The sequence below is a fragment of the Rhodococcus sp. Z13_19A genome, from assembly GCF_058133575.1.
This window is the reverse complement of record NZ_JBYUNN010000001.1, coordinates 393,188-447,815: the sequence shown is the minus strand read 5'-3', so window position 1 is coordinate 447,815 and position 54,628 is coordinate 393,188. Positions and strand designations below refer to the sequence as shown.

At 72.6% G+C, this 54,628-nt stretch carries 59 protein-coding genes (1 of these 59 only partly in view); 43 read left to right on the top strand and 16 right to left on the bottom strand.

Annotated features, from left to right (window positions below):
* Window positions 1-45 precede the first annotated feature (45 nt).
* Window positions 46-1,026, top strand: coding sequence for a serine hydrolase (locus AC3YNX_RS02075; protein ID WP_489994449.1), 981 nt, complete (start codon window positions 46-48; stop codon window positions 1,024-1,026).
* A gap of 28 nt (window positions 1,027-1,054) precedes the next feature.
* Here the strand turns inward: AC3YNX_RS02075 and AC3YNX_RS02070 are convergent, their stop codons facing one another.
* Window positions 1,055-1,648, bottom strand: a complete 594-nt coding sequence (locus tag AC3YNX_RS02070; RefSeq protein WP_127784103.1) for a TetR/AcrR family transcriptional regulator — start codon at window positions 1,646-1,648, stop codon at window positions 1,055-1,057.
* A gap of 68 nt (window positions 1,649-1,716) precedes the next feature.
* On the opposite strand from AC3YNX_RS02070, the gene AC3YNX_RS02065 reads away from it, so the two are divergent.
* The 4 genes from AC3YNX_RS02065 (at window position 1,717) to AC3YNX_RS02050 (ending at window position 6,089) form a co-directional block, all read left to right on the top strand.
* Window positions 1,717-3,312 (top strand): flavin-containing monooxygenase, encoded by a 1,596-nt coding sequence (locus tag AC3YNX_RS02065; protein ID WP_489994448.1) that lies wholly within the window; start codon window positions 1,717-1,719, stop codon window positions 3,310-3,312.
* A complete protein-coding gene (locus tag AC3YNX_RS02060) occupies window positions 3,309-4,136 on the top strand; it encodes an SDR family NAD(P)-dependent oxidoreductase (RefSeq protein WP_489994447.1) in 828 nt (275 codons plus the stop codon). Before AC3YNX_RS02065 ends, AC3YNX_RS02060 begins: the two co-directional genes overlap by 4 nt.
* A 48-nt stretch (window positions 4,137-4,184) precedes the next feature.
* On the top strand, window positions 4,185-4,928 hold the full coding sequence (locus AC3YNX_RS02055; protein WP_489994446.1) for an enoyl-CoA hydratase: 744 nt from the start codon (window positions 4,185-4,187) through the stop codon (window positions 4,926-4,928).
* A 90-nt stretch (window positions 4,929-5,018) separates the two neighbouring features.
* On the top strand, window positions 5,019-6,089 hold the full coding sequence (locus AC3YNX_RS02050; RefSeq protein ID WP_489994445.1) for a methyltransferase domain-containing protein: 1,071 nt from the start codon (window positions 5,019-5,021) through the stop codon (window positions 6,087-6,089).
* On the opposite strand, the gene AC3YNX_RS02045 is transcribed toward AC3YNX_RS02050, so the two are convergent.
* Entirely contained in the window at window positions 6,086-6,394 is a 309-nt protein-coding gene (locus AC3YNX_RS02045) for a DUF4873 domain-containing protein (RefSeq protein WP_489994444.1), read from the bottom strand. The genes AC3YNX_RS02050 and AC3YNX_RS02045 overlap by 4 nt on opposite strands.
* Window positions 6,391-7,191, bottom strand: coding sequence for a TetR/AcrR family transcriptional regulator (locus AC3YNX_RS02040; RefSeq protein WP_127784097.1), 801 nt, complete (start codon window positions 7,189-7,191; stop codon window positions 6,391-6,393). The genes AC3YNX_RS02045 and AC3YNX_RS02040 overlap by 4 nt, the downstream gene beginning before the upstream one ends.
* 223 nt (window positions 7,192-7,414) lie before the next feature.
* On the opposite strand from AC3YNX_RS02040, the gene AC3YNX_RS02035 reads away from it, so the two are divergent.
* Window positions 7,415-8,335, top strand: coding sequence for an AurF N-oxygenase family protein (locus AC3YNX_RS02035; RefSeq protein ID WP_489994443.1), 921 nt, complete (start codon window positions 7,415-7,417; stop codon window positions 8,333-8,335).
* Here the strand turns inward: AC3YNX_RS02035 and AC3YNX_RS02030 are convergent.
* Window positions 8,322-9,518, bottom strand: a complete 1,197-nt coding sequence (locus AC3YNX_RS02030) for a pyridoxal phosphate-dependent aminotransferase (RefSeq protein ID WP_489994442.1) — start codon at window positions 9,516-9,518, stop codon at window positions 8,322-8,324. The genes AC3YNX_RS02035 and AC3YNX_RS02030 overlap by 14 nt on opposite strands.
* Window positions 9,519-9,568: 50 nt before the next feature.
* Between AC3YNX_RS02030 and AC3YNX_RS02025 the strand changes: the two genes are divergently transcribed.
* On the top strand, window positions 9,569-10,837 hold the full coding sequence (locus AC3YNX_RS02025) for a DUF445 domain-containing protein (RefSeq protein ID WP_206518031.1): 1,269 nt from the start codon (window positions 9,569-9,571) through the stop codon (window positions 10,835-10,837).
* A gap of 19 nt (window positions 10,838-10,856) precedes the next feature.
* Here the strand turns inward: AC3YNX_RS02025 and AC3YNX_RS02020 are convergent, their stop codons facing one another.
* Entirely contained in the window at window positions 10,857-11,399 is a 543-nt protein-coding gene (locus AC3YNX_RS02020; protein WP_489994441.1) for a glutathione peroxidase, read from the bottom strand.
* 222 nt (window positions 11,400-11,621) lie between these two features.
* Between AC3YNX_RS02020 and AC3YNX_RS02015 the strand changes: the two genes are divergently transcribed.
* The 5 genes from AC3YNX_RS02015 (at window position 11,622) to AC3YNX_RS01995 (ending at window position 15,342) form a co-directional block, all read left to right on the top strand.
* A complete protein-coding gene (locus AC3YNX_RS02015; protein ID WP_489994440.1) occupies window positions 11,622-12,626 on the top strand; it encodes an ATP-binding cassette domain-containing protein in 1,005 nt (334 codons plus the stop codon).
* Complete coding sequence (locus AC3YNX_RS02010; protein ID WP_127784092.1) at window positions 12,623-13,423, top strand: ABC transporter permease; 801 nt, start codon at window positions 12,623-12,625, stop codon at window positions 13,421-13,423. Before AC3YNX_RS02015 ends, AC3YNX_RS02010 begins: the two co-directional genes overlap by 4 nt.
* Before the next feature lie 193 nt (window positions 13,424-13,616).
* Complete coding sequence (locus AC3YNX_RS02005; protein ID WP_489981950.1) at window positions 13,617-14,093, top strand: helix-turn-helix domain-containing protein; 477 nt, start codon at window positions 13,617-13,619, stop codon at window positions 14,091-14,093.
* A 17-nt stretch (window positions 14,094-14,110) separates the two neighbouring features.
* Entirely contained in the window at window positions 14,111-14,932 is an 822-nt protein-coding gene (locus tag AC3YNX_RS02000) for a heparin-binding hemagglutinin (RefSeq protein ID WP_489981949.1), read from the top strand.
* A 134-nt stretch (window positions 14,933-15,066) separates the two neighbouring features.
* Window positions 15,067-15,342, top strand: a complete 276-nt coding sequence (locus tag AC3YNX_RS01995) for a DUF2516 family protein (RefSeq protein ID WP_127784090.1) — start codon at window positions 15,067-15,069, stop codon at window positions 15,340-15,342.
* Window positions 15,343-15,346: 4 nt separating this feature from the next.
* Here AC3YNX_RS01995 and AC3YNX_RS01990 read toward each other — a convergent pair whose 3' ends face one another.
* From AC3YNX_RS01990 to AC3YNX_RS01975, 4 genes are all read right to left on the bottom strand, one after another.
* Complete coding sequence (locus AC3YNX_RS01990; protein ID WP_489994439.1) at window positions 15,347-17,581, bottom strand: FUSC family protein; 2,235 nt, start codon at window positions 17,579-17,581, stop codon at window positions 15,347-15,349.
* A gap of 110 nt (window positions 17,582-17,691) precedes the next feature.
* Window positions 17,692-18,561, bottom strand: coding sequence for a formyltetrahydrofolate deformylase (purU, locus tag AC3YNX_RS01985; protein WP_127784088.1), 870 nt, complete (start codon window positions 18,559-18,561; stop codon window positions 17,692-17,694).
* Window positions 18,558-19,448 (bottom strand): class I SAM-dependent methyltransferase, encoded by an 891-nt coding sequence (locus tag AC3YNX_RS01980; RefSeq protein ID WP_489994438.1) that lies wholly within the window; start codon window positions 19,446-19,448, stop codon window positions 18,558-18,560. Before AC3YNX_RS01980 ends, purU begins: the two co-directional genes overlap by 4 nt.
* Window positions 19,430-19,930 carry a DUF2505 domain-containing protein gene (locus tag AC3YNX_RS01975; protein WP_489994437.1) on the bottom strand — a complete coding sequence of 167 codons (501 nt, stop codon included), beginning with the start codon at window positions 19,928-19,930 and terminating at the stop codon, window positions 19,430-19,432. Before AC3YNX_RS01975 ends, AC3YNX_RS01980 begins: the two co-directional genes overlap by 19 nt.
* Before the next feature lie 25 nt (window positions 19,931-19,955).
* On the opposite strand from AC3YNX_RS01975, the gene AC3YNX_RS01970 reads away from it, so the two are divergent.
* Window positions 19,956-21,071, top strand: a complete 1,116-nt coding sequence (locus AC3YNX_RS01970; protein ID WP_489994436.1) for a UDP-N-acetylmuramate dehydrogenase — start codon at window positions 19,956-19,958, stop codon at window positions 21,069-21,071.
* A 25-nt stretch (window positions 21,072-21,096) separates the two neighbouring features.
* Window positions 21,097-22,293, top strand: coding sequence for a L,D-transpeptidase (locus AC3YNX_RS01965; protein WP_489994435.1), 1,197 nt, complete (start codon window positions 21,097-21,099; stop codon window positions 22,291-22,293).
* A 36-nt stretch (window positions 22,294-22,329) separates the two neighbouring features.
* On the opposite strand, the gene AC3YNX_RS01960 is transcribed toward AC3YNX_RS01965, so the two are convergent.
* Entirely contained in the window at window positions 22,330-23,118 is a 789-nt protein-coding gene (locus AC3YNX_RS01960) for an SDR family NAD(P)-dependent oxidoreductase (protein ID WP_489994434.1), read from the bottom strand.
* Window positions 23,119-23,191: 73 nt separating this feature from the next.
* Between AC3YNX_RS01960 and AC3YNX_RS01955 the strand changes: the two genes are divergently transcribed.
* From AC3YNX_RS01955 to AC3YNX_RS01925, 7 genes are all read left to right on the top strand, one after another.
* Window positions 23,192-23,380: a hypothetical protein gene (locus AC3YNX_RS01955; RefSeq protein ID WP_489994433.1), complete on the top strand. Its 189-nt coding sequence runs from the start codon at window positions 23,192-23,194 to the stop codon at window positions 23,378-23,380.
* Window positions 23,377-24,702, top strand: a complete 1,326-nt coding sequence (mshA, locus tag AC3YNX_RS01950; RefSeq protein ID WP_127784083.1) for a D-inositol-3-phosphate glycosyltransferase — start codon at window positions 23,377-23,379, stop codon at window positions 24,700-24,702. The genes AC3YNX_RS01955 and mshA overlap by 4 nt, the downstream gene beginning before the upstream one ends.
* A complete protein-coding gene (locus AC3YNX_RS01945) occupies window positions 24,699-25,250 on the top strand; it encodes a type III secretion system chaperone family protein (protein WP_489994432.1) in 552 nt (183 codons plus the stop codon). Before mshA ends, AC3YNX_RS01945 begins: the two co-directional genes overlap by 4 nt.
* A 34-nt stretch (window positions 25,251-25,284) precedes the next feature.
* Window positions 25,285-26,889, top strand: coding sequence for an AMP-binding protein (locus AC3YNX_RS01940; protein ID WP_489994431.1), 1,605 nt, complete (start codon window positions 25,285-25,287; stop codon window positions 26,887-26,889).
* 81 nt (window positions 26,890-26,970) lie between these two features.
* On the top strand, window positions 26,971-27,732 hold the full coding sequence (locus AC3YNX_RS01935) for a phosphoglyceromutase (RefSeq protein WP_489994430.1): 762 nt from the start codon (window positions 26,971-26,973) through the stop codon (window positions 27,730-27,732).
* 135 nt (window positions 27,733-27,867) lie between these two features.
* Window positions 27,868-29,103: a sensor histidine kinase gene (locus AC3YNX_RS01930; RefSeq protein WP_489981940.1), complete on the top strand. Its 1,236-nt coding sequence runs from the start codon at window positions 27,868-27,870 to the stop codon at window positions 29,101-29,103.
* The gene (locus tag AC3YNX_RS01925; protein WP_127784078.1) at window positions 29,100-29,786 is read left to right on the top strand and encodes a response regulator transcription factor; all 687 of its coding nucleotides are present in this window, start codon (window positions 29,100-29,102) and stop codon (window positions 29,784-29,786) included. The genes AC3YNX_RS01930 and AC3YNX_RS01925 overlap by 4 nt, the downstream gene beginning before the upstream one ends.
* Here AC3YNX_RS01925 and AC3YNX_RS01920 read toward each other — a convergent pair.
* Window positions 29,783-30,574, bottom strand: coding sequence for a DUF3109 family protein (locus AC3YNX_RS01920; RefSeq protein WP_489981939.1), 792 nt, complete (start codon window positions 30,572-30,574; stop codon window positions 29,783-29,785). The genes AC3YNX_RS01925 and AC3YNX_RS01920 overlap by 4 nt on opposite strands.
* Before the next feature lie 34 nt (window positions 30,575-30,608).
* Here AC3YNX_RS01920 and AC3YNX_RS01915 point away from each other — a divergent pair, with 34 nt between their 5' ends.
* The 9 genes from AC3YNX_RS01915 (at window position 30,609) to AC3YNX_RS01875 (ending at window position 37,373) form a co-directional block, all read left to right on the top strand.
* On the top strand, window positions 30,609-31,544 hold the full coding sequence (locus tag AC3YNX_RS01915; RefSeq protein ID WP_127784076.1) for a Ppx/GppA family phosphatase: 936 nt from the start codon (window positions 30,609-30,611) through the stop codon (window positions 31,542-31,544).
* Window positions 31,541-32,011: an Rv0497 family membrane protein gene (locus AC3YNX_RS01910; RefSeq protein WP_489994429.1), complete on the top strand. Its 471-nt coding sequence runs from the start codon at window positions 31,541-31,543 to the stop codon at window positions 32,009-32,011. Before AC3YNX_RS01915 ends, AC3YNX_RS01910 begins: the two co-directional genes overlap by 4 nt.
* A 17-nt stretch (window positions 32,012-32,028) precedes the next feature.
* A complete protein-coding gene (locus AC3YNX_RS01905) occupies window positions 32,029-32,901 on the top strand; it encodes a sugar phosphate isomerase/epimerase family protein (RefSeq protein ID WP_127784074.1) in 873 nt (290 codons plus the stop codon).
* 66 nt (window positions 32,902-32,967) lie between these two features.
* Entirely contained in the window at window positions 32,968-33,810 is an 843-nt protein-coding gene (locus tag AC3YNX_RS01900; RefSeq protein WP_127784073.1) for a thioesterase family protein, read from the top strand.
* 31 nt (window positions 33,811-33,841) lie between these two features.
* On the top strand, window positions 33,842-34,648 hold the full coding sequence (gene proC / locus AC3YNX_RS01895; RefSeq protein ID WP_489994428.1) for a pyrroline-5-carboxylate reductase: 807 nt from the start codon (window positions 33,842-33,844) through the stop codon (window positions 34,646-34,648).
* A gap of 114 nt (window positions 34,649-34,762) precedes the next feature.
* Window positions 34,763-35,032 (top strand): helix-turn-helix domain-containing protein, encoded by a 270-nt coding sequence (locus AC3YNX_RS01890; RefSeq protein ID WP_206518029.1) that lies wholly within the window; start codon window positions 34,763-34,765, stop codon window positions 35,030-35,032.
* A gap of 158 nt (window positions 35,033-35,190) precedes the next feature.
* On the top strand, window positions 35,191-35,292 hold the full coding sequence (locus tag AC3YNX_RS01885) for a 30S ribosomal protein bS22 (RefSeq protein WP_010241351.1): 102 nt from the start codon (window positions 35,191-35,193) through the stop codon (window positions 35,290-35,292).
* Window positions 35,293-35,403: 111 nt separating this feature from the next.
* Entirely contained in the window at window positions 35,404-36,444 is a 1,041-nt protein-coding gene (locus tag AC3YNX_RS01880; protein WP_489994427.1) for an NAD-dependent epimerase/dehydratase family protein, read from the top strand.
* Window positions 36,441-37,373 (top strand): lysophospholipid acyltransferase family protein, encoded by a 933-nt coding sequence (locus AC3YNX_RS01875; RefSeq protein WP_127784071.1) that lies wholly within the window; start codon window positions 36,441-36,443, stop codon window positions 37,371-37,373. The genes AC3YNX_RS01880 and AC3YNX_RS01875 overlap by 4 nt, the downstream gene beginning before the upstream one ends.
* A 33-nt stretch (window positions 37,374-37,406) precedes the next feature.
* Here AC3YNX_RS01875 and AC3YNX_RS01870 read toward each other — a convergent pair whose 3' ends face one another.
* The 4 genes from AC3YNX_RS01870 to AC3YNX_RS01855 all read right to left on the bottom strand — a co-directional run bounded on the left by AC3YNX_RS01870 (window position 37,407) and on the right by AC3YNX_RS01855 (window position 40,094).
* Window positions 37,407-38,462, bottom strand: coding sequence for an HAD family hydrolase (locus AC3YNX_RS01870; protein ID WP_489982553.1), 1,056 nt, complete (start codon window positions 38,460-38,462; stop codon window positions 37,407-37,409).
* Window positions 38,463-38,614: 152 nt separating this feature from the next.
* Window positions 38,615-38,797 (bottom strand): hypothetical protein, encoded by a 183-nt coding sequence (locus AC3YNX_RS01865; RefSeq protein WP_127784069.1) that lies wholly within the window; start codon window positions 38,795-38,797, stop codon window positions 38,615-38,617.
* Between the two features lie 260 nt (window positions 38,798-39,057).
* Window positions 39,058-39,888 carry a sigma-70 family RNA polymerase sigma factor gene (locus AC3YNX_RS01860; protein ID WP_489994426.1) on the bottom strand — a complete coding sequence of 277 codons (831 nt, stop codon included), beginning with the start codon at window positions 39,886-39,888 and terminating at the stop codon, window positions 39,058-39,060.
* Complete coding sequence (locus AC3YNX_RS01855) at window positions 39,885-40,094, bottom strand: hypothetical protein (protein WP_127784067.1); 210 nt, start codon at window positions 40,092-40,094, stop codon at window positions 39,885-39,887. The genes AC3YNX_RS01860 and AC3YNX_RS01855 overlap by 4 nt, the downstream gene beginning before the upstream one ends.
* Before the next feature lie 162 nt (window positions 40,095-40,256).
* Between AC3YNX_RS01855 and AC3YNX_RS01850 the strand changes: the two genes are divergently transcribed.
* The 11 genes from AC3YNX_RS01850 to AC3YNX_RS01800 all read left to right on the top strand — a co-directional run bounded on the left by AC3YNX_RS01850 (window position 40,257) and on the right by AC3YNX_RS01800 (window position 50,563).
* Window positions 40,257-40,535, top strand: a complete 279-nt coding sequence (locus tag AC3YNX_RS01850; RefSeq protein WP_127784066.1) for a glutaredoxin family protein — start codon at window positions 40,257-40,259, stop codon at window positions 40,533-40,535.
* A 60-nt stretch (window positions 40,536-40,595) separates the two neighbouring features.
* Entirely contained in the window at window positions 40,596-42,173 is a 1,578-nt protein-coding gene (locus tag AC3YNX_RS01845) for a molybdopterin-dependent oxidoreductase (protein WP_489994425.1), read from the top strand.
* Between the two features lie 177 nt (window positions 42,174-42,350).
* A complete protein-coding gene (locus AC3YNX_RS01840; protein WP_489981933.1) occupies window positions 42,351-43,034 on the top strand; it encodes a fasciclin domain-containing protein in 684 nt (227 codons plus the stop codon).
* Between the two features lie 410 nt (window positions 43,035-43,444).
* Window positions 43,445-44,239 carry a redox-sensing transcriptional repressor Rex gene (locus AC3YNX_RS01835; RefSeq protein ID WP_127784939.1) on the top strand — a complete coding sequence of 265 codons (795 nt, stop codon included), beginning with the start codon at window positions 43,445-43,447 and terminating at the stop codon, window positions 44,237-44,239.
* Window positions 44,236-45,747, top strand: a complete 1,512-nt coding sequence (locus AC3YNX_RS01830; protein ID WP_489994424.1) for a glutamyl-tRNA reductase — start codon at window positions 44,236-44,238, stop codon at window positions 45,745-45,747. The genes AC3YNX_RS01835 and AC3YNX_RS01830 overlap by 4 nt, the downstream gene beginning before the upstream one ends.
* On the top strand, window positions 45,744-46,715 hold the full coding sequence (gene hemC, locus AC3YNX_RS01825) for a hydroxymethylbilane synthase (RefSeq protein ID WP_489994423.1): 972 nt from the start codon (window positions 45,744-45,746) through the stop codon (window positions 46,713-46,715). The genes AC3YNX_RS01830 and hemC overlap by 4 nt, the downstream gene beginning before the upstream one ends.
* Entirely contained in the window at window positions 46,712-48,277 is a 1,566-nt protein-coding gene (locus tag AC3YNX_RS01820) for a bifunctional uroporphyrinogen-III C-methyltransferase/uroporphyrinogen-III synthase (protein WP_127784061.1), read from the top strand. The genes hemC and AC3YNX_RS01820 overlap by 4 nt, the downstream gene beginning before the upstream one ends.
* 21 nt (window positions 48,278-48,298) lie before the next feature.
* Complete coding sequence (gene hemB, locus AC3YNX_RS01815; RefSeq protein ID WP_127784060.1) at window positions 48,299-49,270, top strand: porphobilinogen synthase; 972 nt, start codon at window positions 48,299-48,301, stop codon at window positions 49,268-49,270.
* Complete coding sequence (locus AC3YNX_RS01810; RefSeq protein ID WP_489994422.1) at window positions 49,267-49,830, top strand: hypothetical protein; 564 nt, start codon at window positions 49,267-49,269, stop codon at window positions 49,828-49,830. Before hemB ends, AC3YNX_RS01810 begins: the two co-directional genes overlap by 4 nt.
* Entirely contained in the window at window positions 49,827-50,294 is a 468-nt protein-coding gene (locus AC3YNX_RS01805) for a hypothetical protein (protein ID WP_489994421.1), read from the top strand. Before AC3YNX_RS01810 ends, AC3YNX_RS01805 begins: the two co-directional genes overlap by 4 nt.
* Window positions 50,291-50,563, top strand: a complete 273-nt coding sequence (locus AC3YNX_RS01800; protein WP_489994420.1) for a hypothetical protein — start codon at window positions 50,291-50,293, stop codon at window positions 50,561-50,563. Before AC3YNX_RS01805 ends, AC3YNX_RS01800 begins: the two co-directional genes overlap by 4 nt.
* Before the next feature lie 76 nt (window positions 50,564-50,639).
* On the opposite strand, the gene AC3YNX_RS01795 is transcribed toward AC3YNX_RS01800, so the two are convergent.
* Complete coding sequence (locus tag AC3YNX_RS01795; protein WP_489994419.1) at window positions 50,640-52,883, bottom strand: MMPL family transporter; 2,244 nt, start codon at window positions 52,881-52,883, stop codon at window positions 50,640-50,642.
* Window positions 52,884-53,175: 292 nt separating this feature from the next.
* On the opposite strand from AC3YNX_RS01795, the gene hemL reads away from it, so the two are divergent.
* Window positions 53,176-54,459, top strand: coding sequence for a glutamate-1-semialdehyde 2,1-aminomutase (gene hemL / locus AC3YNX_RS01790; protein ID WP_489994965.1), 1,284 nt, complete (start codon window positions 53,176-53,178; stop codon window positions 54,457-54,459).
* Window positions 54,460-54,500: 41 nt separating this feature from the next.
* On the top strand, window positions 54,501-54,628 hold the beginning of the coding sequence (locus AC3YNX_RS01785; RefSeq protein ID WP_127784938.1) for a histidine phosphatase family protein. Its footprint extends 532 nt past the window's final position; the window shows 128 of its 660 coding nt (coding positions 1-128); its start codon is at window positions 54,501-54,503; its stop codon lies beyond the right edge, outside the window.

The following is a 54,628-nucleotide window of genomic DNA, read 5'->3' as shown; positions in this document are numbered from 1 at the left end:
CCGCAGAGGACGGCAGGGAACCGGTGATCGGAACGGAGTGGACGCATGGCACGACGCTCCGTCGGCGCGACCGTGGTCGCCGCGCTCGTCCTCCCGCTGCTCGCCACGGGTTGCTCCGCCGCGCTGTCGCAGTCCAGTGGTCCGGTCGCCCGCACCACTGACGAGGACGTCCTGGTCGCACCCAGCGTCACCGCCTCGCCGGTCCCCGCCGTACCGACCAGCGCGCCCCCCACGAGCACTCCGGAGACCACCACCCGCGCCGCCGAGCGCGCCGGCACCTCCGGCACCGAGGCGGCGGAGACGGCCTTCCAGGCGCAGCTCGCCCAGCTCGACCGCTCCTTCGGCATCACGCGCTCGGCCGACGTCTCCATCGCCGCTCGCGACCTGAGCACCGGGCAGAGCGTGGTCACCGGCGCCACGGCCGGCATGGTCACCGCCAGCGCCGTCAAGGTGGAGATCCTCATCGGAACGCTGCTCAAGGCGCAGGATGCCGGTCGGCCGCTGAGCGCGTCCGAGGAGGACCTGGCGACGCGGATGATCACCATCAGCGACAACGACGCGGCGACCACCCTCTTTGACCGCCTGGGTGGCGGACCGGGGCTCGCGACGGTGAGCAAGCGGCTGGGCCTGCGCAGCACCGAGGTCGGTGCCTCCGGCTTCTTTGGACTCACCACCACCAACGCCCAGGACCAGGTCGCGCTGCTCGATGCGCTGACCGCCTCCACGTCGGTGCTCAACACCCAGAACCGGGAGTACGCGCTGGGCCTCATGCAGTCGGTGGCAGCCGACCAGCGCTGGGGGGTGACGGCGGCGGCCGATCCCGGGGCGACCACGGCGGTGAAGAACGGCTGGCTGCCCAACTCCGACGACGACAACCAGTGGGCGGTGACCAGCATGGGCGTGGTCACCGCGGCCGGGCACCGGATCCTGCTCGTGGTGTTCACCCAGCACCAGCCCGACCGGCAGACCGGCATCGACTACATCGAGCAGGCCAGCAAGCTCGTCGCCGCGCGGCTCACCGCCTGAGCCGGCCCGGCGGCAGCGCGGGCGGGCCTCACTGCGGGGCGGCGCCGAGCAGCAGCGCGGTCAGTGCCTGGCTGATCAGGTCGATCAGCTCCTCGCGGGAGAGGTCGTCCTCGGCCAACCAGCTGATCACCGCCTCCTCGGTGAAGGCGATCCAGCCGCGCACCGCCAGCCGGGTGCGTGGGCCGGCGGGGATGCCCAGCACCGGCGTCTGGGCGAGGGTCCGGCTGGCCATCTCGGCCCGGGTGTCGTCGAAGACCTGACGCATCGCCTCGTCCCCGCTGGCCGCACCGCGCAGCAGCGACACGTACCCGCTGCGGTTCTCGCTGACGAAGTCGATGAACGCCGACAGCGAGCTGTGCAGCGCCTCCAGCGGCGGCAGCGCCGGGTCGGGTGCGGTGCGCTCGAGCATGGCGGCGGCCATCTCCCGCACCACGGCCAGGTGGAAGTCCTGCTTGGAGGCGAAGTAGTGGAACAGCAGCCCTCGGGAGATCCCAGCCCGGTCGGCGATCTCCTCCACGCCCACCTCCTCCAGGCGGCGCTCGGCCAGCATCTCCGCGCCGAGGGCGATGAGCTGGGCGCGGCGGGCTCCCGGGCTGAGCCGGGTTCGCTTGTCGGTGGGCACGCCACCACCCTACTGAATCCTGCTCAACAGTTATTGACCGTCGTTCAACAGTGGTTTACCGTTGCCATATGACAACAGCCACAGACGCAGCCGCGACGCCCGCGCAGGACCGCGCGCCGTCCCAGGCGAAGCAGGTCGACGTGCTCATCATCGGCAGCGGGTTCTCCGGTCTCGGTGCCGCCATCAAGCTCACCCAGGCGGGCAAGAACAACTACGTGGTGATCGAGCGTGGCGCCGACGTCGGCGGCACCTGGCGCGACAACACCTACCCCGGTGCTGCCTGCGACGTGCCCTCGCACCTGTACTCGTACTCCTTCGCGCTCAACCCGGAGTGGAGCCGCAGCTTCTCCCGGCAGGCGGAGATCCAGGATTACCTGGAGCAGACCGCGCGCCGCTACGACGTGCTGGACAAGCACGTCTTCGGCTGCGAGATGGAGTCCGCCCGCTGGAACAGCCAGACGCAGCGCTGGGACGTGCAGACGTCCAGGGGCCGCTGGTCGGCGGCCACCGTCATCAGCGCGGTCGGCGCGCTGTGCGAGCCCGCGCTGCCCAACATCGCCGGCATCGAGGACTTCACCGGCGAGATCTTCCACTCCGCTCGCTGGAACCACGACTCCGACCTCACCGGCAAGCGGGTGGCCGTGATCGGCACCGGCGCCTCGGGCATCCAGATCGTGCCCGCCGTCGCGCCGCAGGTGGCCCACATGGACGTCTACCAGCGCACCGCCCCGTGGATCCTGCCCCGGTTCGACCGCGAGTACACCAGGCTGGAGCGCTTCGCGTTCCGGCACGTGCCCGGCTTCCAGAAGCTCTCCCGCGGCCTGATCTACGCGATGCGCGAGACCCAGGTGGTGGCACTGGCCAAGGACCCGCGCCTCACCCGCATCCTGCAGCGCGTGGCCTCGAAGCACATGGCCCAGCAGGTGCCCGACGCCGAGCTGCGCAAGAAGGTCACGCCCACCTGGCGCATCGGCTGCAAGCGGATGCTCATCTCCAACAACTGGTACCCGGCCCTGCAGCGCGACAACGTCGACCTGGTCACCGACGGCATCGACAAGGTCACCAGCAACGCGGTGGTCACCAAGGACGGCACCGTGCGCGAGGTGGACGCCATCGTGGTGGCCACCGGCTTCCACGTCACCGACTCACCCACCTACGAGACCATCGTCGGAGCCGACGGGCGCACGCTGGCTGAGCACTTCGCCGAGCGCGGCATGCAGGCCTACAAGGGCTCGGCCGTCACCGGCTTCCCCAACATGTTCTTCCTGGTCGGACCCAACACCGGCCTCGGGCACACCTCGATGGTCTACATGATCGAGTCGCAGCTGAGCTACGTGCTGGACGCGGTGGACACCGTGGCGCGGGAGCGCATCGCGACCGTCGAGGTCCGCCCGGAGGTGCAGCAGGAGTACAACGCCATGCTGCAGCGCAAGCTCGACCCCACGGTGTGGATGCGCGGTGGGTGCGCCAGCTGGTACCTCGACGCGCACGGCAACAACACCACCCTGTGGCCGGACTTCACCTTCGCCTTCCGCAAGGCCACCAAGAGCTTCGACCTGGACGCCTACCGCTACACCCGCCGCGCCGCCGTCAGCTCCACCGCTGGGCCGTCCACAGCTGCACCCGCGCAGCCGGTCCCGACCGCCGAGGAGGCGTCAGCATGAAGACCGACTTCACCAACAAGGTCGCCGTCATCACCGGAGCCGGCTCGGGCATCGGCCGCGCGCTGGCGCTGGACCTCGCCAGCCGGGGCGCCCGGCTGGCCCTGTCCGACGTGGACAGTGCCGGCCTGGCCGAGACGGTTCGCCAGTGCGAGGGGCTGGGGGCGCAGGTGCGCTCCGACCACCTCGACGTGGCCGAGCGCTCGGCGGTGCTGGAGTACGCCGACGCCGTCGCGGCGCACTACGGCGTGGTCAACCTGCTGTTCAACAACGCCGGCATCGCCTTCAGCGGCGACGTCGAGGTCACCGAGTTCAAGGACATCGAGCGGGTGATGGACGTCGACTTCTGGGGGGTCGTCAACGGCACCAAGGCGTTCCTGCCCCACCTCATCGCCTCCGGCGACGGCCACCTGGTCAACGTCTCCAGCCTGTTCGGGCTGCTGTCCATCCCCACCCAGAGCGCCTACAACTCGGCCAAGTTCGCCGTGCGCGGCTTCACCGAGTCGCTGCGCCAGGAGATGCTCATCAACAAGCACCCCGTCGCGGTCACCTGCGTGCACCCCGGGGGCATCAAGACGGGCATCGCCCGCAACAGCACGGCCGCGGTGGGCTCCGACGCCAAGATCCTGGCGGAGTTCTTCGACGCCAAGCTGGCCAAGACCACGCCCGAGACCGCCGCACGCGTCATCCTCAGGGGAGTCGGCGCTGGACGGCCGCGCGTGCTCATCGGCTCCGACGCCAAGGCCCTCGACGCCCTGGTCCGAGTCACCGGTTCCGGCTACCAGCGGGTGGTCGCCGCGGTGTGCGGGCGCGCCCTGCCCAAGTAGCCGAACCACCCGGCCAGGGCCGAACCAGGCAGGGCGATACTGGAACCCATGATCAACACCAGCCACCATGGCCGCGTCACCGTCCTGGAGATCGACCGGCCGGAGCGCCGCAACGCCCTCAGCACCGAGCTCTGCGACCAGCTGCGCGAGGCGGTGACCGGCAGCGTCGAGGCCGGTGCCCGCGCGCTGGTGATCACGGGCGCGGGCACCAGCTTCTGCTCCGGCGCCGACCTCGGCGGGGTGTACGGCGACGGGTTCCTCGACGCCCTGCGCGCGATGCTGCGGGCGGTCACCGACGCCCCGGTGCCGGTGATCGCCGCGGTGAACGGGCCGGCCATCGGCGCGGGGACCCAGCTGGCGGTGTGCTGCGACCTGCGGGTGGCCGCGCCCACCGCCGTGTTCGGGGTGCCCACCGCCAAGCTCGGCCTGGCCGCCGACGCCTGGACGCTGCGCCGGCTGGCCATGTTCGCCGGCGGCGGGATGGCCCGGCGGATGATGCTCACCGCGCAGACCGTGACCGCAGCCGAGGCGCTGCGCAGCGGGCTGGCCGACGGGGAGGGCGACCTCGCCGACGCCCTGGAGCTGGCGACGCACTGCGCCAGCCTGGCGCCGCTGAGCCTGGCCTACTCCAAGCGAGTGCTCAACGGCCTCACCGCCGATGGCGCACGAGAGGCCGACACCAACGCCGACTGGGAGGTGGCGGAGTTCGAGCGCTGCTGGACCAGCGCGGACTTCGCCGAGGGGCAGCAGGCCCGCCGGGACAAGCGCAGCGCGGAGTTCCAGGGCCGCTGAGCGCGCCGGGAGCGCCGTCGACCAGGGGTTGTGCTGCTCGACCAGCGGAGGACACTGGCAGGACGTACCCGTCCTGCGAGGTGGTCCGCCATGGATCCTGCGACCGAGGTCGCTGACCGGCTGATGAGCTCAGCCGCCGGGATGTTCGACCTGATGGCGGTGGCACTGGGCGACCGGCTCGGCTACTACCGCTGCCTGGACGGCTCTCCCCCGCTGTCCTCCACGGAGCTGGCCGCGGCCACCGGCACCGGCGAGCGGGGAGCCCGGGAGTGGCTGGAGCAGCAGGCCGTGACCGGCCTGGTCGAGCTCGCCGCCAGCTCCGCCGTGGCGGCCGACCGGCGCTACCGGCTCAAGCCGGGCGTGGGTCAGGTGCTGGCCAGCGCCGACGACCTCGGCTACCTGGCGCCGCTGGCCCGTCAGCTGGTGGCCGCGGCGGCGCAGGTGCCCGCGGTGGCGGAGGCCTTCCGTGCCGGCACGGGCGTTCCCTGGTCGGCGTTCGGAACCGACATGCGGGAGTCCCAGGCCGACCTGAACCGCCCCGGCTTTCTCGGCCTGCTCGCGCAGGAGTGGCTGGCCACCCTGCCCGACGTCCAGCTGAGGCTGCACTCCGACCCGCCGGCGCGGGTGGCCGACGTGGGGTGCGGCGGCGGGTGGTCGGCCATCGGGCTGGCGCAGGGCCTGCCCGGGGTGCAGGTGGACGCCTTCGAGCTGGACCCTGCCTCGGTGGAGCTGGCCCGGCGCAACGTGGCCGAGGCCGGCCTGGACGGGCGGGTGCGGGTCTGGGAGCAGGACGTCGCCACCGTGCGGGCGGAGGCCGGCTACGACCTGGTGACCGCCTTCGAGTGCCTGCACGACCTGCCGCACCCCGTGCCGGCGCTGGCGGCCATGCGTGCCCTGGCCGCGCCGAGCGGGGCCGTGCTGGTGGCCGACATGAAGGTGGCCAGCGCCTTCGCCCCGCCGGGTGACCTGGTGGAGCGGTTGATGTACGGCTTCAGCCTGTCGGTGTGCCTGCCCGACAGCATGAGCACGCCGGGCTCGGCCGCCACCGGGACAGTCATGCGGGAGAGCACCATGCGCGACTACGCGCGGCAGGCGGGGTTCACCTCGGTGGACACCCTGCCCGTCGAGCACGACCTGTGGCGGTTCTACCGCCTCGCCTAGTCCAGGACGGTGGCGTCGAAGGCCTCGAACGGGGGCGCGCCGACCCCGCGCACCAGGTGGTTGCCCCACAGGTCCTGCTCGGTGACCACCACCTGTGCCTCGGCGGCGTCGGTGCGCACCGTCAGCGTCGTCCCGCTCGGGGTCTGCGGCAGCCCGCGCACCCGGCCGTACCAGGCGTACGTGCCGCCAATGGGCTCGAAGTGCCCGGAGAGGGTGAGGTCCACGGCGTGCTCGTGCTCGTCGTGCGCCGCCGTTGCCGGGCCCTGGTAGCCCGCGGGATCGTCGTGCTCCTCCGGTGTGCTCATCCGTGGCTGTCCTTCTGGTCGGGATCGGCGTCAGGGTCAGGGGCGGGATCAGGGGTGAGGGGTCCGCCGAGCAGCCGCCTGGTCGGGTCGGACGCCGCGGCGGGGACGAACTTGGCGGGGGCGCCGTCGGCACGCAGCACACCCTCGAGCCCGCCCCAGACGAGCATGCTCAGGTAGTCCACCAGCGCGTCGGAGGACATGGTGCGGTTGTCCAGCCACCAGTGCGTGGCCAGCTGGACCATGCCCACCACTCCGTAGGCCCACGGCTGCGCCCCGCCGGAGTCCATGCCCATGGTGCGCAGCCGGTCACCGACCAGCCCGGAGAGCGCCTCGGCGATCACCCGCTCGGTGGTGGCCACCACGCTCTCCGCGCCACCCACCTCCTGGTTGTGGGTGAACACGTAGCCGTAGAGCTCGGGCTCGGCGGCGACAGAGCGCACGTAGGCGCCGATCAGCGCCCGCGCCTGGTCGAAGTCGGCCCGCTCCTGGGAGAGCTCGGCCAGCAGCGGCGGCAGCGCGACGGTCTGGGCGATGCGGGTGAGGATCGCGTCGACCAGGTCGCTCTTGTCGGTGAAGTGGCGGTAGAGCACCGTCTTGGACACCTGCAGCTCGCCGGCGATGTCCTCCATGCCGATCTGGGGGCCGTTGCGCCGGATGGCTGCCAGCGCGCCGTCCACGAACTCCTCGCGCCGGGCGCGCTTGTGCTCGTCCCAGCGCTTCTTGCGCCCGTCGATGGCCACCCGCGCCGAGCGCGCCTCGTCCACCACCGCGGCGGCCGTGGCTGCGGCGGAGGTCATGGTCTTCACCCAGGTGGCCGGAACGGCAGGCCGCGGCCCCTGGGGCCTTGGGGCGGAAGGGCTATCGGTCCGCTCACCCTTGACAGCATCGCCGTCATGGTTCATGTTACTCATGTTAGCAGTTACATCCAATCACATGATGTGCTTCATACCGGGCGGGTGGTCGCGAGTGCGACCGGGCGTGCACACGGCTGGGGTACGTCCGGGCGCCGGGGAGAACCACATGTCGAGCACCACCACCAGCAGCGCGTCGCGGGGCGTCAAGGTGACCGACCGCCAGGAGATCGCCAGCCGCTTGCTGTCCTCGGCGGCCAAGAAGTCCTACGACCCCATGGTCGAGGTCGACTGGCAGGCGCCGGTCCCGGACCACCTCTTCGGGTTGACGCCGGAGTGGAGCACCCTCTACGGCACTCCGCTCTGGGAGGAGATGAGCCTGGAGCAGCAGGTCACGCTGACCAAGCACGAGGTCTCCTCCATCATGAGCACCGGCATCTGGTTCGAGATGATCCTCATGCAGATGGTGGTGCGGGACATCTACGGGCAGGACGCTTCCACACCGCACTTCCAGTTTGCCCTCACCGAGATCGCTGACGAGTGCCGCCACTCGATCATGTTCGCCCGCGCCGCCGAGCGTTTCGGCGCTCCCGCCTACCGGCCCTCGCGCACCGTCCTCGAGCTGGGCCGGGTCTTCAAGGCCACCGCGGTGGGGGCTACCGCCTACGCCGGCATCCTGGTGGCCGAGGAGATCCTCGACGTGATGCAGCGCGACTGGATGCGGGATGAGCGGGTGCAGCCGATCACCCGCACCACGGCCAAGATCCACGTGCTGGAGGAGGCGCGGCACATGCGCTTCGCCCGCGAGGAGATCGCCCGCCGGGTGCAGGGCATGTCCGCGGCCCAGCGCGCCCGCGAGCGCGCGATGCTGGCCGCCGGCGCCTACTTCATCACCACCAGCCTGGTGCACCCGGACGTGTACGCCGCGGCCGGGCTCGACCCCAAGCGGGCGATGGCGGCGGCCAGGACCAACGAGCACTACCGCGCGCGGCTGCGCGACAGCGCCGCCAAGCTGATGGCGTTCCTGGACGAGGTCGGCCTGGTGGGCGGGCCCTCGGTGCGGCTGTACAAGAAGATCAGCATGCTCTGAGCGCGTGCAGCCGTCGGGCGGCCTCGTGCAGCACGTCGTCGCGCTTGCAGAAGGCGAACCGCAGCAGCTGGCGCCAGGGGGGCTGCTCCCGGGTGGGGGAGTCGCAGAACACGCTCACCGGCACCGCCGCCACCCCCACCTGCATCGGCAGCTGCCTGCACAGGGCCACCGCGTCGGTCTCGCCCAGCGGCGCGGCGTCGGCACAGACGAAGTAGCTGGCCTCGCTGGGGTGCACCCGGAAGCCCACCTCGGCCAGCGCCGTGGACAGCAGGTCGCGCTTGCCCTGCAGGTCGGTGCGCAGCTGCTGCACCCAGGCCTGCTCGTGGGTGAGGGCGTGGGCGGCGGCGTGCTGCATCGGGGTGGCGCCGACGAAGCTCATGAACTGCTTGGCGGTGCGCACCGCGGCCACCAGCTCGGCGGGCCCGCACACCCAGCCGGTCTTCCAGCCGGTGGCGCTGAAGGTCTTGGCCACCGACGACACCGACAGCGTGCGCTCGGCCATGCCGGGCAGCCCGGCCAGCGGTTGGTGCACGCGCCCGTCGTAGACCAGGTGCTCGTAGACCTCGTCGGTGAGCACCACCAGGTCATGCTCGCAGGCCAGCTCGGCGATGGCCGCCAGCTCCTCGGTGGTGAACACCGTGCCGGTGGGGTTGTGCGGGGAGTTCACCAGCAGCATGCGGGTGGCCGGGTTCACCGCCGCGCGCAGCGCGTCCAGGTCCAGGGCGAACCGGTCGCCGTCGCGCACCAGCGCCACGGTGCGCCGGGTGGCACCGGCCATCGCCACGGCCACCGGGTAGGAGTCGTAGTAGGGCTCGACCATCACCACCTCCTCGCCCGGGCGCACCAGCGCCAGCACCGCGGCGGTGATCGCCTCGGTGGCCCCCACGGTCACCAGCACCTCGGTGTCCGGGTCGTGGTGCAGCCCGTAGCGGGTGGCGCGATCGGCCGCGACGGCCTGGCGCAGCGCGGGGATGCCCGGTCCGGGGGCGTACTGGTTGTGGCCCGCGGCGATGGCTGCGCGCGCTGCCTCCAGCATGGCGGCGGGGCCGTCGGTGTCCGGGAAGCCCTGCCCCAGGTTGATCGCCCCGTGCTCGGTGGCCAGCGCGGTCACCTCCGCGAAGATCGTCGAGGCGAACGGCTGCAGGTGGGGCACCAGCTGGGGAGGCGGCATCACCTGCGCCATCCTGCCTGCTCGCCTCGCCGGCCCGCTGCCTCCGCCACGCACCTGGGAGGATGAACGCCGTGGACCTCACCCTGGACGACGAGACCAAGCGTGCTGACCTGCGCAAGATGAAGGTGGTGGCCACCGGATTTCTGGTGGCGGCCACCGTGGTGTTCCTCTTCGCCCGGTGGCAGGAGTCGATCGGGGCCGGCGGCTGGGTGGGCTACGTGCGCACCGCAGCCGAGGCGGGCATGGTCGGTGCCCTGGCGGACTGGTTCGCCGTCACCGCGCTGTTCCGCCACCCGCTGCGCATCCCCATCCCGCACACCGCGATCATCCCGCGCAAGAAGGACCAGCTCGGCGCGAGCCTGGGCGACTTCGTGGGCACCAACTTCCTGGCCCCGGACGTGGTGGTGGACAAGCTGCGCGCGGCCCGGGTGCCCGAGCGGCTCGGCCGCTGGGTGGCCCAGCCGGCCAACGCTGAGCGGATCACCGCCGAGGCCGCGGTGCTCGCCCGCGGCGCGGTGACGGTGCTGCGGGACGAGGACGTGCAGCAGGTGATCGACGCGACCCTGGTGCGCCGCCTGGTGGACCGCCCCTGGGGGCCGCCGCTGGGCAAGCTGCTGGCCGAGGTGCTCGCCGACGGCAAGCACAAGCGCCTGGTGGACCTCATCTGCGACCGGGCCTACGACTGGGTGCTGGTCAACCACGACACGGTGGTGCGGGTGGTCAGCCAGCAGGCGCCAGCGTGGTCGCCGCGCTTCCTGGACGACATGCTCGCCGACCGGCTGCACCGCGAGGTGCTCGACTTCGCCCGCGCGGTGCGCGACGACCCCGAGCACCAGATGCGCAAGGCCGTGGACAAGTTCATGGCCGAGTTCGCCGAGGACCTGCAGCACGACCCGGACACCATCGCCCGGGCGGAGTCGGTCAAGCAGCAGATCCTGGAGCACCCCGAGGTGCAGAACGTGGTGGCCAGCGCCTGGGGCACCGCCAAGCGGATGATCCTGGACGCGGTGGAGGACCCCTCCAGCGAGCTGCGGGTGCGGGCCCGCGACCTGGTCGCCTCCTGGGGTGCCCGGCTGGCCGACGACCCGGCGGTGCGCGGCAAGGTCGACGGCTGGCTGGAGGGCAGCCTGCGGTACGTGGTGAGCAACTACGCCGACGAGATCACCGGGGTCATCACCGACACCGTGGCCCGGTGGGACGCGCAGGAGACCAGCCGCAAGATCGAGCTGCAGGTGGGTCGTGACCTGCAGTTCATCCGCATCAACGGCACCGTGGTCGGTGCACTGGCCGGCCTGGTCATCTACGCCGTGTCGGACCTGCTGTTCGGCTGACCCGGCTCCGGGCCCCGTCTCAGCGGGCGAGCTCCGCCTCGACGGCGCGGATGATCTCGGGGGCGTCTGGTGCGACCGACGGCGCGAAGCGCGCCACGACCTCGCCCTGCTTGCTGACCAGGAACTTCTCGAAGTTCCACAGCACGTCCGGGTCCTCGGTGGGCTCGATCCCCGCGGCCCGCAGGTTGTCGCGGAAGTCCGACGTGCCCGCGGCCGCCGGCGCTTGGCGCGTCAGCTCGGCGTACAGCGGGTGCTGGTCGTCGCCGACCACGCTGATCTTGGCCAGCACCGGGAAGGTGACGGCGTACTGCGTCGAGCAGAAGTCGGCGATCTCGGCGTCGGTGCCCGGCTCCTGGCCCATGAAGTTGTTGGCCGGGAACGCCAGCACCGTCAGGCCCCTCGCCTGCAGGCTGCTGTGCAGGCCCTGCAGCGCCTCGTACTGCGGGGTCAGGCCGCACTGGGACGCCACGTTGACGACGAGGACCACCTCGCCGGCGTGATCGGCCAGGGACGCCTGGCCACCGTCGGCCGTCGCGAACGGGATGTCGACGAGTGCGCTCATGCCGGCACCGCCAGCGCCGCGCCGTCCTCACCAGGGCCACCAGCTCGCATCAGCACCGTCGTCATCGGGACATCCTCGCAACGGATGCCTGTGCAGGGCAACGGCCGAGGCGGCGCCGAGCCCGTGCGCTCGGCTCGCTGGACGAAAAATGGGGCGAGAACTGTCCCCCTCCCTCGCTACGTTTGTGGTGTCGAGCACACGGCACCCGCGCGAGGAGACGGCATGACCAGAACTGCGACCACCACCGGAGTCCAGGAGCTCGCCGTGCAGGCGGAGGGGCTGGTCAAGATCTACCGCGGCAGGCGTGGCGGCGTGCGCGCGCTGGACGGGGTGGACCTGGAGGTGCCCACCGGCACGGTCCTGGGGCTGCTCGGTCCCAACGGTGCGGGCAAGACCACCGTGGTCCGGATCCTCACCACGCTGCTCCGTCCGGACTCCGGCACCGCGCAGGTGGCGGGACTGGACGTGGTGCGCCAGGCCAACGAGGTGCGCAGCAAGATCGGGCTGTCCGGCCAGTACGCGGCGGTGGACGAGCACCTCACCGGCCTGGAGAACCTGCGGATGGTGGGTCAGCTGTACGGCATGCCCACCCGGCAGGCCACGGCGCGCGCCCGGGAGCTGCTCACCGACTTCCGGCTGGAGGAGGCCGCCGACCGCCCCGCCAAGACCTACTCCGGCGGCATGCGCCGTCGCCTGGACCTCGCCGGGGCCCTGGTGGCCAGGCCCCCGGTGGTGGTGCTGGACGAGCCCACCACCGGCCTCGACCCCCGGGGGCGGCTGGACATGTGGGCGGTCATCACCGGTCTGGTGGCGGACGGCACCACCGTGCTGCTCACCACCCAGTACCTGGAGGAGGCCGACCAGCTCGCGCACAGCATCGCGGTCATCGACAAGGGCAAGGTGATCGCCCGCGGCACGGCCGACCAGCTGAAGAACGAGGTGGGCGGCGAGCGCCTGCAGATCGAGCTGGCCTCGGCGGAGGACCAGCCGAAGGCGTGGGAGGTGCTGGCCGGGCTCGGGTCGGGCGAGCCGGCGGTGGATGCGGACACCGGTCATCTCGGGGTCACCGTGGACGGGGGCTCCGCCACCCTGGTGCGGGTGCTGCGCGAGCTGGACGCCATCGGGATCACCGTGCTGGACGTGGCGCTCAACCGCCCCACCCTGGACGACGTGTTCCTCTCCCTCACCGGCCACGCGACCGACACCACCGAAGGAGCTCCGCAGTGACCACCCCGGTCAAGGCGCTGCGCGACAGTGCCGTCGTCACCCGGCGCAACCTCATCACCATCGTGCGCATCCCTGACCTCGCGATCGGGGCCACCGTCCAGCCGCTGATGTTCGTGCTGCTGTTCTCCTACGTGTTCGGCAGCAGCCTGGGCGGGGAGTCCTACCGGGAGTTCCTGCTGGGCGGCATCTTCGCCCAGACGGTGGCCTTCAACGCCGCGTTCACCACCGTCGGTCTGGCCAACGACCTGCAGAAGGGCATCATCGACCGGTTGCGGTCGCTGCCCATGTCGCGGATGGCGGTCATCCTGGGCCGGTCCGCCTCCGACCTGGTGCTCAGTGCGGTGACCCTGGTGGTGATGGCGCTGTGCGGGCTGGTCGTGGGCTGGCGCATCCACGGCAGCGTCGGCGAGGCGGTGCTGGCCTTCGCGCTGCTGCTGCTGTTCGCGTTCGCGATGTCGATGGTGGGCGCCTGGGTGGGTCTGCTGGCCCGCAACGTGGAGGTGGCCCAGAGCGCCGGGCTCATCTGGCTCTTCCCCTTCACCTTCATCTCCTCGGCCTTCGTCTCCGCCGCCAGCCTTCCCGGGCCGCTGCGGGCGATTGCCGAGTGGAACCCGGTGACCGCGGTGGCGTCCGCCGCGCGCAGCCTGTTCGGCAACAGCGCTCCGGCACAGTTCGCGGTGCCCACCGGGTGGCCCGCTCAGCACGACGTCCTGTACTCCCTGCTCACCTCGCTGGCCATCGTCGTGGTGTTCCTTCCGCTGGCCGTGAACCGGTACCGCCGGGTGGCGAGCCGCTAGCAACCGCGGGCCACTCGCTGCCTGCCTGGCCCAGAGCGGGTTGGGGCAGCGCGGTTGTGATCAGCCGTTTTAGCGCGATCGCTGAGCGTGACGGTGTGGTTCACCTCACGCCCGGAGTGCTAGCAGAGTGCTTGCAATAGTTAGCACAAGGCGTTAGCGTTCTTGCTGAGTCCTTGACCAGGAGGTGAACACAATGTCTGACGACAACGGGCGCAAGCCGAGGGAGTCGGGTGTTGCGGAGACCCTCCAGGAGGGCGCAGCCGCTTCCGAAGAGATCGTGGCGGCAGCAGGAGCCGCGGTGACCGCCGCGGTGCAGGACCTCGGAGGCTTCATCCGCGCGCAGCGCGAGTCGGCGCAGGTGTCCCTGCGTCAGCTGGCCAAGCTCGCGGGAGTGAGCAACCCGTACCTGAGCCAGATCGAGCGCGGGCTTCGCAAGCCGTCCGCGGAAGTGCTGCAGCAGATCGCCAAGGGGCTGCGGGTCTCGGCTGAGGTGCTCTACGTCCAGGCCGGGATTCTCGAGGAGAAGAACGCCAGCCCCGTCCTGGACGCCGTGCTCACCGACACCCAGATCACCGAGCGGCAGAAGCAGATGCTCATCGAGATCTACGACTCCTTCCGCCGGGAGAACGTCGCAGCCGAGCAGATCGCCCCACCCACCGACCACGCCTGACCCTGAGGAGCCACGACATGCCGAACAACATTGACCAGGCCAAGACCCCCTTTCTCGCCGCACTTGGTGCCGGCGACTACGCCCTGACCTCGGTCACCGAGGCCGTGCTCAACGCCCGTTCCCGGGCCGAGGAGAGCGTCGAGACCGCCCGTGACCGGGTCTTCGACCTGCCCGAGGAGCTCAACGCCCAGCTCGCCGAGCTGCGCACCAGGCTCGACCCCGAGGAGCTGCGCAAGGTGGCCGACGCCTACGTGCAGGTGGCTGCCGGGATCTACGTGTCGCTGGCCGAGCGGGGCGAGGACCTGCTGGCCAAGGTGCGCAAGCAGCCCCAGCTCGAGGAGGCGCTGGAGCGCGCCGAGGACGCCGCCGGGGACGCCCGCGGCCTGACCAACGAGGTGCTCGGCACCGTGGCGCGCCAGACCCGCTCCATCGGCGAGCGGGCCGCCCGGGCCACCGAGCGCGTCACCGGCCGCACCAACGCCGCGGTGAGCGAGGCCGGTGCCGACACCGCCCACCAGATCCGCTCGACCGCCCGCAAGACGGCCAACGAGGCTGCCTCCGCCAAGAGCACCACCGACAGCAAGCCGACCGTGGCCAAGAAGGCCAGCGCCGCCCGCAGCACCACGGCGAGCAAGGCGAGCACCACGGCGAGCAAGGCCAGCGGTGCGGCCAGCAAGGCCAGCGCCCAGGCGGGCAAGGCGCGCAGCACTGCCACCAAGACGGCGTCCACCGCGTCGAAGACGGCGACCGACACCAAGAACACCGCCACCAAGGCACAGAACACGGCGACGGCGCGCACCACCGGCGGCACGAGCACCAGCAGCAGCACCAAGAGCTGATCCAGCCGCTCTCGTACCTCAGCCCCCCGGCGATCCCGGGGGGCTGAGGCATGTCTGCCGGGAGCCCGCGGCTCGGCTCTGCCGACGGCACAGCAACTTCGCCGCCAGGCCGCTCCGGCACGTATCATCGGTGCATGCTCCCCGGCGCCGGATACGTCCTGCTCGCGCTCCAGGTCTGCGTCGCGATTGCCGGCCTGTTCTCCCTGGTGCACGCCATCCGGCAGCGTCCGGACGCGTTCACCGCGGCAGACAAGCTGACCAAGAACAAGTGGCTGGCCATCGTGGGCGTCGGTACCGCGGTCGTCCTCGTCCAGGTGCCCTTCCTCTGGCTGATCGGCGTGGTCGCGATCGGGGTCTACCTGGCTGACGTCCGCCCCAAGGTGGAAGAGGTCCAGCGCCCCCGCTGGTAGGCACCTACTCCGCGGGGTCCCGGGGCAGCAGCTCCAGCATCGCTCGGTCGATCCGGGTCAGCGCGAACACCGCCGTCTCCAGGGACCCGTCCCGGCCGCGGACAGGGACTCGGTCGCCCAGCACGTCCTCCAGCGCCGGCCGCACCGGTGACACCGGCTGGACCGGCTCTCCGTGCAGCAGCGCCTGCAGCGCGCTGACGTGTGCGTCGACCTCCTCGCTCACGGCACGCAGCGCACCAGCCGGTCGGTGGCCAACGGTGGTCGCCGCATCTGCACCCGCACGCGGTGGCTGGGTGGTGTCGCCCACCGGGCTCGGTGCGGGACTGGGCACCCCCGAGGAGAGCGCGTACGCCGCCCTCGCCAGCACCCGCGAGTAGCTGTCGCAGGCACGCAGCACCCGCACCCACTGCCGGATGCCCCGATTCACGCGGACCGTGCGCCAGCGGGTGAGCGGGGTCGCGGACGTGCTCACCCCCTGCAGCGCCTTGTCCAGGTCGCGTCCCTGCCCGAGGAGGTCCACATCACCGGCCGGGGCGAGCGCCTGCTCGACGCTGCCCCGGATCACGGTGCTCAGCGTGTCCAGGTAGTGGTCGATGCTGCGGACCACGGTGTCGCGGGTACGGGTGGGCAGGATGAGGTATCCGGCCGCCACCCCGATCGCCGCGCCCACAGCGGTCTCCTCCAGGCGCAGCGCCAGCACGTCGACGCTGAACACCCCCAGCAGGCCGTAGAGCATCGCCAGCATCATCGTGAGGAAGAAGGCCTGCACGGTGCGCGAGATCTGCAAGGAGTAGAAGGCGATGAACACGAAGGCCACCAGCAGCACCAGCTGGACGGTGGTGTGGCGCCCGACCAGGGCCCCCAGGACCACTCCCGCCAGCACGCCCAAGAAGGTGCCGAGCACGCGCTCCCAGGCGCGGGTGAGGATGTCGCCCCGGCTCTGGGTGCCGTTGTAGACCACGAAGGCGGTCAGCACCGCCCAGTACCACCGCTCGGGGGAGACCAGGTCGCCGACGACGGTGGCCATCACGGCGGCGGCGGCCACCTGCAGCGCAGCCTTGGTGGTCGGCAGCAGGTGCGGCTCGTGCCACCGCAGGTGGTGACCGCGCAGGCGGGGCAGGGGCAGGCGCCGCGCGGTGGTGCCCTGGCTCTCGGCCGGAGCAGGCGCCTGCTCGCCGGACGCCGGGTCGCGGTCCAGGGCGAGGTCGCGCACGGTCAGGTGAGCGTCCACGGTGTGCGCGGCCAGGTAGGTCGCCAGCCCGGCCGGCGCTCGGGTGTCGGCCTGGTCGGCCAAGCCGTGCACGTGGCGCCTGGCCTCGTCCAGCTGGTCGGCCGACGAGCCCTCGCGCAGGCTCACCCGAACGTCGTCCACGGCGGCCAGCTGCTCGGGCGGCCAGGTGTCGGTGGTGCCGGACCGGATGAGCGTGTCCACGAGCTGCTCGGTGGACAGCTGGGCGTCGAACACCGCCAACGACAACGGCTGCCCACCGGCGGTGGCGTGCAGGTCGGCGCCGTAGGTGTCCAGCCACGACTCGATCAGCAGCGCCGAGGTGGACAAGTGGTCGAGCTGGCGGCGCAGGTGCCGCTCCCGTCGCTGGGCTCCGCGGGCGTCGTGGGCGGCGTCGGGCGCCTGCTTCTGCACGGCCGCCTCCACCGCCAGCGCGCAGGCCGCGCGCAGGGCCGCCATCAGCCGGTGCAGCTCGGTCGTCGGCCGGTTGGGCAGCAGCACGGTGAGCACCAGCAGGGCGAGGGCCAGGCCGACGAGGACCGACAGCAGCAGCCGCGGCACCTCGCTGACCGTGGTGTGCAGGAAGAGAGAGAAGAAGTAGGCGACGAAGGCGGCCATCCCCAGCACCACGCCCCGCACCCCGAAGCGGCGCGCCCAGGTGGCCAGGAAGAGCACCACCACGAAGCCCAGGTCGGCGGCGTAGCGCCACTCGTTCAGGGTGGCGGCGAGGGTCACCGACGCCATCGCAGGCAGCGCGGCCAGCACGGTGGTGACGGCTCGGGCCCGCACGGTGTGCTCGCGGTTGGCCCCCGCGATCAGCGTGCCGACCACCGCGCCGAGCAGGGCCACGGGCAACGGCTGGTCGGCCAGCCTGGCGCCGACGATGAGCACCAGCAGCGCCAGCACCAGCGTCAGCGTGACGCCCGAGGCGCTGCGCAGGCGGGCCAGCCCGGGATCGGCGGCGAGGTAGGCGCGCACACCCCGCTGCCAGACGTCGAACGCGCCGCGCATTGCTCCGATGGTACGGAGGGCTGCTCGCTCGACAACGACCGTTCCTGCAGGTAGGAGCAGCGCCAGTGGCAGACGGTGCTAGCTGGCCACGGTGCTAGCTGAACACAGTGCTAGCTGAACACGACCGTCTTGCTGCCGTGCACCAGCACCCGGTCCTCCAGGTGCCAGCGCAGCCCGCGGGACAGCACCAGCTTCTCGATGTCGCGGCCCTGCCGAACCATGTCGGCGACGTCGTCGGCGTGGCTCACCCGGATCACGTCCTGCTCGACGATGGGCCCGGCGTCCAGCTCGGCGGTGACGTAGTGGCAGGTGGCCCCGATGAGCTTCACCCCGCGGGTGAACGCCTGGTGGTAGGGCCGCGCCCCGACGAAGGAGGGCAGGAAGCTGTGGTGGATGTTCAGTGCCCGTCCCGCCCAGTGCTCGCACAGCGCGGGCGGCAGCACCTGCATGAAGCGGGCCAGCACGATGGCGTGCGGGGAGAACGAGTCCACCAGCTGCTGCACGTGCTCGAACGCCGGACCGCGCTCGGCCGGGTCCCGCGGGAAGGGCACGTGGACGAAGTCCACCCCGTGCGCCTCGGCCACCGGAGCCAGGTCCGGGTGGTTGCCGATCACCAGGGGGACGGTGGCCTGCAGCTCACCGCCGCGGATGCGTCCCAGCAGGTCGTGCAGGCAGTGCGCCTCCTTGCTCACCAGCAGCACCACCCGCTTGACCTCGGCGCTGTCGGCCAGGGTCCACTCCGCCTCCGGGCCCAGCTCGCCGGCGACCACGGCGAAGCGCTCCCGCAGCTCCTGCACGGTCCAGGGGATGGAGGAGGCCCGCACCACCTGGCGGGTGAAGAACCAGCCGGAGTCGGCGTCGGCGTGGTAGGCGGCCTCCATGATGGAGCCACCGGCCTCGGCCAGGAACGTGGAGATGCGCGCCACGATGCCGGTCCGGTCGGGGCACCCGAGGGTGAGCACGTAGCGGCGTTCAGTCATGACGCCATTGTCCCAGTGGCCCGTGCCGGCCGGTGCGGGGGAGCGGTTGGGAGGACGCGGCGGACCCCGGCCGGTGCACCACCAGCGAGAGTGGGCGCCACCGCGGCCCACGGCACGGTGAGCACGCAGTCACGCTGGCGGCCGGGGTGGGCCCGTACCGGCACGCCCTCGGCGCGCAGCAGCTCCAGCGTGCGGCGCCACCGCACCCGCGGGCCGAACACCGCGTGCGGGGCGGCGTGCGCCCAGCAGCGGTCGGCCGCGGTGAGCAGCCGGTGCACCGGCTCGCCGGTGACGTTGCGGTGGATCAGCGCCTTGGGCAGCCGGGGTGCGATCTCCGACGGGGTGGCCAGGTCGAACGGGTCCCACGCCAGGGTGAGCGTCTGCGGACCCGCTGCGGACAGGGTGACCCAGGCGCAGCGGCGCCCGAGCTCGTCGCAGGTGCCCTCCACCACCAGCCCGCCCGGGGCCAGCCCGGCGCACATCCGCCGCCAGGCCGCGGCCACGTCCGTCTCGTCGTACTGACGGAGCACGTTGAAGCTGCGCACCAGCGACGGCCGGAGACCGGCCAGCTCGAAGCCGCCACGGCGGAACTGCACCCAGGGCGTGGCCGCGGCCTGGGCAGCCGCCACGCGTGCCGGATCGATCTCCAGGCCCACCACGCGCACGTCCGGGCGCACGGTGCGCAGCCGCGCCGCCAGCTCCACCGTGGTCACCGGGCTGGCCCCGTAACCCAGGTCCACCACCAGCGGGCCGCCGGCCAGCGCGTCCCGCACCTCGGGGGCGTGGGTGATCCATCGATCGCTGCGGCGCAACCGGTTGATGCCGGTGGTGCCGCGGGTGACGTGACCGTGCGCTGGTTCCGGACGCCCTACCGCTGCGCGAGCCACGCGACGGTGAAGCGCTGCTCGATGACCAGCAGCTCGGCGATGTTCTCCGCGATGATCTTCTCGATCTTGGCGCCCACCAGCGGGACGGCGACCTTGGCGGTGCCGGTGGTGCGGCTGGTGGTCGAGGCGTCGTCGCCGCTGAGCGCGTGGGCGCCGTCCAGGGTGACGGGGGTGCCGGGCACGCTGGCCCGGAAGCTGCCAGAGGCCGAGAAGCCGTCCAGCGGGCCCCACCGCTCGATGCGCTGCACCAGCAGGTCCCCGGACCGCAGCTTGCGCACCACGCTGGGCAGGTGCTCGGCCGGGATGGACTGGGTGAGGCGAACCTCCACGCCGCCGTCGACACGCTCCACCGAGTCCAGCGAGGCTGCGGGGCCGCCGACCGCCTCCACCCGCGCGCGCCAGTACGCCTCGTCCAGCAGCACCGGGTGCAGCAGCTGCGGACTCCGGTCGTAGGTGGCGGCGTGCTCGATGCGGCGTGACATACCCGGCACGCTACCGTTCGGAGTCGTGCTCGATCCCAAGCTGCTCCGTCAGGTCGAGGCCGCCGGCGCCCAGGCCCAGCACGACGTGCCGTTCGCCACCATGACCACGCTGCGTTGCGGTGGGCCGGCACACACAGTGCTGCACTGCACCACCACCGACGCCGTGGTCGCCGCCGTGCGCGCCCTCGACGACGCCGGCGAGCCGCTGCTGGTGCTGGGCGGAGGGTCCAACCTCGTCGTCGCCGACGCCGGTTTCGCCGGCACCGTGGTGCGGGTGGCCACCGACGAGGTGCGCAGCTGTGGCACGGCCGCGGCCGACCCCGCAGGTTCCGGGTCCGAGACCGTGACCGTGCACGTCGCCGCCGGCACCCCGTGGGACGCCGTGGTGGCCAAGACGGTCGCCGACGGGCTGGGCGGGCTGGAGTGCCTGTCCGGCATCCCCGGCAGCGCCGGCGCCACCCCGGTGCAGAACGTCGGCGCCTACGGCGTGGAGATCTCCTCGGTGCTGCAGCGGGTGCAGCTGCTGCAGCGGAGCGACGGCCAGGTGCGCTGGGTGGAGCCCGCCGAGCTGGCGCTGGGCTACCGCACCAGTGCCCTCAAGCACACCGACCACGCCGTGGTGCTGGCGGTGGAGCTGGCGCTGCGAGCCGACGGCGGCAGCGCTGCGCTGACCTACCGCGAGCTCACCGCCGCCCTCGACACCGCGCCCGGTGCCCGGCTGCCCGCCGCCCAGGTGCGCGACGCCGTGCTGGGGCTGCGCCGCGGCAAGGGCATGGTCAGCGATGCTGACGACCACGACTCCTGGAGCGCCGGCTCCTTCTTCACCAACCCGGTGCTCGACGAGCAGCAGCTGGCGCAGGTGCTGGCCCGCACCGGCCCGGACGTGCCGCGCTACCCGGGTGCGGCCGGCACCAAGCTCTCCGCCGGCTGGTTGATCGAGCACGCCGGCTTCCACCGCGGCTACCCCGACGCCGACGCGCCCGCCCGGCTGTCCACCAAGCACACCCTGGCGCTGACCAACCGCGGCCACGCCAGCACCGCCGACCTGCTGGCCCTCGCCCGGGTGGTCCGCGACGGGGTGCGGCACGCCTTCGGCGTGGAGCTCGAGCCCGAGCCGGTGCTGGTGGGCTGCCGGCTCTGAGCAGGCACGGAGGTATCGTCGCCGCATGTCAGGAAGCGTCTGCGTGACCTCTTGGTGGCGCAGGCTTCCCGCGCTCGCCATGCTGCTGGTGGTGCTCACCGGGTGCACCGCTGCACCCCTGCCGGGCGCCGGCCCGGCCGACGGCCCGGACCCCGCCAGTGCTCCCGTGACGGTCCCGGTGACCCAGGCCCCGGCCGCCGGTGCCCAGGACGTGCTGCCGACCACACCGGTGTCGGTCTCGGTGGCCGACGGCACCCTGCACGAGGTGGTGCTCAGCAGCTCCACCGGCGCCACCGTGTCCGGGGTGCTCGACCCGGCCGGCCGTACCTGGACCGCCGGCGAGGCGCTCGGCTACGGCAACACCTACACCTGGTCCGGCACGGCCAGCGACCCCGCGGGCCACACCTCGGCGATCACCGGCTCCTTCCGCACCCTGGCCCCGCGAGACACCACCAGCGCCCAGGTCAACATCGGCGACGACGCGGTGGTGGGCATCGCCGCCCCGATCGTCGTCCAGTTCAGCGACCCGGTCGCCGACAAGGCGACCGCCGAGCGCGGCCTGTCGGTGCGCACCAGCGTGCCCACCGAGGGTTCCTGGGCGTGGCTGCCGGACACCGCCGAAGGCTCGCGCGCGCACTGGCGCCCCAAGGCCTACTTCACCCCCGGCACCGTGGTGGACGTCGGAGTCACCCTCTACGGGGTGGACCTCGGCGCCGGCAGCTACGGCAGCTCCGACCTCACCTCGCACTTCACCATCGGCCGCAGCCAGGTGGTCAAGGCCGACGCCGCCAGCCACCGCCTGGTGGTGCTGCGCGAGGGCGCGGTGCTGTTCGACTTCCCGGTCAGCTACGGCAAGGGCGACCTGCCCCGCAACGTCACCCGCAGCGGTGTGCACGTGGTCACCGAGAAGCTGGCCGACGTGCTGATGACCAACATCCCCGCCGGCTACCAGAACGTGCGCGAGAAGTGGGCGGTGCGGATCAGCAACAACGGCGAGTTCATCCACGCCAACCCCAACACCGTGGGTGTGCAGGGCGCGGCCAACGTGTCCAACGGCTGCATCAACGAGTCGCTCGCCGACGCGGAGAAGTACTTCCACTCCGCCATGTTCGGCGACCCGGTGGAGGTCACCAACACCTCGATCCCGCTCTCCGCCGCCGACGGCGACATCTACGACTGGGCACTGACCTGGCCGCAGTGGCAGCAGCTGTCGGCGCTCTAGCCTGCGCAGCTCAGCTGCGGTGCTGGTCTGCGCAGCTCAGCTGCGGTGCACCCGCATGGACGACGCCTGCTCCCGCGGCCGGATGACCACCTGGTCGAGGTCCACGTGTGCCGGGCGGGTGGCCACGAAGCCGATGACCTCGGCCACGTCCTCGGCCGTCAGCGGGGTGAGGCCGGCGTAGACGGCGGCCGCCCGCTCCTCGTCACCCTTGAAGCGCACCCGCGAGAAGTCCGTCTCCACCAGGCCCGGGCAGATCTCGGTGAACCGCACCGGCTGGCCCAGCAGCTCGCCGCGCAGCGTGCGGTGGGCCACCGCCTGGGCGTGCTTGGCCGAGGTGTAGCCCGAGCCGTTGTCGTAGGTCTCCAGCGCTGCCGTGGAGGTCACCGTCACCACCAGGCCGTCGCCGGAGGCGACCAGCGCGGGCAGCAGCGCCTTGGTCATCCGCACCGTGCCCAGCACGTTGGTCTCCCACATCCAGCGCCAGTCGTCCAGGTCGGCCTCGGCCAGCGGGGCCAGGCCCTTGGCGCCACCGGCGTTGTTCACCAGCACGCTCACCGGGCCGGCAGCGGCGACGAAGGCGTCCACCGACTCCTGGTCGGTCACGTCCAGGGCGAGCGCGGTGCCGTCGATCTCGGCGGCGATGGCTTGGCAGCGCTCGACGCGACGAGCGCCCAGCACCACGTGGTAGCCGGCGGCGGCCAGCACCCGGGCGGTGGCCGCCCCGATCCCGGAGCTGGCGCCGGTGACCACCGCGGTGCGCCGGCCGGACGGCGGGCGGGAGAGGGCGTCGCCGTGGTCGGACGGGCTGCTGGGCTCAGTGCTCATGCGCCGAATCTAGGCCGCCGGGGACAGCGACGGGCAGCCCCCCGGCACCGGGCGCGACGCCTACCCTGTGCGGATGCATTCTGCGGACGCGGTGAGCGCGGACGGGACGCGGCTGGCCTACCGGCACGCCGGGGGCCCCACCAGCCCCGCCGTGGTGCTGCTGCACGGCAGCGACGACGCCGTGGTGGACCCCGTGGGTGACGCAGGGCGCAGCCCCTCGGCGTCGCCCCTGCGGGGCGCGGAAGGCAAGATGGTCGGGTGACCAGCGACCAGGCCCTTCCCCGTCGGGTCGCCGTGCTGTCCGTGCACACCTCTCCGCTGGAGCAGCCCGGCACCGGTGACGCCGGCGGGATGAACGTCTACGTCCTGCAGACCGCGCTGCGGATGGCGCGCCGGGGCGTGGAGGTGGAGATCTTCACCCGGGCCACGTCCTCGGCGGCCCCGCCCGTGGTGCAGGCCGCCCCCGGCGTGCTGGTGCGCAACGTCGTCGCCGGCCCTTTCTCGGGGCTGGACAAGGACGAGCTGCCTGCGCAGCTGTGCGCCTTCACCGCCGGGGTGCTGCGCGCCGAGGCGCGCCACGACGCCGGCTACTACGACCTGGTGCACTCCCACTACTGGCTCTCCGGGCAGGTCGGCTGGCTCGCCAGGGATCGTTGGGGGGTGCCGCTGGTGCACACCGCGCACACCCTGGCCAAGGTGAAGAACGCCGCGCTGGCCACCGGCGACGCCCCCGAGCCCAAGGTGCGCCTCATCGGCGAGCAGCAGGTGGTGGCCGAGGCCGACCGGCTGGTGGCCAACACCTCCGCCGAGGCCAGCCAGCTCATCGACCTCTACGACGCCGACCCCGCCCGGGTGGACACCATCGCCCCGGGCGCGGACCTGCAGCGCTTCCGGGTGGGCGACCGGGCCGCCGCCCGCGCCGCCCTCGGCATCGCCGGCGACGAGGTGGTGCTCAGCTTCGTGGGCCGCATCCAGCCGCTGAAGGCGCCGGACGTGCTGCTGCGCGCGGTGGCCGAGCTGTTGCGTCGCGACCCCCGTCGCCGCTTGCGCGCCCTGGTGGTGGGCGGGCCCTCCGGCAGTGGGCTGGAGCAGCCGGAGTCACTGGTGGGCCTGGCCGCCGAGCTGGGGATCACCAGCTCGGTCACCTTCCTGCCCCCGCAGCCGCCCGAGCAGCTGGCCGACGTCTACCGCGCCTCCGACGTGGTGGCGGTGCCCTCGCACTCGGAGTCCTTCGGCCTGGTGGCGCTGGAGGCACAGGCCTGTGGCACCCCGGTGGTGGCCGCCGACGTCGGCGGGCTGGGGGTGGCGGTGCGCGACGGAGTCACCGGGCTGCTCGTGCCCACCCACCGCACCCAGGACTGGGCGGACGCCCTCGCCCAGGTGGTCGACCACCCCGCTCGCCGGCAGGCCCTGGCCACGGCAGCCCCCGAGCACGCCGCGCAGTTCTCCTGGGACCGCACGGCCGACGCCCTGTTGGACACCTACGCGAAGGCGAGGGCCATGATGCCGCCGCTGCCCAGCGCCCCGGTGCGCTCCGCCCCCCGCAGCCTGCGGGCCCGCCGGGTCAGCGGGGTGCGCGCATGAGCGAGACCACCACCTCCGACGGCACCACGGCCGGTCGGTCCGGTCCGGCGAGCACCGCAGAGGTCATCGAGACCACGCTGATCGACCGCGAGCTGGACTACACCCGGCAGAGCCCGGAGCTGTTCCTGGTGGTGCTGCCGGGGGAGGCCCGGCTGCAGACCACCTGCATGCTCACCATCGGCAACCACGGCCTGCGCGTCGAGGCGTTCGTGTGCCGCCACCCCGACGAGAACCGGGAGGGCGTGCACGAGTTCCTGCTGCGCCGCAACCGGCACCTCTTCGGGGTGCACTACACGATCGACAAGGCCGGCGACATCTACCTGGTGGGCCAGGTGGCCAGGGAGAACGTCACCTCCGACGAGCTCGACCGCGTCCTGGGGCAGGTGCTCGAGGCCGCCGACGGTGACTTCAACACCCTGCTCGAGCTCGGCTTCGCCACCTCCATCCGGCGGGAGTGGGCGTGGCGGGTCTCCCGCGGGGAGTCGCTGCGCAACCTGCAGGCCTTCACCCACCTCATCGACGAAGCGGACAAACCACCACTCCCGTAATGTGATGTGCACCACCATCACCTTGAGGAGTGCGATGAGCTTCCACAGCCCCTTCCCCGACGTCGAGATCCCCGACACCAGCCTGTTCGACTTCCTGTTCGGGAAGGTTGCCGAGGACGAGGCGCTGGCGGCGCGGCCGGCGCTGGTGGACGGCACCAGCGGTGCGGTCACCACCTACGGCCAGCTCGTGGGGCAGGTCAACGCCCTCGCCGGCGGCCTCGCCCAGCGGGGCTTCCACCAGGGCGACGTGGCCGGGTTGCTGTGCCCCAACGTCCCCGCCTTCGCCACCGTGTTCCACGGCATCCTGCGCGCGGGGGGCACGGCCACCACCATCAACTCCCTCTACACCGCCGGCGAGATCGCCAGCCAGCTCAGCGACGCCAAGGCGAAGTACCTGTTCACCATCTCCCTGTTCCTGCCGCAGGCCGACGACGCCGCCGCCACGGTGGGCATCGCCCCGGAGAACGTGGTCCTCATCGACGGCTCCCCGGACGTGCACCCCGACCGCACCTCGCTGCGGGAGCTGCTGAGCACCGGGGCACCGCCGCCGCAGGTCGAGCTCGACCCCGCCACCCACGTCGCGGTGCTGCCCTACTCCTCGGGCACCACCGGCCGGGCCAAGGGCGTGATGCTCAGCCACCGCAACCTGGTGGCCAACGTCGAGCAGAGCGGCTCGATGATCCGCCTCACCTCCGACGACAAGGTCCTGGCGGTGCTGCCGTTCTTCCACATCTACGGCATGAGCGTGCTGATGAACTCGAGCCTGGCGCGCGGCGCCACGGTGGTCACCCTCCCGCGGTTCGACCTGGCCGACTTCCTGCGGGTGATCGCCGAGCAGCAGTGCACCTACGTCTTCATCGCCCCTCCGGTGGCGGTGGCGCTGGCCAAGCACCCGATGGTCGAGGAGCACGACACCTCCTCCATCAAGGTGGTGTTCTCCGGCGCGGCCCCGCTGGACGCCGAGCTGGGCCACAAGGTGGCCGAGCGGCTGGGCTGCGAGGTGCGCCAGGGCTACGGCATGAGCGAGATGAGCCCGGTCAGCCACTCCATGCCCGACGACCGCGACGACGTCCCGCTCGGCACCGTGGGACTGACGCTGCCCAACATGGAGTGCAAGATCGTGGACGCCGACGGCACGGAGATCGAGGTGCCCGCCGAGGGGACCAGCGCGCCGGGCGAGCTGTGGTGCAAGGGGCCCAACATCATGCTGGGCTACCTGGAGAACCCGGAGGCCACCGCGGCCACCCTGGACGAGGACGGCTTCCTGCACACCGGGGACGTCGCCACCGTCTCGGCCGAGGGCTACGTCACCATCGTCGACCGGGTCAAGGAGCTCATCAAGTACAAGGGCTACCAGGTGCCGCCGGCGGAGCTGGAGGCGCTGCTGCTCACCCACGACAAGATCGCCGACGCGGCCTGCATCGGGGTGACCGACGCCGAGGGCGAGGAGGTGCCCAAGGCCTTCGTGGTGCGCCAGCCCGGGGCGGAGCTCAGCGCCGAGGAGGTGATGGACTTCGTGGCCAGCAAGGTCGCCCCGTACAAGAAGGTGCGCCAGGTGGAGTTCCTGGAGGCCATCCCGAAGTCGGCGGCGGGCAAGATCCTGCGCAAGGACCTGCGCGCCAAGCAGGCCGCGGTCTGAGGCACCGGCCCCCGCTTCGGCTCGGCGCAGGCCCACCGGTCCACGGATCGGTGGGCCTGCGCCGTCTGTCAAGATGTGGGCATGAGCGCGCCAGCGAGTACCGGAACCCTTGTCCTGCTACGCCACGGTGAGAGCACGTGGAACGCCTCCGGGCAGTTCACCGGCTGGGTGGACGTCCCGCTCACCGACAAGGGCCGCGCGGAGGCCGTGCGTGGCGGGGAGCTGCTCACCGAGCACGACCTGCTGCCCGACGTGCTGCACACCTCGCTGCTGCGGCGTGCCATCACCACCGCCGCGCTGGCGCTGGACACGGCCGACCGGCACTGGATCCCGGTGCGCCGGGACTGGCGCCTGAACGAGCGCCACTACGGCGCCCTGCAGGGCAAGAACAAGCAGGAGACCAAGGACGAGTTCGGCGAGGAGCAGTTCATGCTCTGGCGCCGCAGCTACGACACCCCGCCGCCGCCCATCGCCGCGGGCAGCGAGTACAGCCAGGACACCGACCCGCGCTACGCCGACATCGACGGCGGCCCGCTGACCGAGTGCCTGGCCGACGTCGTCGCCCGGCTGCTGCCCTACTGGGAGTCGGCCATCGTGCCGGACCTGCGGGCGGGCAGGACGGTGCTCGTCGCCGCGCACGGCAACTCCCTGCGTGCGCTGGTCAAGCACCTGGACGGGATCTCCGACGACGACATCGCCGGGCTGAACATCCCCACCGGCATCCCGCTGCGCTACGACCTCGGCGCCGACCTCAAGCCGGTGGTGCCGGGCGGGGAGTACCTCGACCCCGAGGCGGCCGCCGCGGGTGCGGCGGCAGTGGCCAACCAGGGCAAGGCCGGCTAGCACCGAGCACTGGTTGACGGTCGGTCGAACAGCAGGTGAACAGTGCGTGCACGTACGCCATCAAGGCCCTGGACAGGGACCTGTGGTGACTCTGGGTGGTGCTGAGCGCTCCTCGCCGGAACGTACGATCCGCCTGTGACCGTGCTCAGTGCCGTGCTGCTCGCGGTCGGTGCCGCCGTGCTGGGCGGGCTGCTCGGCGTGCTGGTGATGCTGGGCCTGCGCCGGCAGGAGCAGCGCCGGGTGGCCGCGGCGGGGATCACCGTCCGCGAGGTGCTCCAGCAGGTGTTCGAGTCCTCGCTCACCGGCATCGCCGTCGTCGACCACTTCGGTGACGTGCTGCTGCACAACCCGCGGGCCGAGCAGCTCGGGGTGGTGGTCAACCGCCGCCTCGAGCCCTCCGTCGCCGCGGCCGCTCGCACGGTGCTCGAGCACGGCCGCACCACCGAGCTCGACCTCTCCTGGCCGGAGACGCACCTGCGCCGCACCCCGATGACGGTGCACCTGCGCGAGCGCCTGCTCACCGACTCCGGTCGCCGGTTCGTGGTGATCGACGCCAACGACGAGAGCGAGCAGGTGCGCCTGGAGGCCGCCCGCCGCGACTTCGTGGCCAACGTCAGCCACGAGCTCAAGACGCCGGTGGGAGCGATGGCGCTGCAGGCGGAGGCGCTGCTGGAGTCGGCCGATGACCCCGAGGCGGTCCGGCACTTCGGCGGCCGGCTGCACCACGAGGCCCGTCGGCTGGGCGCGCTGGTCACCGAGCTGATCGAGCTGTCCCGGCTCCAGGGTGCGGAGCGGCTGCCGGGCCTGGAGATCGTCGACGTCGACGCGCTGGTCGCTGAGGTGCTCGAGCGCACCCGCCTGAGCGCGGAGGCGGCCGGCATCGAGGTGACCGCCGACGCGCCCCGGGGGCTGGAGGTCTCGGGTGATCGCCGGCTGCTGCTCACCGCGCTGACCAACCTGGTGGAGAACGCCATCTCCTACTCCCCGCCGGGACGAGCGGTCTCGGTGAGCCGTGCCCTGCGCGAGGGGCGCGTGGAGGTGAGCGTGACCGACCGCGGCGTGGGCATCCCGCCGGACCTGCACGAGCGGGTGTTCGAGCGGTTCTTCCGGGTGGACCCGGGCCGCTCGCGGGCCACCGGCGGCACCGGGCTGGGCCTGGCCATCGTCAAGCACGTGGCCGCCAACCACAACGGCGACGTGCGGTTGTGGAGCCGGCCGGGCACCGGGTCGACGTTCACCCTGCGCCTGCCCGCGCACGTGGAGGACGACGGACCCGCTCCTGGCGCGCACAGTGGACCAGACCAGGAGGCTCCGGCGCGGCCCGCGCCGGAGCCGCACAGGGACGACGCACCGGGACAGGAGCCGCAGTGACCAGGGTGCTGATCGTGGAGGACGAGGAGTCGCTGGCCGAGCCGCTGGCCTTCCTGCTCCGCAAGGAGGGGTTCGAGGCCGTGGTGACCGGCGACGGCCCGGCCGCGCTGACCGAGTTCGACCGGCACGGCGCCGACATCGTGCTGCTGGACGTGATGCTGCCCGGGATGAGCGGCACCGACGTGTGCAAGCAGCTGCGCCAGCGATCCAGGGTCCCGGTGATCATGGTGACCGCCAAGGACAGCGAGATCGACAAGGTGGTCGGGCTGGAGATCGGCGCCGACGACTACGTGACCAAGCCCTACTCCGCCCGCGAGCTGATCGCGCGCATCCGCGCGGTGCTGCGCCGCGGCACCGAGCCCGAGCCGGAGCCGCTGGGCGAGCCGGTGCTGCGGGCCGGGCCGGTGCGGATGGACGTCGACCGGCACACCGTGCACGTGGGCGAGCAGGAGGTGTCGCTGCCGCTCAAGGAGTTCGACCTGCTGGAGTACCTGCTGCGCAACGCCGGCCGCGTGCTCACCCGCGGGCAGCTGATCGAGCGGGTGTGGGGCGCGGACTACGTGGGCGACACCAAGACCCTGGACGTCCACGTCAAGCGGCTGCGCGCCAAGATCGAGCCCGACCCCGCCCACCCGGTGCACCTGCTCACCGTGCGCGGGCTGGGCTACAAGCTGCAGTCCTAGCCGGTGCGGGGCGGCCGGGCCTGGGCCGTGCTGGTCGCCGGGTGCACCGCCACCAGCCCGAGCCCGGCGCGGCGGCGGCAGAGGTCGGCCAGCACGTCGTACACGCTCGCGCCCAGCAGCCCGATCAGCTCCAGCCGGTAGGACTGCCACACCGCCTCGGTGCCGACGTGGGCGTCGGGGGAGCTGGTGCACCACCAGTGCAGGTCGGCCCCACCCTCGCCCCAGCCGCGCCGGTCGTACTCCCCGACGGTGGTCTGCAGCACCTGGGCACCGTCGGCCAGCGTCACCCACTCCTCGGTCCGGCGGATCGGCAGCTGCCAGCAGACGTCGGGCTTGGTCTCCATGGGCGGGCGGCCCTGGCGCAGCGCCAGCTGGTGCAGCGCGCAGCCGGGGCCACCGGCGAATCCGGGTCGGTTGAGGAAGACGCAGGCGCCGTCCGTGCGGCGGGTGCGCAGCGCCGGCTCGTCGTCGAGGTCGTCCTCCTCCAGGTAGCCCTGCGGCCCCAGGCCCTCGCGGTGCAGCTGCCAGTCCTGCTCGGTCAGCTCGGCCACCGCTGCGGCGAGCCGGTCGCGGTCGTCGGCGTCGCTGAGGAACGCGCCGTGCGAGCAGCAGCCGTCGTCGGGCCGCCCCGCCACCGTGCCCTGGCAGGCGGGGGTGCCGAACACGCAGGTCCAGGACGACAACAGCCAGGTCAGGTCGGCCCGAACCTGGTGCTCGGGATCGTCCGGATCGGTGAGCTCCACCCACTCCCGGGGGAAGCCCGAGGCCACTTCAGCACTGGCGGTCACAGCACCCGACGGTAGACCGGCTACCGTGTGGCCCGTGCGATTAGGGGTGCTGGACGTCGGCTCGAACACTGTGCACCTTCAGGTGGTGGATGCCCATCGTGGCGCCCATCCCACGCCGATGAGCTCGACCAAGACGAACTTGCGGCTCATCGAGTACCTGGACAGCTCCGGGCACATCTCCCGCGACGGCGTCGACCGGCTCTGCGCGGCCGTCAGCGAGTCCGCGGCCGTGGCCGAGACCTCGCGCTGCGAGGAGATGATGGCCTTCGCCACCTCCGCCGTGCGCGACGCGGGCAACAGCATCGAGGTGCTGGACGCCGTCCGGGACCGCACCGGGGTGTCGCTGCAGGTCCTGTCCGGACCGGACGAGGCGCGGCTGACCTTCCTCGCCGTGCGCCGCTGGTGCGGCTGGAGCGCCGGGCGCATCCTCGGCCTGGACATCGGCGGCGGGTCGCTGGAGCTGGCGCTGGGCATCGACGAGGTGCCCGACCTGGCGCTGTCGCTGCCGCTGGGTGCCGGGCGGCTCACCGTGGACCACCTGCGGCAGGACCCGCCCACGCGGGCAGAGGTGGAGTCGCTGCGCGAGTGGCTGGACTCCGAGCTGCGCAGCACCGCCAAGGAGCTCAACGACCAGGGCCGTCCCGACAAGGCGGTGGCCACCTCCAAGACGTTCCGCTCGCTGGCTCGCCTCACCGGAGCCGCCCCGTCGGCAGCCGGGCCGCGGGTCCGCCGGGTGCTCACCGCGGAAGGCCTGCACCAGCTGGTCCCGCTGATCACCCGGATGTCCGGCGCCGACCTCGCCGAGGTCGACGGCGTGAGCCGCTCCCGGTCCTACCAGCTGGTGGCCGGGGCGCTGGTGGCCGAGGCGGCCATGCGGGCGCTGCAGCTCGAGGAGCTGGAGATCTGCCCCTGGGCGCTGCGCGAGGGCATGGTGCTGCGTCGACTGGACCGGGCTGAGAACGGGCTGTGACGCGCGCCGGGGGGACGCACGAGCAGGAGCCGACGTCGGCGGTGACGGTCGCCGAGCTGCTGGCTCGCAACGGCCGTGCCCCGGTCGCGCCAGGCGGACGCCGCCGTCGCTCCGACCCAGCGCCGGACCCTGCTGCTGAACCCGCAACCACCGCCGAGCCGGCCGCAGCTGCTGTGCCCACCACCCCTGCGCCCACCACCCCTGCGCCCACCACCGGTGCCGCGCAGGTGTGCGGCGAGCTGGCGCTGGCCGTGCTGGCGGGGGTGCTGGCGTGGCTGGTGTTCCGCTGGCTGTGGCAGACCTGGCCGCTCGCGGCGGTTGGTCTTGCCGCCGTGGCCACCACCGGTACCGTTCTGGTTGTCCGGCTCGGTCATCGGGGGGAAGATCTCATGAGCACGCCGCTGTCGATCGTGGTGGGTCTCGTGGTGACCATGAGCCCCGCCCTGGTGACGCTGGCCGGCGGATGACGACAGGTGACTGGCAGATGACTTCCGAGAGCAGCTGGTCCGCGCCGCAGCGGCCCATCCCCATCGCGCTGTCCACGGCCTCGGTCTACCCCGAGTCGGTGGAGAGCGGCTTCGAGCTGGCCGCCGACCTGGGCTACGACGGCGTCGAGCTGATGGTGTGGACCGACCCGGTCAGCCAGGACCCCGCCGCGGTGGGCCGGCTGATCCGTCGGTACGGCGTGCCGGTCCTGGCCGTGCACGCTCCCTGTCTGCTCATCACCCAGCGGGTGTGGGGCTCCGACCCGGTGGCGCGGCTGGACCGGGCGGTGGACACCGCGGCCGTGCTGGGTGCCAGCACCGTGGTGGTGCACCCGCCGTTCCGCTGGCAGCGCCGCTACGCCGACGGCTTCGCCGACCAGGTCGCCGAGCTCGAGGAGCGCAGCGACCTCGTGGTGGCGGTGGAGAACATGTTCCCGCTGCGCACCGACCGCTTCTTCGGTGCCGGTGCCTCCGGTGCCGAGCGGCTGGCTCGCCGCGGGGGCGGGCCGGGCCCGTCCATCTCCGCGTTCTCGCCGTCCATCGACCCCACCGAGGTGGGGTACCCGCACTACACCCTGGACCTCTCGCACACCGCGACGGCGGGCACCGACGCCGTGGCCATGGCCACCAGGATGGGCTCGCGGCTGGCGCACCTGCACCTGGCCGACGGGGACGGCGCCGCCGTGGACCAGCACCTGGTGCCGGGCTACGGCAGCCAGCCGTGCGCCCACGTCTGCGAGACGCTGGCCGCCACCGGGTTCGACGGTGTGGCCGTGCTGGAGATCAACTCCCAGTCCGCCCGCACCCGGCGCGACCGGGCCGCGATGCTCGCCGAGGCGCTCGCCTTCGCGCGCCGCCACCTCAAGCGCTGACTCCGGGCCCAGCCTCACTGCGGCCCACGACGCCGGTGGCGCGGGCGGCAGTGATAGGGATGGGGCATGAACGCACCGTTTCGCGCCGCCCTCGAGCTGACGGCCGACCCCAGCGACAACCCTGACGTGCAGCTGTTCCACGCCCAGCTCGGCGAGCTCTGGACGATCGGACCCAAGGCCCACGGCGGCCTGCTGCTAGCCCTGTGCGCCCACGCCGCCGAGCAGGCGCTGGGCGTGGCCGGGGTGGAGCCGCTGGCGGTGTCCGCGAGCTTCCTCAGCCCGCCCGACCCCGGTGCGGTGCAGCTGCGGGCCGTGGTGACCAAGCGCGGCCGCACCGTGTCGCTGGTGGAGGTGCAGCTGCGCCAGGGTGCCCGCACCGCGGTGCAGGTGGTGGTGACCCTGGGCCCGGCCGAGACCGGCGCCGGTCCGTTCGAGCGGGCGCACCCGCTGCAGGAGCTGCCGGTGGATCCGCCGTCGGACACCATCGACGTCCGCGCCCACCCGATGGGCGACATCGTGAACGTGTCCAAGGCCTGCGAGATGCGGGTGGACCCGACGACCGCCGCGTACCTGCGCGGCGAGGTGGCCAGCGACCCGGTGATCCGGCTCTGGGTGCGCCCCACCGGCGAGGACCCGGACGCGTTGTTCGCGCTGATGGCCGGCGACGTCGCGCCGCCGGTCACCCTCAACCTGGGCCGGCAGGGTTGGGCACCCACCGTCCAGCTCACCGCGCTGCTGCGCGCGCAGCCCGCGCCCGGCTGGCTGCGGGTGGAGATGAGCACCAGCGTGGTGGGCGGCACCTGGTTCGACGGCGACGCGGTGGTGATCGACTCCAAGGGAACGATGGTCTGCCAGGCCCGCCAGCTGGCGATGGCGCCAGCTCCCGCTGCGCCGCTGCCAGGCCGCTGACGCACCACCCGCGCATGACACCATGGCAGCCATGACGAGGGTTGCGGTGCTGGGTGCGGGAACGATCGGTGAGGCCCTGCTGGCCGGGCTGCTGCGGGCGGGTCGTGCTCCCGACGACCTGGTGTTCACCGAGCGCTACGCCGAGCGGGCTGCCGAGCTCGAGGCGCGCCACGGCGTGCGGGCCGTCACGCCGGCCGAGGCCGCTGCGCACGCCGACGTGCTGTTCGTCGCGGTCAAGCCGCAGGACGTGGACGCCCTGCTGGGCGAGCTGGCCGGGATCGACCCCACCACCCTCGTGGTGTCGCTGTGCGCCGGGCTGCCCACCATCACCTTCGAGGGGCAGCTGCCTGCCGGCACCCCGGTGGTGCGGGTGATGCCCAACGCCCCGATGGTGGTCGGCCAGGCGATGAGCGCGCTGTCGCCGGGCCGGGCCGCCACCGAGGCGCACCTGGACCTCGCCGAGGAGCTGATGAGCGCGGTGGGCCGGGTGGTGCGAGTGCCGGAGAGCCAGCAGGACGCGGTCACCGCGCTGTCGGGCTCCGGGCCGGCGTACTTCTACCTCGTGGTGGAGGCGCTCGTCGACGCGGGCGTCATGCTCGGGCTGAGCCGGGCGGTGGCCACCGAGCTGGCCACCCAGTCGGCCCTGGGCGCGAGCACCGTGCTGCGCGAGACCGGCACCCACCCGGTGCTGCTGCGCGAGGGCGTCTCCTCCCCGGGAGGCACCACCGCTGCCGGAGTCCGCGCACTGGAGGACCATGGGGTGCGAGCTGCGATGTACGCGGCGGTCGAGGCGGCACGCGACCGCTCCGTGCAGCTCGGCGCACCCTCGAAGTCCTGACCACACTCATCCCACAAACCCCAGCCGTCCCGCTAGGCTCGGACAAGCACGTGCGTGTCCCGTTCCGTCGGAGGGGAAGCCCGACGGCGCGACACGTGCCGGAAGTCGGTAACCATGTCTGCAGAACGATCCGGCCCCGAAGGTGTGGGCCCTTCTCGAAGCACGAGCCCGATCGGGGGTTCCGGCGACGGGCCCGCCGCGCTGGCCGACACCCAGTTCCTCACCGTGGCCGAGGTGGCCAAGGTGATGCGGGTGTCCAAGATGACCGTGTACCGCCTGGTGCACAGCGGCGAGCTGCCCGCCGTGCGGGTGGGTCGGTCCTTCCGGGTGCGCGCCGCAGCAGTTCACGCCTACCTGGAGACGTCCTACTTCGACGCGGGCTGACCGTGCCGGCAGGGACCCGAGCGGATACCGTGGTCAGGCGAAGCGCCAGGGCCTAGTAAGGTGTTGCGCAGTTGGTGCTGTGTTGGCGCCTGAGCTCAACCGCCCGTGCACCTGACAGGCTCGAACGAACTACCTACAGACGGCGAGGACATACCCACATGGGTTCAGTGATCAAGAAGCGACGCAAGCGGATGTCGAAGAAGAAGCACCGCAAGCTGCTGCGCAAGACCCGTGTGCAGCGCCGCAAGCTCGGCAAGTAGCCCTACGCGACTTCGCGTGCGGCGCAGCCCGTCACCCCGTGCAGTGCTGGTCGCCCAGCACCCCGCACCTCCGGTGGCGGGCTGTCTTGCGCCTCCGGCCGGAGTGCGGGGGTGAGCGCGCCGGCCGAGCCGCCCCGCGTGGTGCTGGTCACCGGCGGCAGCGGTTTTCTCGCCTCCCAGCTGGCCACCCGGCTCGCCCACCGCGAGTCGGTGCAGCGCGTCATCGCGGTGGACGCGGTGCGCCCACACCGGCGGTCCCTGGGCCGCAGCGAGTTCCACCAGGCCGACCTGGGTGACCACGCGCTGGTCACGCTGCTCGAGCAGGCCGAGGTGGACACCGTGGTGCACGCCGGGGTGCACAAGGGCCCGCAGCGCCCCGGCTACGAGCGCAGCGGCGCCCGTCTGGACGTGCTGGGCACCCTGCAGCTGCTCGCGGCCTGCCAGCACGCACCGCGGGTGCGCCGGCTGGTGGTGGTGTCCTCCGCCGCCGTCTACGGCGCCGGGCCGCGCGATCCCGCTCTGTTCGGCGAGGACGAGCCGGCCCACTCCGTGGTCAGCCGCGGTGCCGCCGACGCCGTCGAGGTGGAGAGCTGCGTGCGCACCTTCGCCCGCCGGCGCACCGACGTGGCCGTGAGCGTGCTGCGCCTGGCGGACCTGGTCGGCCCGCAGGTGCGAGGCCCGTTGACGGAGCACCTCACCATGCCCGTGGTGCCCACCCCGCTGGGCTTCGACGCCCGGCTGCAGATGCTGCACTCCGACGACGCCCTGGCGGCGCTGGAGCTGGCCACCGTGGTCGGCGTGCCCGGGGTGTTCAACGTGGCCGCTGACGGGGTGCTGACGCTGTCGCAGGCGGTGCGCCGGGCCGGACGCGTGCCGCTGCCGCTGCCGGTGCCCGCCCTGGCCCCGGTGGGCCGGGTGCTGCGCGGTACCCGACGAGTGAGCTTCTCGGCTGCACAGGTGGCGCTGCTGACCTACGGCCGTGTGCTGGACACCAGCCGGGTGCGGGGGGCGCTGGGCTTCCGTCCGCGGTGGAGCACTGCCGACGCCTACGACAGCTTCCTGCGCGCGCAGGGACTGCGTCCGCTCACCGACCAGCCCGTTGTGCGAACCTTGACCGCGGGAGCAACGACGGTGGGGGGACTGCTGAGATGAGCGCCAAGGTGATTCCGCTGCACCACGACGCGGGGCCCGCGCACGGGGCGGACCGCGACGCCGACGGAGTGGGGAGCGAGCCTGCCGGTGGGTTGGCCGGGCACCTCGCGGGCGTGGCTGCCTTCCTGCGGCGCCGGCTGGACGGGGCCTACCCGGTCGACGAGTTCGGCTTCGACCCCGACCTCAACGACCACGTGCTGGTGCCCGCGCTGCGGCCGCTGTTCGACTCCTGGTTCCGGGTCAGCGTCACCGGGCTGCACAACGTCCCCGACACCGGCAGCGCCTTGGTGGTGGCCAACCACTCCGGGGTCATTCCGCTGGACGCCCTGATGACCGCGGTGGCTCTGCACGACCACCATCCCGCCCACCGCCCGCTGCGGATGCTGGGCGCCGACCTGTTGTTCGAGACGCCGGTGCTGGGCTCGCTGGCCCGCAAGGCCGGGCACACGCTGGCCTGCGCCGCGGACGCACAGCGGCTGCTGGAGACCGGCGAGCTGGCGGCGGTGTGGCCCGAGGGCTTCAAGGGCATCGGCAAGCCCTTTTCCGAGCGCTACCGGCTGCAGCGCTTCGGACGCGGCGGTTTCGTCGCGTCGGCTCTGCGAGCGGGGGCGCCGATCATCCCCTGCTCGATCGTCGGTGCTGAGGAGATCTACCCCAAGATCGGCGACCTCACGGTGGCGGCCAAGGCGCTGGGGCTGCCCTACTTCCCGGTGACGCCGCTGTTTCCACACCTGGGTGCGCTCGGGCTGTTGCCGCTGCCCACCAAGTGGTACATCGAGTTCGGCGAGCCGATCGACACGGCGTCGATCGGCCCGGCGGCGGCCGAGGACCCGATGATGGTCTTCGACCTGGCCGACCAGGTGCGCGACACCATCCAACAGACGCTCTACCGGCTGCTCTCCCAGCGGCGCAACGTGTTCCTGGGCTGAGTCGACCTCGGGCCGACGGCCGCTCGGCTGCGCTCAGGCGCCGCGGCGGTGGCTCATCCCGGCCGCCACGGCGCCGGCCACGGCGCCGGCGCCCAGCAGCGAGGGGACGCCGATCTTGGCGGCCTTGCGGCCGGTGCGGAAGTCCCGGATCTGCCAGCCGCGGGCCTTGGCCACCTCGCGGAGGTCCTGGTCGGGGTTGACCGCCACCGCGTTGCCCACCACCGACAGCATGGGCACGTCGTTGTGGCTGTCGGAGTAGGCGGTGCACCGACGCAGGTCCAGGCCCTCGCGGGCGGCCAGGGAGCGCACCGCCTGCGCCTTGGCCGTGCCGTGCAGGATGTCGCCCACCAGGCGACCGGTGAACTTGCCGCCCTCGCTCTCGGCCACGGTGCCCAGCGCGCCAGTGAGGCCGAGGCGGCGGGCGATGATCTCGGCCAGCTCGACGGGGGTGGCGGTGACCAGCCAGACCTGTTGGCCGGCGTCCAGGTGCAGCTGTGCCAGCGCCCGAGTTCCGGTCCAGATCTTGTCGGCGATGAGCTCGTCGTAGATCTCCTCGCCGAGGCGGCGGATCTCGGCGGTCTCCCGTCCGGCCACGAACGACAGCGCCTGCTCGCGGCCGCTGGCCACCGAGGCGACGTGCTCCTTGCCGCTGACCCGAAAGCGGACCTGGTGCCAGGCGAAGCCCATCACGTCGCCGGCGGTGAAGTACTTGCGTGCGGCCAGCCCCCGCGCGAAGTGCAGGATGCTGGCGCCGATCACCATGGTGTTGTCGACGTCGAAGAAGGCGGCCGCGGTGAGGTCCCGGGGAACCGGCGGCGGGGGATCGGGGACCGGCGTGTCGGGTGTGTCCTGGCCGGAGCCGAGCTCGAGGCCTGCCGTTGCGTCCGGAGGCTCCGCAGCGCTGACGGCCCGGGCGCGCCTGGCCGCCTTGAGCCCGGCAGTCGCGCTGGCCTCCCCGGCGATGGCCGCACGAATCTGCGCGGGACTGGGAACGGCACGGCCGAACCGTCTGTTCTCTCGAGGCAAGCGCACCTCCCGACTCCCTCTGCTCCGACCACGGGGAACGTCGCCGAGCGAACGTCCGGGCAGTGCTCGGGCGACGAGCGACCGCGTGCACCCACCTTAGCCGTCGCCGCACAGCGCCAGAGGGCCGTGTCAACGAGACCGGCTGAGTGGCGGGAAGGGCGCGCGGGCGGCTGCGGGGGAGGAGCGGCACGGGGCCAGCCCCCCGCCCGGGGTTGCTAGTGCGAGACCGCGAGCCGGAGCGACTCGCTGGCGGTGCGGTCCGCGCCGGTGCGGTCAGCGGTGCGCAGGGCGGCGAGCAACCGGCGCTGCATGCGGGAGCGGGCGGCACGGGACGGGTCGAGAGCCGGGCCGGCGGCGACCAGCGCGGCCACCACCGTGTCCTCGGACGCAGTCGGCACGAGCCGCAGCTGGTGTTCGTTGAGAATCTCGCGTTCAGGCCACACGCCTGACCTCGCTCCCTCTCGCACGGCTGACGCTTTCCTCGCGTGCTGTGGACCCCACCAAGCAGCCGATCGGGCAACCAGGTAATGGTTCCTCGCACCTTCACAGAGAAAACGAGCGCCCTGTGCAACAGATACGGGGACGGCCGTCACTTTCCGTTGAGCGGGATCACCAGAAGAAAGGTGTTACGAAAGGTAAAAGACACTTTGCCGGTGGGTCAGCGCAAGGTGTCGGGCACGAGCTTGGCCAGCCGGCGCACGGCGCGATGCTGCAGCGCCTTGACCGCGCCCTCGTTGCGACCCATGGCCGCAGCCGTCTCCGAGACCGACATCCCCTGCAGGAACCGCAGGACGATGCACTCGCGCTGGTCGTCGCCGAGCTGGCGCACGCAGTCCAGCAGCTCGGCCACGATGCTCGCCGTGATGACCTCGTCCTCGGGGTCATCGGCGCTGTCGGAGTCCAAGATCTCCGCGGTGCTGAACTCCAGGCGGTGCCGACTCGACTTCATGTAGTCGAGAACGATGTTGCGGGCAATGGTGACGAACCACGCCCCCACGTCCTTGCCCTGATAGGTGATCGAGGCAATTCGGCGGAGGGCGCGGAGAAAGGTCTCGCTGGTGAGGTCCTCGGCCAGGGTGCGGTCGTTCACCCGGAACAGCACGTAGCGGAACACGATGTCGACGTAGCGGTCGTAGAGCTGGCCAAAAGCATCGGTGTCACCGGCCTGGGCGGCTCGCACCAGCTCCCAGGTGGCGAGGACCTGCTCCTCCTCCTCGGGCGTGCGCTCCGGGCGGGCGCCGAGCAGCGGGGCGGTGGTGGTCCGCCGGTCGACGTCCGCCAGCACTCCCGCGGTGGCAGCCACGTCGGGGGCCGCTTGCGGCACCAGCACCAGAGGCAGATCGAGAACCGTTGGGGCCGCGACGATCTCCACCGCCACAGCTGCGACGGACTCGTCGGGCGGGGACACGAAGCGCAGGTCAGCCCCCGGCTCGCCGGTGTCCTCGCCGTGCGTGGACGTGACCGCGAGCGACGCTGCTGTGCTGCTCATGCGGACAGGCCACCCTGCACGTCGACCGTGTCGGTGACCCGTCCTGCCCGAGTGCTGCTGCCGAGTGAGGACACCTGCTCCACCTGCTCCCCTGTCTGCAACGGTCCGTCGCTGCCACCGACGTGCACCTTGTCCGCGCCGCGGTCTCCCGCGACCGATCCAACGGGCGTGGGCAGAATCATAGCGGTGATGTCCATCGCCTTCATCCGCCCGTCACGATCAGGTGGTACAAGACGCCTCCCTGGGACACCGGTGGTGGCTCTTCCGCGGCTGCAGCCCGGGGCTCGCCCTGCGGTTCGCGGCGTGTTCACTGGATGGCGTCAGGACGCGACGGTGGGGCCGCCTCGGGCGGCAGGAGAAGGTGGCTGATGGTGCGAGTGGAGCTGCTCACGCGGCAGGGGTGCTCGGCGTGCACCACGGCGGCCGAGGAGCTGGCGGCGGTGTGCGCCGACTTCGGGCTGCCGTGGAGCGCGGTGGACGTCGACGAGGCGGCGACAACCCAGCCCGAGCTGCGCGCCGAGTACGGAGACCGGCTGCCGGTGGTGCTGCTGGACGGGCGTGAGCACAGCTATTTCGACGTGGACGAGCCCCGGCTGCGCCGCGACCTCGCGGCGGCCACCGGGCACCCGGAGGCCGGCGCGCCCTAGCCCCGGCCCGCCTGACCTGCGGCGCTGAACCGGGTGAGCGTCCCAGTGCGAACCCGCAGCATGACCTCACCCGCGCCCACCTCAGCTGGGCCGAGCACGCCTGGCCGCTCGCCGTCCGTGCGCCCCCGTCGCCCGGCCCTCGTCGCCGCCGTCGCTGGCGTGCTGGCGGTCGTGGCGGCGCTCGCCGTCGCCCACCTGTTCGCCGGGCTCGTCGACCCGGAGTCCTCTCCCTACCTCGCGGTGGGCAACGCGGCGATCGACCGCACGCCGGAGTGGGCCAAGTCCTTCGCGATCGAGCAGTTCGGCAGCAACGACAAGAAGGCCCTGCTCGTCGGCATGGGGATCGTGCTGCTGCTGGTGGGCGCGGTCGCCGGCCTGCTCACCCGGGTGCGGGTGGCGGCCGGGGTGGCGGTGCTGGTCGCGCTCGGGGCGGTCGGCGCGCTGGCCGTGCTCGACCGACCGGACACCGCGCGGGTGGGCGTGCTCTCTGCGCTGGTGGCTGCGGTGGTCGCGGTGTCCGTGCTCCTCACCCTGCTGCGGGCGGCGGCCGCGCCCGCCGTGTGCGACGACGGCGCGGAGGTGTCCCGGCGCAGCTTCCTGGGCACCTCGGCCGCGGTCGCCGTCGGCGCTGGCGTGGCCGGACTCGGCGGGCAGGCGGTGCTGTCGAAGGTGGACGCGTCGGTGGTGGGGACCCGGGCGGCTGCCCAGCCGCTGCCCCCGCTGCCCGCCGGGGTGGACTTCGTCGCCGACGGCGGCCTGCCCTTCACCACCAGCAACGACACCTTCTACCGGGTGGACACCGCGCTCTCGCCGCCCCAGGTCTCGGCCCGGGACTGGTCGCTGCGCATCCACGGGATGGTCGATCGCGAGATCACGCTCAGCTTCGACGAGCTGGTCAGCCGGCCGCTGGAGGAGCGGCGCGTGACGCTCACCTGCGTGTCCAACGAGGTGGGTGGGGACCTGGTGGGGTCGGCCGCCTGGGTCGGGGTGTCGCTGCGCGACCTGCTGCTGGAGGCCGGGGTGCAGGCCGGCGCCGACCAGCTGCTGTCCACCGCCATCGGCGGGTACTCGGCGGGCACCCCGCTGGCCACGGTCCTCGAGCCCGACCGCGGGGCGATGCTCGCCGTGAACATGAACGGCCAGCCGCTGCCGGTGGAGCACGGCTTCCCGGTGCGGATGCTGGTGCCGGGTGTGTACGGCTACGCCTCGGCCACCAAGTGGATCACCGACATCGAGCTGACCACCTTCGCCCAGAAGAAGGCCTACTGGGTTCCGCGGGGCTACGCCGAGCGGGCACCGATCAAGCTGCAGTCGCAGATCACCAGCCCCGGCGGGTTCGAGCAGGTCCCGGCGGGCCGGGTCACCGTCACCGGCACCGCCTGGCGACAGGGGGTGGGCATCCGCTCCGTCGAGGTGCGCCTGGACGACGGCCCCTGGCTGCCGGCCCGGCTGGGCACCGAGGTGGGCAGGGACACCTGGCGCATGTGGCGGATCGACCTGCCTGACGTGGGGGCCGGCAGCCACACCGTCACCTGCCGGGCCACCGATGCCGAGGGCAACCTGCAGGTGCAGGAGCGGGCGGCCACCCTCCCCGACGGGGCCTCGGGGTGGCACAGCGCGCTGTTCACCGTGGCGTGAGCGGCAGGTCACCCAGGGCGGGCGGCGGGACGGCCTGCACTGTCCACTCTGGACTGCCCGCGAAGTCCGTTACCCAACTGTGATGCCACCGGATCGAACCGGAGTGACTGCGAGGCACGAAGACCTGATCAGACGGCCCGGAAAGACCGGGCTCGCACGAACCAGGAGGACATTGACATGAGAAAGACTCAGCGACTCGCAGCTGTCGGTGCGCTCGCGGCACTCACCCTGTCCATCGCCGCCTGCAGCAACTCGGAGGAGGCCTCCACCGAGACCACCTCCGCGGCGCCCACCACCTCGGCGGCGGCCTCCAGCTCGGGGGCACCGTCCTCGGCGGCCGCAGCCGCCTCCAGCAGCGGGGTCACCACGGTTGCCGACATCTTCGGACCCGCGTGCTCCAGCGTGCCGAAGACCGGTCCGGGCTCGCCCGAGGGCATGGTCAACCAGCCGGTCGCCACCGCGGCCTCGGCCAACCCGCTGTTCTCCACCCTGGTCACCGCCGTCAAGGCGGCCGGGCTGGTCGACACCCTGAACAAGCCGGACGCCGCCTACACCGTGTTCGCGCCCACCGACGCAGCGTTCGCGGCGCTGCCGGCGGGCACCCTGGACACCCTGTTGAAGGACCCGAAGGGTGATCTCACCAAGATCCTGACCTACCACGTCGTGCCCCAGCGCTACGACGCCGCCGGCCTTGTCAAGGCGGGCTCGGTCAAGTCCGTCGAGGGTGAGTCGGTCACCATCACCGGCACCGCGCAGGCGCCGCTGATCAACCAGGTCCCGGTCGCCTGCGGCAACATCCCCACCGCCAACGCCACGGTCTTCGCCATCGGCCAGGTGCTGATGCCGCCGGCCATGAAGTGAGCTGAGCCGCCCCGGCTCCACGAACGAGCGCACACCACGGGCGCCCCGGCCATCGCCGGGGCGCCCGTCGGCGTCCGCTCCGCCGACGGCGAGGTGACCTCGGTCGCACCGAACGCGCTCGGGTGGCGCGGCGAACCGGCAGGGAAAGGGCGGAAACGTCCCAGACCAGGCGCAGAACCGGGTGTGGGCAGCAGGGCGGCGGCGAGTGCGGCGCAGGTCACGGGCGCTGCAGCACACACCGCCACGACTTTGTGCAGGCGTTCACAAGCGGTTACCGTGGGTTCTGAGACCCCCTCAGCCCCCGGGCGGAGCTGCGTCCCGACCGGCGCACCCGTGTGCCCACGTCCTGCTTTCGCCCAGCCCACCCGTGCGAGGAGTTGATCGTGACCGAGCCGAGTGCTCCTCGCACGATGCCGCGTGCTGGCGCCACCGCAGAGGCGGGCGAGTCTACCGTCGGCGCCTCGCGCCCCAAGCAGGGGTCGGGCGAGGAGGTCCGGGCGGTGCCCGAGGCCACGGTGGCGCGGCTGGCGCTGTACCTGCGCGTGCTGGGCTCGCTGGTCGAGGCGGGCACCCGCACGGTCTCCAGCGAGGAGCTGGCCGCGCTGGCCGGCGTCGGTTCGGCCAAGCTGCGCAAGGACCTGTCCTTCCTCGGCTCCAACGGCACCCGTGGGGTGGGCTACGACGTGCCCCGCCTGGTCGGCCGCATCGAGCAGGCGCTGGGCCTGAACCGCCGCCACCGGGTGGCCCTGGTGGGAGTGGGCAACCTCGGCCACGCACTGGCCGGCTACGACGGTTTCGCTGACCGCGGCTTCACCGTGACCGCGCTGTTCGACAACGACCCCGCGCGGGTGGGCACCCGGCTGGGTGAGCTGGAGATCCGGCACCTCGACGACGTCGACGCCGTGTGTGCAGAGCTGGAGATCAGCATCGGGGTGGTGGCCACCCCCGCCGCCGCGGCGCAGCAGGTGTGTGACCGACTGGTGGCAGCCGGAGTCGGCTGCATCCTCAACTTCGCGCCGGTGGCGCTGCAGGTGCCCGAGACCGTGGACGTGCGGCGGGTGGACCTCGCCGTGGAGATGCAGGTGCTCTCCTTCCACGGCGCCCGGCGCGCCGCCGGGCGGGCCGCGGGCACCCAACAGGCCGGCCAGTCCGGAGCTACAGAGCAGACGAGGTCTGGAGGAGATGGATCGGTGATTGTGCCGTGAGTGTTCTGCTCGTGGGGATGTCGCACCGCAGTGCCCCCGTGACCATGCTGGAGCGCGTCGCCGTCACCGATGGTGAGCGTCCCAAGCTGCTGGAGGGCTTGCTGCGCTCCCCCCACATCTCCGAGGCGCTGCTGGTGTCCACCTGCAACCGGGTGGAGATCTACGCGGTGGTCGATGCCTTCCACGGTGCCCTCACCGACGTCGGCGAGCTGCTCGCCGAGCACGCGCAGTCCGACGTCGCCGAGCTCACCCGTCACCTCTACGTTCGCTACAGCGAGTCGGCGGTGGAGCACCTGTTCTCGGTGGCCAGCGGCCTGGACTCCATGGTGGTGGGCGAGCAGCAGATCCTCGGCCAGATCCGGTCCGCCTACGCCGCCGCCGACGCCGAGCAGACCGCCGGCCGCACCATCCATGAGCTGGCGCAGCAGGCGCTGCGGGTGGGCAAGCGGGTGCACTCCGAGACCGGCATCGACTCCGCCGGTGCCTCGGTGGTCTCGGTGGCGCTGCAGCGGGCGGCCAAGGCCCTGGGCTCGGACGACCTCAGCGCACGCAAGGCCGTGGTGCTCGGTGCCGGGGCGATGGGCGGCCTGGCGGTCGCGCTGCTGCAGCGCGCCGGGGTGGCCAGCATCGTGGTGGCCAACCGCACCCCCGAGCGCGCCGCGAACCTGGCGGCCACCGCCGCCGAGGGCAACGTGGAGGCACGCGCCGTGGGGCTGGACGAGCTGCCTGCGGTGCTGGCCGACGCCGACGTGCTGGTCACCTGCACCGGCGCGGTCGGCGCGGTGGTCACCCTCGCCCAGGCCCACCGGGCGCTGGCCGCTCGCTCACCCGACCGTGGTCTCCTGGTGATCTGCGACCTGGGCCTGCCCCGCGACGTCGAGCCCGCCGTGGCCGACCTGCCCGGCGTGGTGCTGGTGGGGCTGGAGGCGCTGCAGCGCGCGCCGGAGGCCCACGCGGCCTCGGCCGACACCGATGCCGCCCGCGCCATCGTGGCCGCCGAGCTGTCCACCTACCTCGCCGCCCAGCGTGCCGCCGAGGTCACCCCCACCGTCACCGCGCTGCGTCGGCGCGCGGCGGAGGTGGTGGAGGCCGAGCTGCTCCGCCTGGAGACCCGCCTGCCCACGCTCGGCGACGTCGAGCGCGATGAGGTGGGCCGAGCGGTGCGCCGCGTGGTGGACAAGCTGCTGCACGCCCCGACGGTGCGGGTGAAGCAGCTGGCCGCCGCGCCCGGCGGCGACACCTACGCCCAGGCGCTGCGCGAGCTCTTCGAGCTCGGGCCGGGCGCGGTGGACGCCGTCGCGGCCTCCACCACCAACCCGCCCACCACGGGTCCGCCCACCACGAACACGCACACGGTCGTGCCGCCCTCGATCGCCGCGGACGTCCCCAGCGACGTCCCCACGGTCCTGGACAGCGCGTTGACCGAGGCAGCCATGAACGAGGCGACGCTGGCCGAGTACATCTCGAGCGCCGACCCCGCACGACACCACGGGAACGGAGAGCTGTGAGCACGGGAGTACTGCGAATCGGTACACGAGGGAGCCACCTGGCCCTCACCCAGGCAGGAACGATCAGGGACGCGCTCATCGCGCACGGCCAGCCGGCCGAGCTGGTGGTGGTCCGCACCGCCGGGGACGCCTCGGCCGCCCCGGTGGCGCAGATCGGCGTCGGGGTGTTCACCGCCGCCCTGCGCGAGGCCCTGGCCGACGGCGAGGTCGACGTGGCGGTGCACAGCTACAAGGACCTGCCCACCGCCGAGGACCCCCGCTTCGTCCTCGCGGCCGTGCCGGTGCGCGAGGACTCCCGCGACGCCCTGGTGGCCCGCGACGGCCTGGTGCTCGGCCAGCTGCCCGCCGGGTCCACGGTGGGCACCTCCGCGCCGCGACGGATCGCCCAGCTGCACGCCCTGGGCCTGGGCCTGGACGTGGTGCCGCTGCGCGGCAACATCGACTCCCGGCTCGCCCGGGTGCACGACGGTGAGCTCGACGCGATCGTGCTGGCCCGTGCCGGGCTGTCCCGGGTGGGTCGCCTCGGTGAGGTGACCGAGTCCTTCGACCCCGTGCAGATGCTGCCCGCCCCGGCCCAGGGCGCCCTGGCCATCGAGTGCCGTGCGGGGGAGGAGGACCTCGTCGGTCTTCTGTCAACTTTGGAAGATCGCTCCGCACGTGCCACGGTTGTGGCCGAGCGCGCGCTCCTCGCCGCGCTGGAAGCCGGCTGCACGGCCCCCGTCGGCGCAGTCGCGGAGGTCGTCGAGTCACTCACCGACGACGGCCGCATCATCGAGGAGATCTCGCTGCGAGCGTGCGTCGCAGCGCTCGACGGATCTGAGGTGCTGCGGGCGTCCGGCGTCGGTGCACTCACCGATCCCACCGCACTGGGCGAGTCGGTGGCTGCCGAGCTGCTCGACCTCGGCGCCCGCGACCTCGTCGAAGCACCACCTGTAGAGCCACAACCCTCACTGGAGAGTCACCCATGAGCAGAGCCCGCAAGACCACTCCTGGACGGATCCTGTTCATCGGGTCCGGACCAGGCGACCCGGCGCTGCTCACCGTCCGGGCGCAAACGGTCCTCGCCCACTCGAGGATGGCCTTCCTCGACCACGACGTGGCCACCGGGGTCGCTGACCTGATCGGCACCGCGCTGCCCGAGCCGGCCGAGGGCGAGGGCCCCGTGGCCGACGTCCGCCCGGCCGTGGGCGAGCCCGCCGAGGTCGCCAAGGCGCTGGTGGCCGAGGCCAAGGCCGGCCACGACGTGGTGCGCCTGGTCGCTGGGGACCCGCTGTCCACCGACTCCGTCGTCGCCGAGGCGCAGGCCGTGGCCCGCACCTCCGTGCAGTTCGAGTTTGTGCCCGGCCTGACCGGTGCCACCGCGGTGCCCACCTACGCCGGCATCGCCATCGGCTCCGAGCACACCGTGGTCGACGTGCGCGGTGACGTGAACTGGGCGGCCGTGGCAGCCGCCCCGGGCCCGCTGGTGCTCAACGCCACATCCGGCCACCTGGCCGAGACGGCCAGCGCGCTGGTCGAGCACGGCATGGCCTCGCAGACTCCGGTGTCCATCACCACCAACGGCACCACCTGCAACCAGCGCACCCTCGACGCCACGCTGGCCACCCTCAACGAGGTCGGCGGCGCGCTGCCCGGCCCGCTGGTGCTCACCATCGGCAAGCTCGTCACCCAGCGGCACAAGCTCTCCTGGTGGGAGACCCGGGCGCTGTACAGCTGGAAGGTGCTGGTGCCCCGCACCAAGGACCAGGCAGGCGTGATGAGCGAGCGGCTGCGCACCCACGGTGCCGTCCCCGTCGAGGTCCCCACCATCGCCGTGGAGCCGCCCCGCAGCCCCGCCCAGATGGAGCGCGCGGTCAAGGGTCTGGTGGACGGGCGCTACCAGTGGGTGGTGTTCACCTCCACCAACGCCGTCCGTGCGGTGTGGGAGAAGTTCGCCGACTTCGGCCTGGACGCGCGCGCCTTCTCCGGCGTGAAGATCGCCTGCGTGGGCGAGGCCACCGCGGAGAAGGTCCGCAGCTTCGGCATCCACCCTGAGCTGCTGCCCTCCGGCGAGCAGTCCAGCGTGGGCCTGCTGGCCGACTTCCCGCCCTACGACGACGTGTTCGACCCGGTGGACCGCGTGCTGCTGCCCCGCGCCGACATCGCCACCGAGACGCTGGCCGAGGGCCTGCGCCTGCGGGGGTGGGAGATCGACGACGTCACCGCCTACCGCACCGTGCGCGCGGCGCCGCCAGCGGCCAGCACCCGCGAGATGATCAAGACCGGTGGCTTCGACGCGGTCTGCTTCACCTCCTCCTCCACGGTGCGCAACCTGGTGGGCATCGCCGGGAAGCCACACGCCCGCACCATCGTTGCCTGTATCGGACCGAAGACCGCCGAGACTGCTGCGGAGTTCGGCCTGCGGGTGGACGTGCAGCCGGAGACCGCCGACATCCCGTCGCTGGTGGACGCGCTCGCCGAGCACGCGGCCCGGCTTCGGGCCGAGGGCGCGCTCCCGCCGCCCCGCAAGAAGGTCCGCAGCAGGCGCTAGCCAGAGAAGGGGAGACCACCCGTGGTTCCCATTGACCGACCCCGCCGACTTCGCCGCACCCCCGCGATGCGCAGGCTGGTGGCAGAGACCGCCGTGCGCCCGCAGCAGCTGGTGCTGCCGATGTTCGTGGCCGAGGGGCTCACCGAGCCCCGTCCGATCGCGTCCATGCCCGGCGTCGTCCAGCACACGCTGGACTCGCTGCGCGCGGCGGCGGTGGAGGCCACCGCGGCCGGCGTCGGCGGGCTGATGCTCTTCGGCGTGCCCGCGGAGCGTGACGCCACCGGGTCCGGTGCCATCGACGAGAACGGCATCCTCAACGTGGGCCTGCGGGCGCTGCGCGAGGAGCTGGGCGAGGACACGGTGCTGATGGCCGACACCTGCCTGGACGAGTTCACCGACCACGGCCACTGCGGCGTGCTCGCCGAGGACGGCAGCGTGGACAACGACGCCACCCTCGAGCTCTACGTGGAGATGGCGGCGGTGCAGGCCGCCAGCGGTGCGCACGTGGTCGGCCCCAGCGGGATGATGGACGGGCAGGTGGAGGCCATCCGGATGGGCCTGGACCTGGTGGGTCACACCGACACCGCGATCCTGGCCTACTCGGCCAAGTACGCCTCGGCCTTCTACGGGCCCTTCCGCGAGGCGGTGGGCTCCACCCTGCGTGGGGACCGCAAGACCTACCAGCAGGACCCGGCCAACCGGCGGGAGTCTCGCCGTGAGGTGGACCTGGACATCGCCGAGGGCGCCGACATGGTGATGGTCAAGCCGGCCATGTCCTACCTCGACGTGCTGCGCGAGACCGCCGACCGCTCACCGCTGCCGGTGGCGGCCTACCAGGTCTCCGGCGAGTACGCGATGATCGCCGCCGCCGCGGCCAACGGCTGGATCGACCGGGACCGGGCGATCCTGGAGTCGGTGACCAGCATCCGCCGTGCCGGGGCCGACATCGTGCTGACCTACTGGGCGACCGAGGTCGCCGGGTGGGTGCGGTGAACGGTCCACCCCCGGCCGGTCCGGGCGGGCAGTACCCGCCGCAGGGCTGGCAGGGCGGCCCGCCGCCGGGTTGGCAGGGCGGCCCGCCGCCGGGCCGGGCTCCGCGCCCGCCCCGGCCTCCGCTGCCTCACGAGCTGCGCCTGGCCGTCTACCTCTGGCTGGCCAGCCTGGTGGTCGGCGTCATCGGCGTGGTGGTCTCCTTCGGCACCGCCCGCACCGCCCTGCGCGAGGAGGTCGACGCGCAGCTGTCCGGCAATCCCGACCTGGCCACCGTGGACCCCGACCTGGTCGTGGTGATCGCGGTGGTGCTGCAGAGCGTCGTGTGGGTGGCGCTGGTGCTCTTCCTGCTCTGGCGCCTGGCCGTGGGGTCGGCGTGGGCCAGGGTGGTGCTCACCGTGGTGGCCGTGCTCAACGTGGTGTCCACCGCGGTGTCCGTGAGCGGCGCAGAGCCGCTGGACGCGCTGCTGCAGGTGGTCAACGCGCTGCTCATCGCCTGCGCCGTGGTGTGCACCTACTCCGAGGGGGCCAAGCAGTTCCTCGCCCCCACCCGAGGCCGGTGAGCACCTCGCCCCTGCTGTTCGCCGAGCCCGGCGGACGGTGGCGCACCGTGGCCTACGGACCCGCGCTCTGCCTGCTGGCGGTGCTGCTGGAGCTGGTTCTGGGCGTGCCCGTGCACTGGTTCACCCTCATCGCCATCGCGCTGCTGCTGGCCGGGATCGCCGCGCTGCAGGTGGTGGGCGCCCGCAAGCACTGCACGGTCGAGCTGACGCCCACCGTGCTGCGCCAGGGCACCGAGGAGCTGCCCGTGCGCGAGATCGCCGCCATCTTCGACGAGCCCGGTGAGCGGGCGTGGGACGACGACCTCGAGCCGTGGGAGCTGGCCCGGGCGCTGGGGGAGTCGCACAGCGTCCCCCGACACCGGGTGGGGGTGGGCCTGGAGCTCGCCGACGGTCGGCTGGTGCAGGCGTGGGCGCGCAAGGACCGGGCGCTGCGCTCGGCGCTGCAGGAGGTGGTGCACCCGTGAGGCGCACCTGGGCAGTGCTGGTCGCCGTGCTGCAGGTGGTGCTCGCGGTGGTCCTCGTCGTCGCTGCCGGCTGGTGCTGGAGCCGCGGCATCGAGGTGGCCGACTTCCCGCCCTACACCGCCGACACCACCGTGCAGCCGGTCACCTTCTACTCCGGTCCGTGGCTGGGCGGGGCCATCGGCTGCGTGGTGCTGGCCGGGCTGCTCGTCGTGGACGGGCTGCGCCGGCTGTGGTCGGCCGGCGCGCTACCGGGGCTGTTCCGGGGCTGAGCCCGTCCCCGCCCCGGGGTGGGGTCGGCACGTAGTGCATGGGGTCTGTGCGTCGCTCAGGTGGCGGCAGGTCCCTTCACCTGCCGGCTCTCGCGAGGGCCGATGGCCACCAGATCGATCGTCCGATGTCGTGCGAGAGAGCCGGGACGAGGATGCTGCGCACCACGATGGTGTCCAGCAGCACGCCGAAGGCCACCGCGAAGCCCAGCTCGGCCAGGAACACCACGGGCAGCACTCCCAGGACCGCGAACGTCGCGGCCAGCACCACCCCGGCCGAGGTGATGACGCCTCCGGTGACGGCGAGGCCGCGCAGCACGCCCTCCCGCGTCCCGTGCTTCAGCGACTCCTCCCGGATCCGGGTCATCAGGAAGATGTTGTAGTCGATGCCCAGGGCCACCAGGAAGACGAAGGCGAACAGCGGGAACTCCTGGTCGGCGCCGGGGAAGTCGAAGACGTGGTCGAACACTAACCCGCACACGCCGAGCGTGGCGGCGAAGGACAGCACCACCGTGGCGATGAGCAGCACCGGCGCCAGCAGCGAGCGCAGCAGCAGCGCGAGCACCAGCAGGATCACCACCAGCACCACCGGGATGATGAGGTTGCGGTCGCGCACCGCCGCGGCCTGCACGTCCACGGTGCTGGCCGAGCTGCCCCCGACCCGGGCGTCGGCGCCGGGCACCGCGTGCAGCGCCGTCCGCAGGTTCTCCACGGTGTTCAGCGCCTCGGGGGAGTCGTAGGAGTCGGCGAGCACTGCGTTGACCACGGTGCGCCCGTCGATCGGGGTGACCTGCAGCTCCGGCGGCACGCAACCGGGCGCGGGGGCCGCCGCCGCGGGGGCCGCACCGCCGGAGCCGGCGCCGAGGGCGGCGAGCTTGGCGTAGTCCTCCTGCACGCACACCGAGCCGGGTGCGGTGGCCACGCCAGGCACCTGGGCGGCCGCCGCGGTCACCTCCGCCACGGCGCTGGCGTTGGTGGTGATCACCGCCGGGGCCCCGGTGCCCCGGGCGAAGGCAGCGTCGTAGAGCTCCTGGCCGACCACGGCGTCCGGGCGGTTGGTGAAGCCCTCGGAGGCGCTGAGCGTGCCGGTCTGCAGCGCGCCCATGCCGGTGACGCACAGCAGCAGGGCCACCGTGGCCCCCACCCACGCGGGACGGTCGCGGCGGCCGACCACCGCCGCGATGCGCCCCCACAGGCCGTGGGTGGCCAGGTCGGCGGCGCGGTCCACCCGCGGGATGCGGGGCCAGAACACCCAGCGCCCGGCCAGGGCCACCGCCACCGGCAGGAAGGTCATCATCACCAGCAGCGTGCAGGCGATGCCGATCGCGGCCACCGGGCCCAGGCCCTGGTTGGAGCGCAGCTCGGAGAAGGTCAGGCACAGCAGGCCCACCATCACCGTGACCGCGGAGGCCACGATGGCCGGCGCCGACCTCCGCCAGGCCCGGATCATCGCGTCGGCTCGGCTGGGACAGCTGTGCAGCTCCTCGCGGTAGCGGGAGATGAGCAGCAGGGCGTAGTCGGTGCCCGCGCCCAGCACGAGCACGAAGAGGATGCCCTGGCTCTGCCCGGTGAGGGTGACCACGTCGGCGTCGGCCAGGAAGTAGATGAGCATGGACGACAGGCCCAGCGCCAGCAGTGCGGAGAACAGCGGGAAGAACCACAGCACGGGCGAGCGGTAGACCACCAGCAGGATGGCGATGACCACCGAACCTGCGGCGACCAGCAGCACGCCGTCGATGCCGCTGAAGGCGTCGATGAAGGCCACCAGCAACCCGCCCGGGCCCGCCGAGTGCACCGCCAGGTCGGCCGAGCCCGGGTCGTCGGTCACCGCGGCTCGGGCGGCAGCCAGGAGGTCCTCCTCCACCGTGACCAGCTCGTCGCCCGGCACGCCCACGCCGGCCTGCTTGGCCACCAGCGGCGCGTAGATGGACGCGGTGGTGCCGTCGACGGAGACCTGCGGCGCCGTGACGGCGGCGGTCTGCACGCCGTCGACGCCCTTGATGGCGTCGAGGGCCTGGGTGAGGCTGGCGCGGTCGGGGTCGGTCAGGCCGGTCTCGCGGTGGAACACCACGAAGCCGGGCAGGGCCTCCACGTCCAGGAAGCGGGCCGACTCCTCGCCCACCTTGGTCGACTCCGCCGTGGCTGGCAGGTACGAGGCGTTGTCGTTCTTCTGGACCTCGGTGAGCTTGCCCTGGTAGCTGCCGCCGAACCCGCCGGCGAGCAGGGCCAGCAGCGCCACTGCGATGATGGCGAAGAAGGGGAAGCCGCGGGCCAGCGGGGAGCGGCCGGTGTCCGGTTGGGTCGGCTCATCTGTCTTGGTCATCGTGGTCTCCGGTTGGGTCTCCGGGTCGGGTCATCCGAGGGAGGGACCAGCCAGCCGTCGAGCGGCTGAAGGACCGATGCACAGTGATCTCGATCATGGCACGGGTGAGGTCGGTGTGGGGTTTCGCGCAGGGCTTCCACCCCTGGTCAGCGCCGGTGGTGAGGATCTCAGGCCCCAGCCGCCGCAGGCCGTTCCGGACTGGGACAATGGCCTGGTGACTGTTTCCAAGCACGATGACCGGGATGCCGCGCAGCCCCCTGCCGACCCCTTCGCCGGACCCCGCTCCCGGGCGCTGTTCGCCCGGGCGTCGGACGTCACCCCCGGCGGGGTCAACTCCCCGGTGCGGGCCTTCACCGGTGTCGGTGGCACCCCGCGCTTCATCGCCTCCGCCGCCGGCCCGTGGCTGACCGACGTCGACGGCGCCCGCTACGTGGACCTGATCTGCTCGTGGGGTCCGATGATCCTGGGCCACGCCCACCCCGCCGTGGTGGAGGCCGTGCAGCGCACCGCCACGCAGGGGCTGTCCTTCGGCGCGCCCACCGAGGGCGAGGTGGAGCTGGCCGAGGAGATCGTCCGCCGGGTGGAGCCGGTGCAGCAGGTGCGCCTGGTGAACTCCGGCACCGAGGCCACCATGAGCGCCGTGCGCCTGGCCCGGGGGTTCACCGGTCGCAGCGTCATCGTCAAGTTCGCCGGCTGCTACCACGGCCACGTGGACGCGCTGCTCGCCGACGCCGGCTCCGGCGTGGCCACCCTGGGGCTGCCCACCTCGCCGGGCGTCACCGGCGCCCAGGCCGCCGACACCCTGGTGCTGCCCTACAACGACCTGGACGCCGTGCGCGCGGCCTTCGCCGAGCGGGGCAGCGAGATCGCCTGCGTGATCACCGAGGCCGCCGCCGGCAACATGGGCACCGTGCCGCCGGAGCCGGGCTTCAACGCCGGGCTCAAGCAGCTGTGCGCCGACCACGGCGCCCTGCTGATCATGGACGAGGTCATGACGGGCTTTCGCACCTCCGCCTCGGGCTGGTACGGGGTGGAGGGTGTGGCCGGTGACCTGTACACCTTCGGCAAGGTGATGTCCGGTGGCCTGCCTGCGGCTGCGTTCGGTGGCCGCGCCGACGTGATGAGCCACCTCGCCCCGGCCGGCCCGGTGTACCAGGCGGGCACGCTCTCCGGAAACCCCGTCGCCGTCGCCGCGGGGCTGGCCAACCTGCGCGCCGCCGACGCCGACGTCTACGCCGGCCTCACCCGCAGCTCGGAGCGGCTGCAGGCACTGATCAGCTCCGCGCTGGACGCCGAGGGCGTGGCTCACCAGGTGCAGCGCGCCAGCAGCATGTTCAGCGTCTTCTTCACCGACGCGCCGGTGCGCGACTACGACCAGGTCAGGGCCACCCAGACGTGGCGCTACGCCCCGTTCTTCCACGCCCTGCTGGAGCGCGGCGTGTACGCCCCGCCGAGCGCCTTCGAGACGTGGTTCGTCTCCGCGGCGCTGGACGACGAGGCCTTCGAGGTGATCGCCGATGCCCTGCCGGCAGCGGCCCGCGCCGCTGCGGCGGCCACACAGGAAGCAGGCCAGTGAGCCCCGCCAGCAAGCCCGAGACCGCCCTGCCGCAGAGCCCCCTGCCCCAGGGCTCACCGACCCAGGGCTCGCTGCCCAGGACGATCGTTCACCTGGTCCGCCACGGTGAGGTGCACAACCCCGACGGCATCCTCTACGGCCGCCTGCCCGGGTTCCGGCTGTCCGAGAC

Bases quoted from the DNA above. Each gene is read 5' to 3' on its own strand.
- AC3YNX_RS02065 (WP_489994448.1), top strand. From the start codon at position 1,717: ATGACAACAGCCACAGACGCAGCCGCGACGCCCGCGCAGGACCGCGCG.
- AC3YNX_RS01955 (WP_489994433.1), top strand. From the start codon at position 23,192: ATGCATTCTGCGGACGCGGTGAGCGCGGACGGGACGCGGCTGGCCTAC.
- AC3YNX_RS01860 (WP_489994426.1), bottom strand. From the start codon at position 39,888: ATGAGCAGCACAGCAGCGTCGCTCGCGGTCACGTCCACGCACGGCGAG.
- AC3YNX_RS01875 (WP_127784071.1), top strand. From the start codon at position 36,441: ATGAGCGCCAAGGTGATTCCGCTGCACCACGACGCGGGGCCCGCGCAC.
- AC3YNX_RS02055 (WP_489994446.1), top strand. From the start codon at position 4,185: ATGATCAACACCAGCCACCATGGCCGCGTCACCGTCCTGGAGATCGAC.
- AC3YNX_RS01905 (WP_127784074.1), top strand. From the start codon at position 32,029: ATGACTTCCGAGAGCAGCTGGTCCGCGCCGCAGCGGCCCATCCCCATC.
- AC3YNX_RS02025 (WP_206518031.1), top strand. From the start codon at position 9,569: ATGAACGCCGTGGACCTCACCCTGGACGACGAGACCAAGCGTGCTGAC.
- AC3YNX_RS01855 (WP_127784067.1), bottom strand. From the start codon at position 40,094: ATGAAGGCGATGGACATCACCGCTATGATTCTGCCCACGCCCGTTGGA.
- AC3YNX_RS02050 (WP_489994445.1), top strand. From the start codon at position 5,019: ATGGATCCTGCGACCGAGGTCGCTGACCGGCTGATGAGCTCAGCCGCC.
- AC3YNX_RS02030 (WP_489994442.1), bottom strand. From the start codon at position 9,518: ATGGCGCAGGTGATGCCGCCTCCCCAGCTGGTGCCCCACCTGCAGCCG.
- AC3YNX_RS01960 (WP_489994434.1), bottom strand. From the start codon at position 23,118: ATGAGCACTGAGCCCAGCAGCCCGTCCGACCACGGCGACGCCCTCTCC.
- AC3YNX_RS01840 (WP_489981933.1), top strand. From the start codon at position 42,351: ATGAGAAAGACTCAGCGACTCGCAGCTGTCGGTGCGCTCGCGGCACTC.
- AC3YNX_RS01965 (WP_489994435.1), top strand. From the start codon at position 21,097: ATGTCAGGAAGCGTCTGCGTGACCTCTTGGTGGCGCAGGCTTCCCGCG.
- AC3YNX_RS01900 (WP_127784073.1), top strand. From the start codon at position 32,968: ATGAACGCACCGTTTCGCGCCGCCCTCGAGCTGACGGCCGACCCCAGC.
- AC3YNX_RS01940 (WP_489994431.1), top strand. From the start codon at position 25,285: ATGAGCTTCCACAGCCCCTTCCCCGACGTCGAGATCCCCGACACCAGC.
- purU (WP_127784088.1), bottom strand. From the start codon at position 18,561: ATGACTGAACGCCGCTACGTGCTCACCCTCGGGTGCCCCGACCGGACC.
- AC3YNX_RS01995 (WP_127784090.1), top strand. From the start codon at position 15,067: ATGCTCCCCGGCGCCGGATACGTCCTGCTCGCGCTCCAGGTCTGCGTC.
- AC3YNX_RS01850 (WP_127784066.1), top strand. From the start codon at position 40,257: ATGGTGCGAGTGGAGCTGCTCACGCGGCAGGGGTGCTCGGCGTGCACC.
- AC3YNX_RS01885 (WP_010241351.1), top strand. From the start codon at position 35,191: ATGGGTTCAGTGATCAAGAAGCGACGCAAGCGGATGTCGAAGAAGAAG.
- AC3YNX_RS02020 (WP_489994441.1), bottom strand. From the start codon at position 11,399: ATGAGCGCACTCGTCGACATCCCGTTCGCGACGGCCGACGGTGGCCAG.
- AC3YNX_RS02005 (WP_489981950.1), top strand. From the start codon at position 13,617: ATGTCTGACGACAACGGGCGCAAGCCGAGGGAGTCGGGTGTTGCGGAG.
- AC3YNX_RS01990 (WP_489994439.1), bottom strand. From the start codon at position 17,581: ATGCGCGGCGCGTTCGACGTCTGGCAGCGGGGTGTGCGCGCCTACCTC.
- proC (WP_489994428.1), top strand. From the start codon at position 33,842: ATGACGAGGGTTGCGGTGCTGGGTGCGGGAACGATCGGTGAGGCCCTG.
- AC3YNX_RS02000 (WP_489981949.1), top strand. From the start codon at position 14,111: ATGCCGAACAACATTGACCAGGCCAAGACCCCCTTTCTCGCCGCACTT.
- AC3YNX_RS01975 (WP_489994437.1), bottom strand. From the start codon at position 19,930: ATGTCACGCCGCATCGAGCACGCCGCCACCTACGACCGGAGTCCGCAG.
- AC3YNX_RS02040 (WP_127784097.1), bottom strand. From the start codon at position 7,191: ATGACCTCCGCCGCAGCCACGGCCGCCGCGGTGGTGGACGAGGCGCGC.
- AC3YNX_RS01890 (WP_206518029.1), top strand. From the start codon at position 34,763: ATGTCTGCAGAACGATCCGGCCCCGAAGGTGTGGGCCCTTCTCGAAGC.
- AC3YNX_RS02045 (WP_489994444.1), bottom strand. From the start codon at position 6,394: ATGAGCACACCGGAGGAGCACGACGATCCCGCGGGCTACCAGGGCCCG.
- AC3YNX_RS02035 (WP_489994443.1), top strand. From the start codon at position 7,415: ATGTCGAGCACCACCACCAGCAGCGCGTCGCGGGGCGTCAAGGTGACC.
- AC3YNX_RS01795 (WP_489994419.1), bottom strand. From the start codon at position 52,883: ATGACCAAGACAGATGAGCCGACCCAACCGGACACCGGCCGCTCCCCG.
- AC3YNX_RS01835 (WP_127784939.1), top strand. From the start codon at position 43,445: ATGCCGCGTGCTGGCGCCACCGCAGAGGCGGGCGAGTCTACCGTCGGC.
- AC3YNX_RS01935 (WP_489994430.1), top strand. From the start codon at position 26,971: ATGAGCGCGCCAGCGAGTACCGGAACCCTTGTCCTGCTACGCCACGGT.
- AC3YNX_RS02015 (WP_489994440.1), top strand. From the start codon at position 11,622: ATGACCAGAACTGCGACCACCACCGGAGTCCAGGAGCTCGCCGTGCAG.
- AC3YNX_RS01945 (WP_489994432.1), top strand. From the start codon at position 24,699: ATGAGCGAGACCACCACCTCCGACGGCACCACGGCCGGTCGGTCCGGT.
- AC3YNX_RS01845 (WP_489994425.1), top strand. From the start codon at position 40,596: ATGACCTCACCCGCGCCCACCTCAGCTGGGCCGAGCACGCCTGGCCGC.
- AC3YNX_RS02060 (WP_489994447.1), top strand. From the start codon at position 3,309: ATGAAGACCGACTTCACCAACAAGGTCGCCGTCATCACCGGAGCCGGC.
- AC3YNX_RS01820 (WP_127784061.1), top strand. From the start codon at position 46,712: ATGAGCAGAGCCCGCAAGACCACTCCTGGACGGATCCTGTTCATCGGG.
- AC3YNX_RS02075 (WP_489994449.1), top strand. From the start codon at position 46: ATGGCACGACGCTCCGTCGGCGCGACCGTGGTCGCCGCGCTCGTCCTC.